Source organism: Caballeronia catudaia (assembly GCF_001544755.2).
Taxonomy (GTDB): domain Bacteria; phylum Pseudomonadota; class Gammaproteobacteria; order Burkholderiales; family Burkholderiaceae; genus Caballeronia; species Caballeronia catudaia.
Genome location: NZ_FCOF02000039.1, coordinates 1 through 57,671 on the forward strand (window position 1 = coordinate 1; position 57,671 = coordinate 57,671).

The 57,671-nt window shown below is 56.8% G+C and carries 53 protein-coding genes; 14 read left to right on the forward strand and 39 right to left on the reverse strand.

What is annotated here, in order from left to right:
* Positions 1-642 precede the first annotated feature (642 nt).
* The 6 genes from tnpC to AWB75_RS28375 all read right to left on the reverse strand — a co-directional run bounded on the left by tnpC (position 643) and on the right by AWB75_RS28375 (position 7,354).
* Positions 643-2,223, reverse strand: coding sequence for an IS66 family transposase (tnpC, locus tag AWB75_RS28350; RefSeq protein WP_061127341.1), 1,581 nt, complete (start codon positions 2,221-2,223; stop codon positions 643-645).
* A 31-nt stretch (positions 2,224-2,254) separates the two neighbouring features.
* On the reverse strand, positions 2,255-2,608 hold the full coding sequence (gene tnpB, locus AWB75_RS28355) for an IS66 family insertion sequence element accessory protein TnpB (protein WP_008344887.1): 354 nt from the start codon (positions 2,606-2,608) through the stop codon (positions 2,255-2,257).
* The gene (locus AWB75_RS28360; RefSeq protein WP_061127342.1) at positions 2,584-3,084 is read right to left on the reverse strand and encodes a transposase; all 501 of its coding nucleotides are present in this window, start codon (positions 3,082-3,084) and stop codon (positions 2,584-2,586) included. The genes tnpB and AWB75_RS28360 overlap by 25 nt, the downstream gene beginning before the upstream one ends.
* Positions 3,085-3,273: 189 nt before the next feature.
* Positions 3,274-4,494: a porin gene (locus AWB75_RS28365; protein ID WP_061127382.1), complete on the reverse strand. Its 1,221-nt coding sequence runs from the start codon at positions 4,492-4,494 to the stop codon at positions 3,274-3,276.
* A 310-nt stretch (positions 4,495-4,804) separates the two neighbouring features.
* Positions 4,805-5,845, reverse strand: coding sequence for an amidohydrolase family protein (locus AWB75_RS28370; RefSeq protein WP_061127343.1), 1,041 nt, complete (start codon positions 5,843-5,845; stop codon positions 4,805-4,807).
* Between the two features lie 168 nt (positions 5,846-6,013).
* Positions 6,014-7,354 carry an MFS transporter gene (locus tag AWB75_RS28375; RefSeq protein ID WP_061127344.1) on the reverse strand — a complete coding sequence of 447 codons (1,341 nt, stop codon included), beginning with the start codon at positions 7,352-7,354 and terminating at the stop codon, positions 6,014-6,016.
* 331 nt (positions 7,355-7,685) lie between these two features.
* Here AWB75_RS28375 and AWB75_RS28380 point away from each other — a divergent pair, with 331 nt between their 5' ends.
* On the forward strand, positions 7,686-8,660 hold the full coding sequence (locus AWB75_RS28380; RefSeq protein ID WP_061127345.1) for an NAD-dependent epimerase/dehydratase family protein: 975 nt from the start codon (positions 7,686-7,688) through the stop codon (positions 8,658-8,660).
* Positions 8,661-8,705: 45 nt separating this feature from the next.
* On the opposite strand, the gene AWB75_RS28385 is transcribed toward AWB75_RS28380, so the two are convergent.
* From AWB75_RS28385 to AWB75_RS39535, 14 genes are all read right to left on the reverse strand, one after another.
* Positions 8,706-9,578, reverse strand: a complete 873-nt coding sequence (locus AWB75_RS28385; RefSeq protein ID WP_159462814.1) for an IclR family transcriptional regulator — start codon at positions 9,576-9,578, stop codon at positions 8,706-8,708.
* 288 nt (positions 9,579-9,866) lie between these two features.
* Positions 9,867-11,240, reverse strand: coding sequence for an MmgE/PrpD family protein (locus tag AWB75_RS28390; RefSeq protein ID WP_087086941.1), 1,374 nt, complete (start codon positions 11,238-11,240; stop codon positions 9,867-9,869).
* Between the two features lie 127 nt (positions 11,241-11,367).
* The gene (locus tag AWB75_RS28395) at positions 11,368-12,312 is read right to left on the reverse strand and encodes an NAD(P)-dependent oxidoreductase (RefSeq protein ID WP_159462815.1); all 945 of its coding nucleotides are present in this window, start codon (positions 12,310-12,312) and stop codon (positions 11,368-11,370) included.
* Positions 12,305-12,877 carry a carboxymuconolactone decarboxylase family protein gene (locus AWB75_RS37340; RefSeq protein WP_143746520.1) on the reverse strand — a complete coding sequence of 191 codons (573 nt, stop codon included), beginning with the start codon at positions 12,875-12,877 and terminating at the stop codon, positions 12,305-12,307. Before AWB75_RS37340 ends, AWB75_RS28395 begins: the two co-directional genes overlap by 8 nt.
* On the reverse strand, positions 12,864-13,733 hold the full coding sequence (locus AWB75_RS28400; RefSeq protein ID WP_061127349.1) for a carbon-nitrogen hydrolase family protein: 870 nt from the start codon (positions 13,731-13,733) through the stop codon (positions 12,864-12,866). The genes AWB75_RS37340 and AWB75_RS28400 overlap by 14 nt, the downstream gene beginning before the upstream one ends.
* Positions 13,730-14,614 carry a BKACE family enzyme gene (locus AWB75_RS28405; protein ID WP_407642176.1) on the reverse strand — a complete coding sequence of 295 codons (885 nt, stop codon included), beginning with the start codon at positions 14,612-14,614 and terminating at the stop codon, positions 13,730-13,732. The genes AWB75_RS28400 and AWB75_RS28405 overlap by 4 nt, the downstream gene beginning before the upstream one ends.
* A gap of 119 nt (positions 14,615-14,733) precedes the next feature.
* Positions 14,734-16,158 carry an aldehyde dehydrogenase family protein gene (locus tag AWB75_RS28410; RefSeq protein WP_061127351.1) on the reverse strand — a complete coding sequence of 475 codons (1,425 nt, stop codon included), beginning with the start codon at positions 16,156-16,158 and terminating at the stop codon, positions 14,734-14,736.
* Positions 16,159-16,236: 78 nt separating this feature from the next.
* Positions 16,237-17,061, reverse strand: coding sequence for an SDR family NAD(P)-dependent oxidoreductase (locus AWB75_RS28415; RefSeq protein WP_061127352.1), 825 nt, complete (start codon positions 17,059-17,061; stop codon positions 16,237-16,239).
* A gap of 73 nt (positions 17,062-17,134) precedes the next feature.
* Positions 17,135-18,220: an ABC transporter substrate-binding protein gene (locus AWB75_RS28420; RefSeq protein WP_143746521.1), complete on the reverse strand. Its 1,086-nt coding sequence runs from the start codon at positions 18,218-18,220 to the stop codon at positions 17,135-17,137.
* Between the two features lie 55 nt (positions 18,221-18,275).
* Entirely contained in the window at positions 18,276-19,145 is an 870-nt protein-coding gene (locus AWB75_RS28425; RefSeq protein ID WP_061127354.1) for an ABC transporter permease, read from the reverse strand.
* Positions 19,145-19,936 (reverse strand): ABC transporter ATP-binding protein, encoded by a 792-nt coding sequence (locus AWB75_RS28430; protein ID WP_087086944.1) that lies wholly within the window; start codon positions 19,934-19,936, stop codon positions 19,145-19,147. The genes AWB75_RS28425 and AWB75_RS28430 overlap by 1 nt, the downstream gene beginning before the upstream one ends.
* A 594-nt stretch (positions 19,937-20,530) precedes the next feature.
* On the reverse strand, positions 20,531-21,319 hold the full coding sequence (locus tag AWB75_RS28435; RefSeq protein ID WP_061127355.1) for an SDR family oxidoreductase: 789 nt from the start codon (positions 21,317-21,319) through the stop codon (positions 20,531-20,533).
* On the reverse strand, positions 21,303-23,039 hold the full coding sequence (locus AWB75_RS28440; RefSeq protein ID WP_087086946.1) for a GMC family oxidoreductase: 1,737 nt from the start codon (positions 23,037-23,039) through the stop codon (positions 21,303-21,305). Before AWB75_RS28440 ends, AWB75_RS28435 begins: the two co-directional genes overlap by 17 nt.
* A 32-nt stretch (positions 23,040-23,071) precedes the next feature.
* Positions 23,072-24,157 (reverse strand): WD40/YVTN/BNR-like repeat-containing protein, encoded by a 1,086-nt coding sequence (locus tag AWB75_RS39535; RefSeq protein WP_143746522.1) that lies wholly within the window; start codon positions 24,155-24,157, stop codon positions 23,072-23,074.
* 673 nt (positions 24,158-24,830) lie between these two features.
* On the opposite strand from AWB75_RS39535, the gene AWB75_RS28450 reads away from it, so the two are divergent.
* The 3 genes from AWB75_RS28450 (at position 24,831) to AWB75_RS28460 (ending at position 28,798) form a co-directional block, all read left to right on the forward strand.
* On the forward strand, positions 24,831-25,910 hold the full coding sequence (locus tag AWB75_RS28450) for an amidohydrolase family protein (RefSeq protein WP_235012278.1): 1,080 nt from the start codon (positions 24,831-24,833) through the stop codon (positions 25,908-25,910).
* A 239-nt stretch (positions 25,911-26,149) separates the two neighbouring features.
* Positions 26,150-27,241, forward strand: a complete 1,092-nt coding sequence (locus tag AWB75_RS28455; RefSeq protein WP_087086948.1) for an ABC transporter substrate-binding protein — start codon at positions 26,150-26,152, stop codon at positions 27,239-27,241.
* Between the two features lie 207 nt (positions 27,242-27,448).
* Positions 27,449-28,798, forward strand: a complete 1,350-nt coding sequence (locus AWB75_RS28460; protein ID WP_061127360.1) for an MmgE/PrpD family protein — start codon at positions 27,449-27,451, stop codon at positions 28,796-28,798.
* Positions 28,799-28,932: 134 nt separating this feature from the next.
* Here the strand turns inward: AWB75_RS28460 and AWB75_RS28465 are convergent, their stop codons facing one another.
* A complete protein-coding gene (locus AWB75_RS28465) occupies positions 28,933-29,916 on the reverse strand; it encodes an NAD-dependent epimerase/dehydratase family protein (protein ID WP_061127361.1) in 984 nt (327 codons plus the stop codon).
* 355 nt (positions 29,917-30,271) lie between these two features.
* Here AWB75_RS28465 and AWB75_RS28470 point away from each other — a divergent pair, with 355 nt between their 5' ends.
* Complete coding sequence (locus AWB75_RS28470; protein WP_061127384.1) at positions 30,272-31,180, forward strand: LysR family transcriptional regulator; 909 nt, start codon at positions 30,272-30,274, stop codon at positions 31,178-31,180.
* A 355-nt stretch (positions 31,181-31,535) separates the two neighbouring features.
* On the opposite strand, the gene AWB75_RS28475 is transcribed toward AWB75_RS28470, so the two are convergent.
* From AWB75_RS28475 to AWB75_RS28490, 4 genes are all read right to left on the reverse strand, one after another.
* Entirely contained in the window at positions 31,536-32,720 is a 1,185-nt protein-coding gene (locus tag AWB75_RS28475) for an arabinose transporter (RefSeq protein ID WP_061127362.1), read from the reverse strand.
* A gap of 25 nt (positions 32,721-32,745) precedes the next feature.
* On the reverse strand, positions 32,746-33,006 hold the full coding sequence (locus tag AWB75_RS28480) for a hypothetical protein (protein ID WP_061127363.1): 261 nt from the start codon (positions 33,004-33,006) through the stop codon (positions 32,746-32,748).
* A 9-nt stretch (positions 33,007-33,015) separates the two neighbouring features.
* Positions 33,016-33,390, reverse strand: coding sequence for a DUF2255 family protein (locus AWB75_RS28485; protein WP_061127364.1), 375 nt, complete (start codon positions 33,388-33,390; stop codon positions 33,016-33,018).
* A 206-nt stretch (positions 33,391-33,596) separates the two neighbouring features.
* Positions 33,597-33,950: a cyclophilin-like fold protein gene (locus AWB75_RS28490; RefSeq protein WP_061127365.1), complete on the reverse strand. Its 354-nt coding sequence runs from the start codon at positions 33,948-33,950 to the stop codon at positions 33,597-33,599.
* A gap of 412 nt (positions 33,951-34,362) precedes the next feature.
* On the opposite strand from AWB75_RS28490, the gene AWB75_RS28495 reads away from it, so the two are divergent.
* The 7 genes from AWB75_RS28495 (at position 34,363) to AWB75_RS28525 (ending at position 41,562) form a co-directional block, all read left to right on the forward strand.
* Positions 34,363-35,349 carry an aldo/keto reductase gene (locus AWB75_RS28495; RefSeq protein ID WP_061127366.1) on the forward strand — a complete coding sequence of 329 codons (987 nt, stop codon included), beginning with the start codon at positions 34,363-34,365 and terminating at the stop codon, positions 35,347-35,349.
* A gap of 71 nt (positions 35,350-35,420) precedes the next feature.
* Entirely contained in the window at positions 35,421-36,086 is a 666-nt protein-coding gene (paoA, locus tag AWB75_RS28500) for an aldehyde dehydrogenase iron-sulfur subunit PaoA (RefSeq protein WP_061127367.1), read from the forward strand.
* Positions 36,083-37,033 carry an FAD binding domain-containing protein gene (locus AWB75_RS28505; RefSeq protein WP_061127368.1) on the forward strand — a complete coding sequence of 317 codons (951 nt, stop codon included), beginning with the start codon at positions 36,083-36,085 and terminating at the stop codon, positions 37,031-37,033. The genes paoA and AWB75_RS28505 overlap by 4 nt, the downstream gene beginning before the upstream one ends.
* A gap of 3 nt (positions 37,034-37,036) precedes the next feature.
* Entirely contained in the window at positions 37,037-39,247 is a 2,211-nt protein-coding gene (gene paoC, locus AWB75_RS28510) for an aldehyde oxidoreductase molybdenum-binding subunit PaoC (protein WP_061127369.1), read from the forward strand.
* 114 nt (positions 39,248-39,361) lie between these two features.
* On the forward strand, positions 39,362-40,129 hold the full coding sequence (locus AWB75_RS28515; protein ID WP_087086952.1) for a glucose 1-dehydrogenase: 768 nt from the start codon (positions 39,362-39,364) through the stop codon (positions 40,127-40,129).
* A gap of 241 nt (positions 40,130-40,370) precedes the next feature.
* On the forward strand, positions 40,371-40,787 hold the full coding sequence (locus AWB75_RS28520; protein ID WP_456061786.1) for a (R)-mandelonitrile lyase: 417 nt from the start codon (positions 40,371-40,373) through the stop codon (positions 40,785-40,787).
* 97 nt (positions 40,788-40,884) lie between these two features.
* Positions 40,885-41,562, forward strand: coding sequence for a carboxymuconolactone decarboxylase family protein (locus AWB75_RS28525; protein ID WP_061127370.1), 678 nt, complete (start codon positions 40,885-40,887; stop codon positions 41,560-41,562).
* A 1,074-nt stretch (positions 41,563-42,636) separates the two neighbouring features.
* On the opposite strand, the gene AWB75_RS28530 is transcribed toward AWB75_RS28525, so the two are convergent.
* The 9 genes from AWB75_RS28530 to AWB75_RS28570 all read right to left on the reverse strand — a co-directional run bounded on the left by AWB75_RS28530 (position 42,637) and on the right by AWB75_RS28570 (position 52,215).
* Positions 42,637-43,965, reverse strand: coding sequence for an MFS transporter (locus AWB75_RS28530; protein ID WP_061127371.1), 1,329 nt, complete (start codon positions 43,963-43,965; stop codon positions 42,637-42,639).
* Between the two features lie 66 nt (positions 43,966-44,031).
* Positions 44,032-45,705, reverse strand: coding sequence for a GMC family oxidoreductase (locus AWB75_RS28535; protein WP_061127372.1), 1,674 nt, complete (start codon positions 45,703-45,705; stop codon positions 44,032-44,034).
* A gap of 92 nt (positions 45,706-45,797) precedes the next feature.
* Positions 45,798-47,294 carry an aldehyde dehydrogenase family protein gene (locus AWB75_RS28540; protein ID WP_061127373.1) on the reverse strand — a complete coding sequence of 499 codons (1,497 nt, stop codon included), beginning with the start codon at positions 47,292-47,294 and terminating at the stop codon, positions 45,798-45,800.
* Positions 47,295-48,158: 864 nt separating this feature from the next.
* The gene (locus AWB75_RS28545) at positions 48,159-49,148 is read right to left on the reverse strand and encodes an aldo/keto reductase (RefSeq protein WP_061127387.1); all 990 of its coding nucleotides are present in this window, start codon (positions 49,146-49,148) and stop codon (positions 48,159-48,161) included.
* A 96-nt stretch (positions 49,149-49,244) separates the two neighbouring features.
* Positions 49,245-49,634: a DUF1330 domain-containing protein gene (locus tag AWB75_RS28550; protein ID WP_200823047.1), complete on the reverse strand. Its 390-nt coding sequence runs from the start codon at positions 49,632-49,634 to the stop codon at positions 49,245-49,247.
* A gap of 34 nt (positions 49,635-49,668) precedes the next feature.
* A complete protein-coding gene (locus AWB75_RS38825) occupies positions 49,669-50,286 on the reverse strand; it encodes a putative quinol monooxygenase (RefSeq protein WP_235012279.1) in 618 nt (205 codons plus the stop codon).
* Positions 50,210-51,235, reverse strand: coding sequence for an aldo/keto reductase (locus AWB75_RS28560; protein WP_061127390.1), 1,026 nt, complete (start codon positions 51,233-51,235; stop codon positions 50,210-50,212). Before AWB75_RS28560 ends, AWB75_RS38825 begins: the two co-directional genes overlap by 77 nt.
* Positions 51,236-51,358: 123 nt before the next feature.
* Positions 51,359-51,658 carry a hypothetical protein gene (locus tag AWB75_RS28565; RefSeq protein ID WP_061127374.1) on the reverse strand — a complete coding sequence of 100 codons (300 nt, stop codon included), beginning with the start codon at positions 51,656-51,658 and terminating at the stop codon, positions 51,359-51,361.
* Positions 51,655-52,215, reverse strand: coding sequence for a flavodoxin family protein (locus AWB75_RS28570; protein WP_061127375.1), 561 nt, complete (start codon positions 52,213-52,215; stop codon positions 51,655-51,657). The genes AWB75_RS28565 and AWB75_RS28570 overlap by 4 nt, the downstream gene beginning before the upstream one ends.
* A gap of 141 nt (positions 52,216-52,356) precedes the next feature.
* Here AWB75_RS28570 and AWB75_RS28575 point away from each other — a divergent pair, with 141 nt between their 5' ends.
* On the forward strand, positions 52,357-53,313 hold the full coding sequence (locus AWB75_RS28575; RefSeq protein ID WP_061127391.1) for a LysR family transcriptional regulator: 957 nt from the start codon (positions 52,357-52,359) through the stop codon (positions 53,311-53,313).
* A gap of 244 nt (positions 53,314-53,557) precedes the next feature.
* Here AWB75_RS28575 and AWB75_RS28580 read toward each other — a convergent pair whose 3' ends face one another.
* The 5 genes from AWB75_RS28580 to AWB75_RS28600 all read right to left on the reverse strand — a co-directional run bounded on the left by AWB75_RS28580 (position 53,558) and on the right by AWB75_RS28600 (position 55,794).
* Entirely contained in the window at positions 53,558-53,785 is a 228-nt protein-coding gene (locus tag AWB75_RS28580) for a tautomerase family protein (RefSeq protein WP_061127376.1), read from the reverse strand.
* A gap of 63 nt (positions 53,786-53,848) precedes the next feature.
* A complete protein-coding gene (locus tag AWB75_RS28585; RefSeq protein ID WP_061127377.1) occupies positions 53,849-54,586 on the reverse strand; it encodes an SDR family oxidoreductase in 738 nt (245 codons plus the stop codon).
* A 30-nt stretch (positions 54,587-54,616) separates the two neighbouring features.
* Entirely contained in the window at positions 54,617-54,871 is a 255-nt protein-coding gene (locus tag AWB75_RS28590) for a carboxymuconolactone decarboxylase family protein (RefSeq protein ID WP_061127378.1), read from the reverse strand.
* A gap of 39 nt (positions 54,872-54,910) precedes the next feature.
* Entirely contained in the window at positions 54,911-55,309 is a 399-nt protein-coding gene (locus tag AWB75_RS28595; protein WP_061127392.1) for a (R)-mandelonitrile lyase, read from the reverse strand.
* A gap of 77 nt (positions 55,310-55,386) precedes the next feature.
* Complete coding sequence (locus AWB75_RS28600) at positions 55,387-55,794, reverse strand: (R)-mandelonitrile lyase (RefSeq protein ID WP_061127379.1); 408 nt, start codon at positions 55,792-55,794, stop codon at positions 55,387-55,389.
* A 114-nt stretch (positions 55,795-55,908) separates the two neighbouring features.
* On the opposite strand from AWB75_RS28600, the gene AWB75_RS28605 reads away from it, so the two are divergent.
* A complete protein-coding gene (locus AWB75_RS28605; RefSeq protein ID WP_327220019.1) occupies positions 55,909-56,814 on the forward strand; it encodes a LysR family transcriptional regulator in 906 nt (301 codons plus the stop codon).
* The last annotated feature ends 857 nt before the right edge of the window (positions 56,815-57,671 follow it).

Consider the following 57,671-nt stretch of genomic DNA (forward strand, 5'->3'; position numbering starts at 1 on the left):
CCCGCGCTCTCGATGAGGGCACAAAGTGTGCGCCCATCGCCTCTGCCATTGACGGACCGAGCCGGATAAAAAAGCTGGCCCAACGCCTGCATGGAGCGCAGGCATTTGAAACCGTGTTCTGCAGAGCGTCCTTAACTCATCGGACGGGCGCTGCAAAGTCAGCTCCTTTAATTGTAACGGCGACATTGAGCAATGGCGCAGGCGAGCATTTAGTATCGATTCACGCATGCTCTGGCCGGTGGAGTGGCTTGGCTACCCAACATACCATCAGGCCGCCGCTGGCTCAGGTCACTTTCGAAGCAAACCGATGCGTACACGGCGGCACCCTTCAAGAAAGGGTGGAATCGATTCGACGGTAAGACAGCGGTTGAGTCGATAAACCAGCTGACTCCGTCTGACTCGAATTGAGGGCGAACGCCGATGGAAAAGGCGCCGCTCGCACTTCGGCGGGCAACATGCTGCTCGCGCTAGATAACACTATCTCGGCTCCGCCCCCTCTCTCGAGGGGCTTCGACCGCGAGCTCTTTGCGGTAGCACAGACGCTCTTGTCGGGGCCGAACAATGGTACGCGATCCACGAACGACGCCCCTCGGAGCAAGGTGAGTAAGGTGGGGAGCGCGTGATGTATGTCAGCAATGCGGGTCAACGGAGATCTGCGGGCATCTTCCAAGGAAGCAGCGCGTCGTAGTCGTCAACGGTCCTTGCCAGAGGAAGACGTTGGAACAACCAGTGAAGGTAGCGATAGGGATCGATGCCCCCGGCTTTGCAGGTTTCGATCAGGCTGTAGAGGTTTGCACTTGCGTTCGCCCCCGCTACGGTGTCGCTAAAAAGCCATGAGCGGCGTCCGACGACGAATGGGCGAATCGCATTCTCGCAAGGGTTATTCGAGATGGCCCAAGTGCCGTTCTCGACGTAGCGGATCAGCTTCGGCCACTGCTCGCGCAGATAGGTCAGTGCCTTTCCGAGCAAACTTTTTGGTACGACACCCGGCGACTCCGCGAGGGCTAAAGCGTAGATGGCGTCGAGTATGCGCGTGCTGTATCGACGTCGCAATCGCTGTCGTCGCTCAGGCTTCCATTTCTTAGAGCGGGCCTCCGCAGCGAACAGCTTGCCGATCAGCGCGATGAATCGTGTCGCGAGCAGATCGGGCGAACGCGCGGCTTTCGGCACGTTCTCCTCCGCTTTGATGAAGTACCGTCTTAGGTGTGCCCAACATCCGAGGTGCACGAGGTCGTAGCGTTGAGCGATGTCGTTGTAGGGCTCGTAGCCATCAGTCATCAGAACCGCGCCCTTGCGGATCCCCGTGAACAGCTTGTCGGCCAGCTTGGTACCGCGTCCGGGCGTATAGCTGAAGCAGCGGATGGGGATGCCTGAATTGGTCATCTGCGCCCAGAGGTAGCTCTTCGTTTGCGGCTTGCGCCCTTTCTCTTTCAGTACCTGGAACGTCGTCTCGTCGCAGTAGATCAGTTCGGCATCGAGCAACGCATCGCGCATGAGGTTGATCACGGGCTGGGTCGCGAGGCCAACGCGAACCATGCTGGCGGCGATCGTGTTCGACGAGATGTCTCCGCCGAAGCGACACAGCAGACCGGCCTGGCGATAGAGCGGCATGCCGAACTGATATTTGCCGGTGGCGATCCATGCGAGCGCTGCTTCGCTCAACAGTCCGCGCGCGATGATGCGCGGCGGCGCTGGAGTGACCTTGATGCCGAGATCGCAGCACGGGCACGCATATTTAGCGCGCTGGTGTTGGATCACTCGAAGCTGCTCGGGGATCACATCGAGCTGCTCGCTGGTCTCCGCGCCGATCTCAACGAGCGCTTGCCCATCGTTCGTGCAAAAGCGTTCGGCTTCGGGCAATTCGTGCCGCACGACCTCGCGTGGCAGATTGGGATCAAGCGGCTTGCGGTGACCGCGCTTCTTGCGCTTGTGCGCGCCAACCGTCGTCTCTGGCGTGTCTTCTTGGGCAGGCGCGCTGTTCGCGCCGAGCACCTCGGCTTCGTTGAACAAGCCAAGTTGATCAGAATCTCGCGCCTCGCTCTTGGCGCCGAAAAGTTCGCGACGGTAGGCTCGGAGTCGCTCCTCAGCAAGATCGCGCTCTGCCGTCATAAGCCGCAAGGCGCCGCGTAAGGCCTCCTGTTCTTCTCCCAATGCACGAGCAGCATCGCGCTCGGCGAGCAACGCCTTCAATTCCTCGGCGGTGATCGTGACATTGATCGGCATGGCGGGTTAGACCAGCGCACGGCCTCACTGTTCAGCTCACGCGGCGATATTCCTGCTTCGGATGCCGTCGTATCGCGGTGATGTCATCGCCATCGAGCAACGCGTGCAACACGTTGGTCGTCATCGTCACGATCTCAGCCTTGTTGTCTGGCCAGATGAAGTGGCTGCTCTCCAATCGCTTTATCAAAAGCCAGAAACCACTGCCGTCCCAGCCAAGAATCTTTATTCGGTCACGGCGTCGGTTTCCGAAGATGTAAAGCGACGTGTCCATCGGATTTAGGCGCATCGACTGCTCGACGAGAATCGACAGACTGTTCATGCCGTAGCGGAAGTCGACAGGATCGCGGTGCAGGTAGACCTTCAGATTATCGTCGAACCGGAACACGGCATCCTCCCGAGCATCTGGACCACGGTGGTCAGCTCGTCGATGGTCGCCTCTGCGATGTCGAACTCAACACCGTTGGGCAAACGTATGTGCAAGGCAACCGTGATCGATGGTGTGCGCGCGGACACCGCTCCTTCAACCGTCACAGCCCCCTGAACGACCGGTACGAATGGTGATGGCACGTCGGGCGCGTGAGTCCGCAAGGCCGGCGGCGCGACATCAAGCGATGCCCTGTCTGCTGGCCTCAGTTCCTTCTCCGCCGAAGTCCGCGCCGCATGTGTCTTCTGATAGCGCGTGATCCACTCGCGCAACAGATTCGGGTTCAAGCCGTATTCCATCGCCGTACGCGCTATCGAAACGCCGGACGTCATGCACAACTGGACCAGTTCCTCGCGGGCTTGCGGATCGTATTCCCGGCGACCATCCCGCTTCGCGCCGACTACCAGACGGCTACGCAAATCTCGATCTTCTGTCATGTACTCTCATCCCAGCTGTCCACGTGGACAGGTAGCATCAGAGAATCACTCGTCCATTGCTAGGGCGTCCCTGAAGGACCGCATACGAACAATGTTCATGACGTGTTGGTCGGGATAGGTTGGTCGAGCGTACCAACGAATGACAACCGCGCCGTACGGCGCGGCTGGTCAGGAGATGATGCAGACGGCTCAGAACCGATGAATAATCCCCACGCCGGCAGCAAACATGCTTCTGGACGACGACGGGGTTGAACTGAAACCATCACCGATGGTGGCGGTTGCGTTGATAATGTTGCCAGCACCGTTAGTGCCTAGAGTCTGCCCATTCGCGCGTTGATAGGCTTGAAGGGCATACAGACCCGTGCGCTTTGACAACGCATAATATTCAGAAAGATTAAACTGCTGATATTGGGCACTGCTGCTGATTCCGTTCGCTTTCGTGGCGCGGGTGTAACTGTACGCGGCAGCGAGGTCCAACGGCGTGCTCGGCTTCCAGTGCAACTCAACGCCGCCAGTATTGAAAATCTCAAGATCACGGAATCTTGATCCCAGACCCGGAATGTATTGCACGTTGGTGTATGTCGCTCTGATGTCGAAAGAGCCGCTAAAAGCGTAGCTGGCGCCGACACCGAATCTTTGTTGCGCTTGAGCGGTTTGATAGCCGTTCGTGACAGCTGACACGCCGGCTTGGGCACCGTTATTGGACGTGGCGGAGTCTGCGCCGAATGCGCCTCCGCCAGGAGTCGAATTGTTGATTCGAGAAAATGCAACCCCGAATCCAATAGGGCCCTGAGTGTATTGAAGCCCCGTCGCCCACGTCGAGCCTCTATACACACTCCCCGCTACGTTCCCGAAGGAATACGAACCGCTAAATCTGAAGCCGGCGATGGTTGGCGACATGTATTCCAGGGTGTTGTTCGCGCGGTATGTCGTGTCAAGGCCGTCAACGTCGCCAGGATGCGCGGCGAAATACCCTGATGTCCAGTTGGTCGGTCCAAATTGCTGCAGGATCTGATAATACGAAGCATATTGGCGGCCCGCCGTAAGTATCCCATATCGATCGTTTGTCAACCCGACGAAGGCCTGTCGGTTGAACAGTAATCCGCTTACGGACTGTGCGCCAGTCGAAGAGTTGAATCCTGCCTCCAACTGCGAGATTGCTTTAGTACCGCCACCAAGATCCTCGGCTGTCTTAAAGCCGAAACGGCTGCCTGCCCAGACGCCGGTTGTCATTTTGATAGCGGATCGACCACCTGAGGTTGATCCCAAAGTGGTCTGGCTTGTCTGGTAGCTGAACCCCTGGTCTACGATCCCGTAGAGCGTGACGCTACTCTGGGCGTGTGCCGCGGATTGCCAAAGCGCCGCTGTACCCACAACAATAAGCGCCGATTGAAACTGCTGCCTCTTCATCTCCATTTCTCCTTTGTGGTTAGCTTTCGATGGAAGCCTGATTTTCACTACGTAAGTAGGACTACTATAGAAAGACGGGGCGCGATAGCTAACGTGCACTATCGCGGAACTGCAGCTTTAGGCAGGCAGATCCCGTTCTTGAAAAGCTTGGTAAACGTATTGGGGCGCCGAAACGATCGGAAGACTTTGCGCGCCCCTATGATCCCTCTCCCGCCATCTTCGAGCGAGGGATGCGATTTGTTGTTGGGGCGCAAACAGGCAGACTCTAATCATCGGTCACGCCCCGTGATGCGTGAAGTACGTGTCCGCTTCAATCCGCCAATCGATAAACACGAGCGGCAGTACCGCTGAAAAGACATTGACGCTCGGTTTCCGAGAATTGGCGCGTCAGTTTTTTGAACGCGTTCCAAAGCACCTGGTAACTACACATTCCGCGATCTACGGGAAAGTTGCTTTCGAACATGCAACGTTGCGGGCCGAATAGTTCGATACAGACATCAAAATATCGCTTCCAGTTTTCGACTAGTACGTCGGAGGAAGGTGGTTCAGGAAGTTCGTTAAACGCGAATCCACCATATCGCATGGCGAGTCCGCCGAGCTTGATCACTGCGTTTTCACACCGCGAAACGATTTCCAGCTTCTTTCGCCATTCGACGAAGACGTCTTCGCGCCGATCGGCATAAGGGCCAATACCGAGCGGACCGCCTGCATGATTAACCACGACGGTAAGGTCGGGGTTGTCGCGACAGACCTGAGCCACTTCGTCCAGTTGGGTGAAGAACGCCCAAAGGTCCAGCGAGAGCCCAAACTTGGAGATTGATCTCACAGCGGCCATCGCCTCAGGACGCGAGAGGACGTTCGGCACATTATCGGCTGGCAAGACCTCCTTGCTCTCGTGCCAAACGATAGTCGGACGCACTCCGCGGAAACGGTCACCTCCAGCCGCCAAGTGAGATTCCAGGACAGGCTCGACCCGATTCCCAAGTAGCAGGTCGACGGTTCCAACGATCCCGGCACAAACCTTCGTCGGACCATAGAGGCCGCTGGCGCTCTGAGCCGCAATTCCGTTGATGAACTCCGTTTCTCCAACCGGCTTAAACTCTTCAGGACCAGAGGCACGGTACATGGATCTGCACTGTAGATGTACAGTTGCGACGACGTTATGCCCGGATGTGAAGTCCTGCAGGGCCTCGTCTAGGAGGTACCGGTCGCCAGGATGATCCCAGAGATGATGGTGCGGGTCGATAATCGGTAGCGCAGGCTCTACGATTTCTTCTTTGCGCCGTGCGAGCCATGCTAAGTCTGCAACCGGGTGAGCTTTCAGCGCCGCTTGGATTGATTCGTCAGGCATGGGTGATTGGGTACGCGTGAGGGTTAGCAGTTTCGAGAGCAGGACGCTCGCAATCGGTCATTACTGATCTCGCTAGGGCAAGACGCTCGCAATCGGTCATTACTTGTCTCAAAGGGCATGGGTGCAATGGGGTAGTCCACTCAGTCGCACCCCGCCTTCTTGTAGGACTCAGGTCGAGGCGTTTGCTTGACGCGACTTATCATCCTGCCCAGCTGAACGGTTAACGAGAGAGTAGTGAGGTTTGCTAGCCATGATTGCGACCAAGCTAACGAACCCAATGAACATGGTGTATCCAAAGAATAGGCGAATGCCTCCACCTTGCGCTGCGATGAGTGCGGTTGCCACGATGGGCAGCGGGCCTCCGAAGATAGCGCCAGAGGTTTGGTATCCAGCGGAGATTCCAGTGTAGCGAACAGAAGTCGGAAACATGTCTGCAAAAAGTGAAGCTTGAGAGCCGTGACAGGCCGCGTGTCCAATACCCAGCACGAAGACATAGCCCACTACGATTCCAATGTAAGACTTTGATTCAACTGCGAAACAGAAGGGGAGCGCAGAAGCGAGGAGTACAAAGATGCCCCACACGAAGACCTTTCTTCGACCGATCTTGTCTGCCAGCGCACCGTACATCGGGATGGTGAACATCTCGACTGCCGCACCGATACATACGGCGATCAGCATATCCGACTGGTTCATGCCGAGCTTTGATACGGTGTAGGAAACCATTGCTACAGCGCATGTATAGAAAAAGGTGTTCGGCGCTGCTTGGGCAAACATTACGCCGAAGAGCTGCCTCGGATATTCGCGAAGGACGGTCATAAACGGAACCTTCTCGATGTTTCCCGAAGCCTTGGCCTTGATGAAGGCAGGAGACTCAGAAACCTTATTTCGGATGTACATGCCTACGCCGAGCATCCCTGCGCTGAGAAGGAACGGGACTCGCCATCCCCAGTCCATAAGGGCCTGCTTGTCCAGGTTGATCATCAACAGGAACGTTGCGTTTCCGAGTAGCAAGCCAAAAAACGAGGCGCTCTGCGGAACGCTGCCGAACAGCCCGCGTTTCGACTCATCAGCGTGCTCGACCACTGCGACGATAGCGCCGCCATACTCGGCACCAGCGGAAAGGCCCTGCAAGATGCGAAGCAAGACTAGGAGAATCGCGCCGACCGATCCCGCAGTCTCATAGGTGGGGAGAAAACCGATCAGAGTGGTCGCCGCGCCCATGATGATGAAGCTCCAGAGCAGCGTCGTTTTCCGCCCAATCTTGTCACCAAGGTGACCGGCAATAACGCCTCCGATCGGACGAACCAACCAGGCCGTGGCAAATGCCATGAACCCCAAGATGGTTCCAATGGTGGGATCGAAGGTCGGGAAAAATAGCTTGTTTAGAAAGAGCGCGGAAATGATCCCGAAGATAAAGAAGTCATACCACTCGATGGTGGAACCAATGAAGGTCGACGCGACGATCAAGCGCCGCTGGCGGACGCTGGAGCTAGGGGCATATGTATCCATGTAGTGTCTCCGTTCGACCCGGTTTGAGTCTGTTTTATTGAGGCAATCGCAAAGTTTCGAAAGCAAGATCAATCTAGCTCGGTTTACGGTTGTGGTCAATAAATTCAGAATCGGTTCCGTTCAGTGAAACTTGATGACCGTCGTCTCCTGCACGCATAATGCATATGGCTCGAAACCTAGAAGCTTCGCAAGGCACCTATTGCGCATCAACTTGTCTCACTATACAGTACTTTTTAACGCCCGAACTCAGGGTATTCGCGGGGATGCGTGAGCCGTTCTTTGGCAGAACAGGTGCTGTCGCATTCCTTTGGATTGATGGAGAGGAAACTAGATGAACGTTCTTGTCACCGGCGGTGCTGGCTTTCTTGGCGCCTATCTCTCGAATGCACTTCAAGCTGCTGGGCACGTGGTCTACACCTACGACATTGCGTCACCGCCTGAGGAGCTCTTGCATATTTCTCCCTTTTTGGAGAGCAACCTGCGTCGCGGGGCGATCGGTGACATTGACCGTTTGCTTGCTGTGTGCCGGTCGGACAAAATTGATGCCATCGTGCACGCGGCTGCCAGGGTGGGGCTCGAACCATCGCTGGACGATCCGGGTGGGTTCTATCAAACCAACGTGATGGGTCTGGTCAACGTCTGCGAGGTGGCTAGACAACTAGGGCTAGGCAAGGTGGTCTTTGTTTCAAGCAACACTGCATGTCATGCGGGGGTTGGCACCGTTCAGAAAGAGACGGACCCGGCGTTCTCTATCACGCGAGCTAACCCTTCGGCGCACTACGGAACGTCCAAGATGATTGGCGAAGCTATCGGGTTGTCGTACGCCGACTTCCACGATCTGGAGTTCGTTGCGCTTCGGGTTGCCGCGGTGTATGGCTTTGGCATGCGCATTCCGCTTTACATCAAGCCAATGGTTGAAAACTCTGTCGCGGGAAGGCCGACGCGCTTTGAAACCGGAGGGCGGATGAAGAGGGATTTGACTCATGTGCTGGACGTGAGCCGCGCCATCGCACTCGCGCTGGATTGTCCGAAAATCGCTCGTGGAACTTCTCGGGTTTTAAATATTGCGGCGGGGCGGCTTGTTTCGCCTGCGGAGATTGCGGAAATCGTCCGTCGATTCGTTCCCGGAGCGGATATCGAGATTGGCAACGAGCTCACGGCAATCGAGGAAGAGAACCTCAAGTCGCGTGTTCCTTTGGACGTAACCTTAGCTCGGGAGGTCCTTGGCTGGTCTCCAGCCTGGTCTATCGAAGAAGGAATCGAAGAGTACGCACAGCGCTTCCGGGATTATCTGAAGGCGATTTAAGGCTGCGCCATGGCGTCTGCTAACGCCATGGCTCACGACGCAGCATTAGCGCGACGGAACGGACCCGAAGGCACGCGGTGGCAAGATGAGTTCGTCACCAGCATCGGCAATCGCCTCTGTGAGCATCTGCCCTGCTTTCACAACTTCGTTGCAGTAGGCCGGTAGGTTCTTTCGTTCCAATCGGTCCTCCCCGCCTGCGATGCCGACACTTCCGACGGCGAGTCCTTCTGCGTTGAAAACGGGTGCCGACACTCCGAAAACGCCTTGATTGAACTCGCCGTGGCTGACAACAAAGCCGTCCTTTCGGATTGCCGCGAGTTTTTCTCGGAAGCCTTGCCAGTCAGTGCCCAGTGCCGCGCGCGCGATTGTGCGCTGATGTTGCTGAAAGATGCTTCTGAGCCGATGAGGGGGCACATACGGGAGGATCACCTTGGATGCAGCCCCAGAGAAGAGCGGCCGCCGTTGGCCTCGTGAGAAGAGATTAGGCGGGCTTCCTTCGGATAGGTCCTCCCTGATGCACATTACCGAATCCCGATATAGCGCACAAAGAAGGGCTGAATGCCCTGTACGCTTCACCAACTGGCGAAGAATCTTCCCCCCGGCCTTGTACAGCGGGTCGGACATGCGGATTTGACGGTCGAACTCAACGAATCGCGGGCCCAGGACGTATTTTCCGTTGGCAACCGCTTCAATCAGACCAGCTTCGTGAAGCGCTTTTATGTACCGATAGGACGTTGATCGTGACGTGCCCAAGTAATTCACCAGGTCGCTCACGGGTCGGACGGGTGCCGCTGGCGTAAACAGGTCGAGTATGCCCAACATGCGCCCGATGCTCGTCTGTGCTTCGCTTTCTTTTTTCGAGGCAGCTTCCGTGGAGTCGCTCAACTGTGATGTTTGCTTTGCAGTCGCTTTGGGCATTTTCTGCATTCCGTGTGGCTTAACCTGCGAAAAGTGGACCGGTTTGCTGGATCGGCCCAACTACTCGAGCGCTCACTGCTGAGGATTTGAGGACCGGTATTGTTCTCGCAATAAATGCGACGCAATTATATCAGAATGCGAGAATTTATTCGTATAATGAATAATTGAGTGGAAACTTCCGATCCCCGCGGATGTCTGCGTTCGGCCGAGCGGACTAGTCGAGCTGTCCTCAATACGTCGGTTCCCTACGCAGTCCACCGCTCGAAGAATTCCGCCTTCACTGTACCGTTAGATCGAGCTTGGCGCGGCTACACGTATGATGTCCGCCGCGTCTTCGAGCTCCTCAATGCGCCAAGAGCGCTGGCACATGGTTGTCGCCTCGAACCTAGAAATGTGAAGGAGCGCCTGTTGGTAGTATTTTTCGTTGATGTCATCGTCAGACATCGGGTTCATAACGCTTCCCTTGCAGTGCTCGATGGAAACAGTTTGCTCCTCGCCGCTCGCCAAAAGGACATGCAGGACAGCACTTTCTGGAGGGATGGCATCATCCGTAAGCACGTTGATGCGATCCCTGAGTTGTGCAATACGCACGTCCTGAACCACTTGAGACTGGCCCTCAGCGATGCTGGCGCGGCCGTACCAAAGTGCGGTTGCCACCCAATGAAACAGACTGACCTTAGCCTCGAGCACGTTCTCCGGATGCCGCCGAAAGCCGAGTGCCATCGCGGACGGATGTGTGTGAAGGCGGACCTCTCTAATCTGGCGGCTGCGGTCTGCGCCTTGAGAGTGGTGCCATTGAAGAGCCGCATTGACGACCGGATGTATGACGGCCCCACACGGATAAGGTTTGTAAGCGAGAGCTTCCACCTCGAACGGGCTGCCAAGGGGAGGTAAGAGATATTCAAAGTGAGGCGTCCTGGAGAACAGACTCAAATATCCGTACTTTCCTTCCAATGGAGCACGAGGGCCGTCGAACCCGTGCTGCGCGAGAATCGCCGCGCGCAACCCGGTTTGTGCCGCATGACCAAAAATTAAGGTGGCACTCATGCTGCCATGAGCAGCTCTAAATCCGGACGACTGAGTGGCGGCGATTCCTATCGCCCAGCCAATCTGCTCGGAGGTCAGTCGGAGTGCTTTGGCCGCAGCCGCTGCTGCGCCAACGCCGGCGGCAATGCCCGTCTGCGACCATCCGATATCGCCCTGAGCGGGAGGAACCGATACCGCCTTACTCAACCGACCGGCGATTTCGATGCCGAGCACCATCGACAGCAAGAAGTCGCTGCCAGTCAGGCGCTGCCGTTCTGCGAGAGCCAGAAGGGTCGTAGCGACTGCGCCACTGGGGTGTAAGAGCGCTTCCGAATGGGTGTCGTCAAACGAATAGGCCGCGGAGCTTAGGGCATTGATTAAAGCGGCCGTGAGAACATCTACGCGTTCAGGTCGGCCGAGAAGCGTACAGGTTTGGCCTCCGGCAAGCGGGATCAGTGCTCTAGCAGCCGTCTCGACGATTTCATGGCGGGATCCGCCGATACAACATCCTAAGATGTTGACCAAGGCTCGCTTCGCTGATTCACGCGACGACGGCGATAGATCGGTTGATGTCGTGCGAAAGACGAACGAGGCAACGTCGTGAGTGAGCGTATCCGGCGGTGCTTTATCGTTCATGAGGTTTCCGTTGATCCGAATGCAGGTGCATCACTGGCGTCTGGTCATTGTTTCAGCCGACGCCGGTGGGCTAGACAATTACATAGATGATCGAGTTGCTCGAATTGCTCTCTAAGGGGCCCAAGGGCTATTGTTTGCCGCCGTTCAACTCTTCCGTATTGCGCAGTGACTGAGACTGCATGTAGAGGAAAACCTTCATGCTATCTTCGTCGCGATATCCGGCTGCCGCGGCTTCCTCATAGAGTTCAAGGATGCGCGGAGCGATCCAGGTAGGGGCGCCACACCGCTGCGCCTCCTCTAACAAGAGCGCTTCATCTTTTAGGCCAATGGTCAACGGGCCGTTGAACTTAAAGGTTCCCGTAAGAATTGCCGCCGGTACCTTGTCAGTGGTGGTGTAGTTGCGCGCAGAACCAGCATTGAAGACATCGTTAAGGACCTTCGGGTCAAGTCCAGCCTTGATACCCATCGCAAGGCCTTCAAACACCGCGAGGCGACCGGCCGCGGAGATGTGATTGTTGATCACCTTTGCGACTTGGGAGACCCCCGGTTTGGCGCCAAGATAGAACAGCTTGGCTGCGAGTTTTTCTAGCACGGGTTTCCCAAGTTCGAAATCGTCCTCGGCGCCCGAGGCCAAGATTGCGAGAGTGCCGGCGCGTGCTCCAGGCGGACCGCCACTGACTGGCGCATCAATCATCCCGACACCGTCATCCCGTAGACGCGAAGCAATCGACTCGATCGTGCTGCTTCCAATAGTCGAGGTTTCAATATAGACGCATATTTCCTTGCCTTTGACCACGCCGAACTCGCCAAGGGCGACATCGAGGCTTGCTTCTCGCGAGGGCATCGATGCGATCACGATCGAACATGCATTCGCCACTTCCAACGGGCTTGCTGCAACCTTTGCTCCCAATCGTTGCAGTTCCTGCAGTGCTTCGGGATTGCGGTCGCACACAGTGAGATCGACACCTTGCTCGAGCAGGCGTAGAGCCATCGGCTTCCCCATGTTGCCTACGCCAATTAGTCCCACTCTTAACGGATTCATTGATGCCTCACACAAGAAAAATTTATTCAATGCTTGCCGCTCTTTGCCCCCAACCTGCTGGCAGCTTGCCCGATGGCAGGGGAAGTTCTGCGGCATTAAGAATGAAAGCAAGCGTCGTGTAGTAGCCGCATACCGCGAGAACATCAAGGCTCGTCGCGCTACCGAATCGGCTTTTCAACGCACTGAAGGCGGAGTCCGATGGGCGGCCCTGCCAGGCAGTTTCGTACGCAAAATCGTAGATTAGTGAAGCGTCCGAATCCAGCGCATCCGGCCTTCGTCCCGTGCCCAATGACGTAATTACTTCATCTGACAAGCCAGCCTCCCGCCCAATACGCGCATGGGCGAGCCATTCATAGTCGCTGGACCATCGATGGGCGGTGACTAGAACAGCTATCTCGACCAAATGTCCTGGCAATCCTGTTCGAAAACGCAGATGTTCCCCGAGCGCCTGCAAGTGATTTGCGAGTTCGGGGTTATGAATCAATGCGATAAAGGGACCTTTTAGCGATCCTCTGGGGCCAGCGGCGATTGCGTCAGCGACTTGTCGCTGTCGAGGTGACATATCGTCTCGAGTCAGAATTTCATATTTGCTCATGCTTGATCTCTATGCTGTTCGCGAGAATATGGCTCGTTTCAAAAGCGCGGTCATGCGTAAGGGACGGCATGCGCGCCCTTGCGACCGACACGACGTCAAGGTCGATCTCGGCGCAGATGATATCTGGCGCTTCGCCGGCCGCGGCAACCTCCTGCCCGTCCGGGTCGACGATTAAGGAGTGTCCGTAAGTCTCGTGACCGCCCGGGTGCGTCCCACAGGCGGCCGGAGCGACAACGAAGGCGCGATTTTCGATCGCGCGCGCTTTCAACAGGGTATGCCAATGTAGCGATCCTGTCGCCCGGGTGAATGCGGACGGCACAAGGAGAATCTGAGCACCCGACTGCGCCAAGGCCCGATAAAGTGCTGGAAAGCGCAGGTCATAGCAGACAGTAATTCCCAGCCGTCCCCAGGGAGTGCTAACAAGAACGGCTCTTGTCCCCGGCGTGTAGGAAGACGATTCGCGAATTGTCCTCCCGCTTGGTAACGTGGCGTCGAACATATGGATCTTGTCGTATCGGGCAACGATTTCCCCTTGATCCGAGATGACAATTGACCGGTTAACGATGTTGCCTTCGTCTGTGCGAATGACGAGGGAGCCGAGTATCAGCCAGATGCGATGCTTTCGAGCAATCGAGACGAATTGAGGCAGTGCTAGATGATCTTCCTCACGAGCTGCGCTGTCGCGCATCGAACGGCCGCTCGCATGTAAGAAGAAGCTATATTCAGGGGTGGCGACTAGTGTCGCTCCCCTTTGGGCCGCGATCTCAATCGAACGTGAGACCTGATCTATGTTGGCTCGTAGGTCATCTGTCGGCGTAGTTTGCACACAACCGACGATGAAGCGTTCGTTGCTCATGACTTTGCGATACCAAGGATCAATCGAGCTTCGTCCGGAGTGGCCAAACGTGTTCCGAGAAGCTCGACAAGCTGTGAAGCTTTGCGCACAAGGGAGGCGTTGTCCGGGGCGAGCACCCCTTTTTCCAGATAAAGGTTATCCTCCAGGCCTACGCGTACATGGCCGCCGAGAAGCACCGATTGCGCGACCATTGGAAATTCCGACCTCGAGACTCCGAACGCAGCCCATTGTGAACCGACCGGCAATAGACTCTTCATCGCCGCGAGTATCTCGGGAGTGGCTGGTGCTCCCCACGGCACGCCAAGGACCATCTGAAAGAGCGGCGTCGGTTCGAGCAGGCCTCGACGGATCATATCGATAGCCAACGCCACGTGTCCCGAGTCGAAGACTTCCAGTTCCGGTTTAACCCCAGCTCTGCGGACTTCTGCCGCAATGGCCTCCACGTGCGCCGGCACGTTGATGAGCGCACCTTTGCCGAAGTTCAGTGTGCCCATATCCAGACTGCAAATCTCAGGCTTCAATTCCAAGATATGGTGGACGCGCTCAACAGGTGGACGGAGGTTGGACCCTGCGCCCGCCAGGTTTGCTTCCGTGTCGCTAGGCACGAACCGGGCGCCCGGGCCGGTTGTGAGGTTGACGATGACGGGACTTCCACTGTCGCGAATGCGATCTACAACCTCGCGGTACAGCGCAAGATCCATACTTGGTTTGCCTGACTCGGGATTGCGAACGTGAATGTGAGCGATCGCCGCACCCGCTTCGCAGGCTTCAATTGCGGCGGTGGCAATTTGAGCGGGCGTCACGGGGACAGCCGGATATCGTCCGGCGGTGTCGTCACCGCCAGTGACTGCGCAAGTAAGGATGACAGGCTGCTGCAAGATAATCCCTCAATATGTCAATGAAAAACGCGTCACTGTGCTAGGTGACATCGTGAACTTGGTGAGCCGACTCATGCTGACTGTCGGCCAGCCGTTCGATCGGGTGGGGCACGATTAAGTCGTCAACGGTCAACAAACCCGATCATTGCCTTGACTTCGAGATACTCTTCCAAACCGAACACTCCCATCTCCCGCCCGTTCCCTGACTGTTTGTAACCACCCATCGGCGCCGCCGGGTTCGAAGCGACTCCGTTCAGAAAAACACGGCCTGCGCGCATGCGAGATCCGACTTCGTGTCCCGTTTTCCTGTCGGATGTAAATACATAGGCCCCGAGGCCGTAGCGGGTGCCATTGGCAATTTCCAATGCTTGTTCTATGGAGCGATAAGGCATGACAGCGAGTACGGGGCCAAAGATTTCCTCTTGTGCAATCGTCATCTCTGGCTTTACGTCTGCGAACACAGTCGGCTTGACGAAGTAGCCGCTCGTGAGTTCTGGCGGGCGTCCAAGCCCCCCACAAACGAGGCGAGCGCCTTCGTCGATACCCTTCTGGATGTACATTTGTACTCGATCGAATTGAGCCTTGTTCACGACCGGACCAAGGGTCGTTGAAGCGTCCTCCGGATCTCCAACTTTGATCTTTTTGACCTCTTCACAAAGCAGGTCGATAGCCTGATCAAGCTGGTCCTCATGTACAAGCATGCGAGACGGAGCGTGACAAGATTGTCCGCTGTTAGAGAAGCAGCGAGCAATGTTCCACTGGGCGGCCTGACGAAGGTCAGCGTCGGGCAACACGATGTTGGCAGACTTGCCGCCGAGTTCCTGACAGACGCGCTTGACGGATGCCGCGGCCGCTTGAGCTACCTGCACTCCCGCCCTGGTCGAACCGGTAAAGGATACGAGGTCAATATCTGGATGGGTGCTGATAGCATGGCCCACCGTTGGCCCATCGCCGATCACCAGATTAAACACGCCCGGCGGAACACCCGCTGCGTCCAGAATTTCAGTCAGAATGATGGCGCTCAGTGGCGTGAACTCGCTTGGCTTGGCAACAACGGTACAGCCCGCTGCAAACGCGGACGACAACTTCGTGCAGAGAATTTGCACGGGCCAGTTCCACGCGGTGATAAGTCCGCAGACACCGATAGGCTCGCGTCGAATGACGTTGACGCCCTCCTGAACTTCGAAGTTGTATCCGCGAAGGGTGGTAATCGCCTGTTGGAAACCCTGTAGCGCAGCTTGGGTCATGATGACCTGCGACTTAGGAGAGCCCATCTCAAGGGTGATAGCGGCCATCAGATCCTTCTGGCGTGCTTGGTAGACCTCGATGATTCTCTCGAACAGGGCAATCCTTTCCTCCTTGGAGGTTTCGGAGAAGGAGGGAAATGCCTTTCTGGCCGCCTTGACGGCGAGATCCACGTCGCGCGCGCTCGCGAGACAGACGCTTGCAATCGGCTTCTCAGTTGTTGGGCTGATCAGTTCGAGCCTTTTCGGGTCGACCGGAGCTACCCATTGGCCATCAATATAAATTGTCTCGTGATTTCTCATGACGTTAAGCCTCTTCTCAGCAATGGGACGAAAGCGCGAGGCCGCTTTCAAAGTATGTGGACTCGACCTTAGTGCGACTCAGTTACTGTGGGTGTAACCGCCGTCGCACGCGATTGTTTGGCCGGTTATGAAAGCCGAAGCGTTCGTGGAGAGGAAGATCGCAAGCCCCACCAAGTCTGTGGGCAACTGGCCCTTGCGCAGACATTGTTCGCTGAGAAGCTGGACGCGTCGCTCCTGCGTTGGATTAACAGCGCGGTCAACCTCCGTCGCGACGGCTCCCGGGCGGATCGCGTTTACCGTGATGCCGAATGGTCCGAGTTCACGAGCAAGAGAATTCGTCATTCCGATGATTGCGGACTTCGATGTGACGTAGTGGAGGTAGTTAGCGACCCCCCTAGGGACAGAGTCAGAAGATGTGTTGATAATGCGTCCCCAGTTGGCCTTGCGCATGGCCGGAGCGACGGCCCTTGCGCATAGAAAAGTGCCAGTGATGTTGATGCGCATCACACGCTCCCATTCTTCAAGGGGAATTTCATCAAAAGGGCGCTTTGGCAGGGTTGCGAAGATTGCTGCGTTATTAATGAGCGTATCTACGCGGCCGTACTTGTTGAGGGCGCTCTCAACCATCGCGTCGACAGATTCCCTATCGCCCACGTCCACGGATACGGCCATGGACCGACCGCCAGCTCGCTCGATCTCGGCACAAACCCGTTTCGCGTTTTCGACGTTCAGATCCGCCACAACTGGGATCGCGCCGGCCGCCGCAAACTGCCGCGCATACTCGCGCCCGATCCCTTGACCTGCTCCAGTGATGACTACCACGCGCTCCTTAACGCTGAAATCGCGAGCCGACTCGGGCACGCCTGAGTCATCGGGTGCGTGAACGCTTGTTTGTTGATTCATCTCGAGTCTCCGATATCTAAAAGCATGAGCAGCTTCATACAAAGCTGGCTAGGTAGGAATTCAATGACAGGCGCTATGCGGATACCTTCCAGTTGAGGCTTTGCACTGCCTGCGTCGCGAAACGCATGTCGATGATTTCGCCGGAATTAATCGCCTTTGGGTCACTAACCCCGGGTACCATACCCATCGCCACCCACGACTCTAGGCTCCGCTGCGATACGAATGGTGTCTTGAACTGCGGAATACTTGAGGCCCATACATCAGGCCAGATCTCCGCCTTCACAAGGGATGAGTATTGCGATTTATAGAGCGTGTCACCGGCTGGCTTGGGATTTTCGACAATGTACTTTAGGGCGCGCGTGTCGGCTCGCACGATTGCCCGATATACATCCGGCTTTTGCTTCACGTCATCTGCGCGAGCCTCAATGAGATGACCGGTAATAGATCGGAAACCGGATATCTCGTCGCGGCCGACCGAGAACAGGATCACACCTCCAAGTTGAGACTGAGCTAGGCTTGAGCCCGGCGGAGCAGATACAAGGGCATCAATCGTTCCGTTTCCGATCGCTGCAATGGTGTTCTCAGTCGATTGTAGGGGAACGATCGAGGCATCGCTGGCGCTGATGTTGATTTGAGAAAGGACTCTTCTCGCGCAATAGTCGGTGACGCTTCCTGGTGCGGACACACCAATACGAATCCCCTTAAAGCTTTTTGCCGTGGAGAGCCGACGTTCGAAGGGCGTCGCTGCCGTGATGCCGTGCTTCTTCGCGTAATCGTTCGAGATGATAAAATAAAGGTCTTGATACACACTTTGTGCCATCACGATCTTAAATTGCTGACCCCTGACCGTGGCTGCCAGCAATTCTCCGGGGGCAGTGTAGTACGCGTCTCCTGCACCAGAAACGAGAGCCGTCATACCAGCAGGGCCGCTTCGGGTGTGGATCCGCTCAATGGTTAGGCCCTCGTCCTTGTAGTATCCCAGCGCTTCGGCGATAAAGGTTGGAGCCCATGCGATCAGAGGGCCGCCACTTCCCATTAGCAGTGTCACGTGATCTTGCGGGCGTCCGTGGCTTATACCCGGCACGACGAGGCTTGCCGCGCCGGCAACCGTCAAGCCTAGTAATCGCCGTCGAGAAATTGGTCGATTGTTTGCGCCCACCTATAGTCTCCTGAAATCTAATTTAAGTTGCGTTTTAGCTACGCCTGTCGTGGGATCAAGCTCCTTCAACGGGGCGCCATCGGAGAAGTCGCTTCTCAATCAGAACCACGAACGCATTGAGCAGTAACCCCAACGCGGTCGTAACTGCAAGAGTCGCGAAAAGACTCGAGGTATCGAATTGATTGGCGTAGTAGGAAACCAAGTAGCCTAGGCCGACGTTCGACGTAAACATTTCTGCCACAATCGCACCGGTCAATGCATAGGTGACCGAGATGCGAAGACCGGCGAAGAGCCATGCGAGTGCGGATGGAATCAAGATCTTTCGGACCGTGTCATAACGAGTAGCACCCATCACACGAATCACATCAATTAGGTCCTGGTTTACATCGCGTACTCCCGACAAGGTATTCATGAACACAGGGAAGAACACCAGCAGCGCGATATAGATCACCTTTGTCTGAAACCCAATCCCGAAGTACAGGATAAACAATGGAATTAATGCGATCCGAGGAATCGAGTAGAAGCCCACCAAAAATGGATTGAGGACCTTAGAGATGATCCGACTGGTGCCGCATGCGACGCCCATCACCATCCCTCCGGCTACGCCGAAGGCGAAACCAACCAGCGCTTCTGCAATCGTTGCATACAGATTTCTTAGCAGGCCACCGCTGTTCCACATATTCAACGCCGCGATGGCGATGCGCGATGGACTGCTGATCCAGAACGCGGATATCCACCGACCGCAAGCCCACTCCCAGACAAGAAGAGCGACTGCCGCCAAGATAAGTCGTGAAAGTACGACGATCCTTGTCTCCCTGCGGCGAGCCCTTATGCTCGGATCGACAACAAAAACCTCGTCTGCATCGGGCGTTCCCGACAAACCCGCGAGTGATGGTGCGACGGCTTTGGATTTGAAGTTGCTCATTAGACTTCCGCTCCTTGATGCATGTCTTCGCGCAGTGCTGCCCACAGATTCTCAAAATACTCCCCGAATTCGGGAACGAATCGGATGGTGAAGACGTCGCGCGGCCTCGGTAACTCAATACGCTGAACGGTACGGATACGTCCGGGGCGCGCCGACATGACGATCACTCGGTCCGCAAGCGAGATCGCTTCGGTCAGGTCGTGAGTGACGAGGATGAGCGTCTTCCCCGAGCCTTCCCAGGTCTTCAGAAGTTCGGCCTGCAGCATAAGACGTAGTTGTGCGTCAAGGGCACCAAACGGCTCGTCCATAAGCAGGACGTCGGGTTCATAGACCAAAGAGCGGGCGAGCTGCGCTCTCTTGCGCATGCCTCCCGAAAGTTCGGCTGGATAATGCTTTTCAAAACCCTTCAGTCCAACCAGCTCAATGTACTTTCTCGCCCGATCTCGACGTTCCGACGACGAAACATTGGAACGAGGACCAAGTTCGAACGGAAGCAGGACATTTGCTTCAACTGTTCGCCACGGCAGGAGGTTGTCACGCTGTGTGACATAGCTGACGTGAGTGTTCACCCCGGAAATCGGCTTGCCCTGGTAGAGCACTTCGCCAACCCCGGGTTCCATCAGGCCGGCGGTCAGATTCAAAAGCGTCGACTTTCCGCAGCCACTCGGGCCAACAATGGCTAGCAGTTCGCCGGGCTCTACTCTTGTCGTCACGTTTGAAAGAGCGTGGACTCTCGTGTCTCCTTTATAGAAAACCTTCGACACGCTTCTGAAGTCAAGTATGGGCTGCATTACCTTTCCTCTTTGCAAGTTTCTTACAGAATCACCGATTCAAAAGCGGCTGTTGACCCGAGATAACGAGGTGATCTCGGAGCCTCGGTCGTCAGCCGGAAACTAGCTAATCGGAAGGAAGTTAGCCTGCGCTCGCTGAACGCGCGGGTAGGCTGGTCGCGCCGGACTGTGCAAATTCGCCGCATCGTCTCCCCCGTTTCCGATTCGTCTCATCGTTCCTCGGTGCCTTCGCGCCGCGACGAGCTCGTTTATAAAAATGTACTACCCATTGAGACAAGTTTCAACGGTTTGGCATCGGAAAATATGCTCGGAATTACCCCACCTTCATCGATCTCGGGCTTGCCGAGGCTTAAGCAGCGGCCTGGGACGGGAACGTGACGACCGAGCGCCGGTCCGAGCGGCACGGGGGGGCGTAAGAAGTCCTATATTGAGGGAAAAATGACTCGCCTTGGGTTCCTGTCCGTGTGGGCCCTTGGGCGGTGTAGTGCGGTCTTACGATGTGACGGCGCGAGCGTAGGACGGGCCGCAACCGTGGGGACCGCCTCGTCGGATTTTTAAGGAAGGATCGGGAAGGGAAACGCGGTCGGAACCGGCTCAGACAACCATCGGGCGAGCGGCACCGTCCATGGAAACAATCGCCCCGGAGATGTACCCAGCCTTTGGGGAAGCCAGGAAGGCCACAACCGCCGCCACCTCCGCAGGAGAAGCGGGTCGACCAAGAGGCGATGAATTGTTCGCCTCGGCAATGGCTTCAGCGGTAGTTATCCGTTCTTGCCGAGCAAAGGCACTGACGCCTTCTGCTAGCCGGTCAGTGTTCGTCTTTGCAGGATTCAGGGCATTAACCCGAACGCCCATCGGTCCATATGCCAGCGCGAGGCCTGCCGTGGCGAGCATCAGTGCAGCGTTGGCGGACCCGCCAGCTAGATGCGTTGTGATTGGTACTTTGCCTCCCATTCCCACCACATTGACTACCGAACCGGCGCGACGCTGTGCCATGAGCTTGATGAGAGGATCCAAGACGTTGATATACGTCAGAAATTTGGCTTCCATTGCGGCCCGCCAGTCTTCAGGCTGCAATTCATCGAAAGGCTTCCGACGAGCACCGCCTGCGGCGTTGACGAGAACGTCGATCGGTCCACGTTCTTCCTCAGCATCGGCAATTACGCCCAATGCGGCGGCCGGTTGGGACAGGTCGGCGGCATATCCGCTGATTCGCTTCATGTGGACGTCAAGCGTCCTGCATGCGTCACCGATTCGGCTTTTATCACGTCCTACGATGCTGACGACGCAGCCTTCCGCCAGAAATTGCTCGGCGCATGCGAACCCAATTCCTCGCGATCCACCGGTCACCAGAACGTGCTTGCCTTCAAGTTGCAGATCCAATGCTAGCTCCAGAAATGGCTGTGGTCTCGCCTTTGACAATGGCGTCGGAAAGCTTCTCTGCGACCATGATCGTTGGAATGTTGGTGTTGCCGCGAGGAATTGTCGGCATGATGGACGCGTCGGCAACGCGCAGATTGGCGACGCCTAAAACGCGCCCAGCAGAGTCAACAACGGCCGCAGGGTCTGTATGGTTCCCCATTCGGCACGTTCCGACCGGGTGATAGACACCTGTGATCTCACGGGTGACGAAGTTCAGCAGGAAAGTCGGATCACTTATGAGACGCTCACTGTCCAGCCTATGCCCCGTTAGCGCTGCGAGGACTCGGTCGCCGAGGGCGCTGGGCATTGCATCGAGCAACGTCGCGAACGCGCGTGCGTTCACGGCACTGGACGCCGTATGCGTGTTCCACCGTCGGATGCGGTCTCCCACGCGTACTACGAAGGGCGCACCGACCAATGGTGCTACTACTGGGGACTTTAATATGTTCAGTATCCGGAGCACCGCTTTAGAAAGTCGTTCGATGTCCCGCGCGTTGTCGCCAAATCCAAATTCGACGCGAGGAGACTGGTTGGCATCGTGCACGTTCAAGCTCACCTGACCGGACCCAGCCGGCTTCAGGAGTACAGCGTTTAGGCTGGCCACTCGGGTGCCCATCGCGTTCCAGGAAGTTTTGCTCTGGATATTGATGTAAAGGTCTGACTTAGGCGCGCCCAAGAGGTTTGACGACATGCGCATACATGCGGTCGGATGCGTTCGTAAAGAGGACGACTGCCTCGAATTTCGATGCAGCATCGCGCAAATAAAGACAGCGGCATGATTGCGCAAGTTTTTCCCTACGCCGTCGAGGTCGGCGACGACGCTGATCCCGAGTTTCTGTAGAGCGCCTCCTTCGCCGATGCCCGATCTCATCAGCAGGGCCGGTGAATGAATCGCTCCAGCTGTCACGATTACTTCAGCTCGCGCAGCAAATTCTATTAAGCGGCCGTCGACCTCTGCTAGAACGCCGGTCGCACGCTTATCGCTGAATCGGACCGAACGCACACATGCGCGAGAAAGAATAGTTAGATTCGGTCTTTGTCGAACGCTGGATGTGAGGTATGCCGCAGCGGTCGTTACTCGGCTGTTCGCAGTATTACTGATAGGAGTGGCGCCGAACCCATCGCGGAAATCGCCGTTCATATCGGCGATAAACGGGTAGCCGGATGCCTTTGCGTATTGTTCAATCGCCGAGGTCAGGGGAGGCCACATATTTCGAGGCACCCGTCTGATCGGAACTGGGCCTCGCCGTCCATGCAGAGAGTCCGAAAAATCTTGATCCGTCTCGAGCTTGCTGAAATATGGCAGCACGCTGTCCCAGGACCACCCCGCAGCGCCCATTGCCTGCCACTCGTTGTAGTCATCTGGCGTACCTCTGAATGCGACCATGCCTGCGACGGCTGACCCGCCGCCCATCACCTTTGCTTGTGGAAATCCAGCCGGGGCCCCATGGGTGCTGTTGTGCCAAAAAGCCTTCAACCCATCCCACATGTACGACGGATTGTATGACGACAGCGGGTACGGGTCGACGATGTCCGCAGGCTCCTCGCCCGGAAGATAATCTTCTCCCGCCTCAAGAAGCAGAACGGAGCGACGGCCATCCTCTGTAAGGCGGCTCGCCAATACGCACCCAGCGGATCCTGCTCCAACAATGAGGTAATCGTAAGCTTTTTCGATGTGCATTTCGGGACACGCACGTGCGGCGTTTCTAGAGATTACGTGGCTGCCACTAGCTTAGGCGCCACGGCTCGGGTCAGAGAGTGGGGCGCGCCTCGGGTCCCCTTGGGCACTGCCCGCCAATGCAGACTCCGAATCTCTCCGAACTCATGCGGAAGCCGCGTCCAGCTGTCTCCTCCGTTGGTCGATCGGAAGAGTTGACCTAGGTTCGTGCATATGAATATCAGGTCAGGATTTGAGAAATGAGTTGCGATGCACCAGACCGTGCTGTTGATTGATCCTGGCAAGGTCAACCTTTCCCAAGTTTCGCCGCCATCCAAACTGCGAAGTAAGCGGCCATCGTTTCCAGGTGGGCCGTTCCCGTTGGCCAAGAATACGACTGAAGGGTCATCCGTGCGAGTTACGACTGCGCGCGTATATTGCCAAGGCGATTCTAATTCGGCGAAGCGCCACGTCTCTCCGCCGTCATCGCTAATGTGCAGTCCGCGGTTCGTGGTGGCGAGAATTCGACGCTCGCCCCTCGCAGTGCGGGATACCGCGATCCCGTGTACGTCGCACGAATTCAAGCCGTTGCTCAGCGCGCACCAAGAGCTTCCGCCGTCGGTGCTTCGGTAGATCCCGCCGATTTCGATTGTTGCCCAAAGGGTATCCGAGACTAAAGGGTCGGCCAGCAACTGTGTCACCCGTGTCGGTCCCATATTAACTTCAGAGAACTTTGCGATACCCGGGACGGTTAGTTCGCTCCATGTCTCGCCGCCGTCCCGCGATCGGTAGAGACCAGCTGGCCGTGTTCCAGCATACAAAGTTGACGGATCGCGAGCGTCATAGGCGATGGACCAAACGTCCTTGATCTGAGTCGATATGCACTCCCAGCGCGCAGTCCGCTCGCTCCACCGAAAGACACCCTCGTCAGTCCCGGCGACCAGCGTATCGTGCAACTCGGGATGGCTCCCAAAACACCACACGCGAGCTTCGAGGTACATCCCTGAATGACTATTGGGGTGCGACCAGGTCAGGCCTTGGTCTTCACTGAACCATGCCGAATGGCCAGCGGTTCCAGCGTAAACGTGAATCTCGTCGAGCATATCGGAGCCGACCTTCCTGAAATGTTCTTGGGCAGTCATCGTGAGCCTTTGGACCGGTTGCTTTATAACATTGTCTCGGCATTTGACATTTAATGCAAGATGAACTTCCCCGCGGTACAAACGGACCGGTATAAACCCTATCTTGAACGATGTTTGGAACGCCAGTAAAAAGTAGCGTAATATGGGATTTTATGAGGATGCGTTGACTGCGCACACTGAACGCGGCGCCGGATCAAAGCGACGGTACTCCCGGGGCCATTCCCGCGCGACAGCACTTTGGGCGTTAGCACGCCGCATCGTCTTGTCATTCTTCTAACCGCAAATTAAGGGGTCTTCGATGTCGTCTGTGTTGAGACCGGCAACAGCGAAAGTTGGGGCAGTCAACGCCCAAGCCGTGGAGCGGTATAAGGAAATGCGTAAGGCACTCATGGAAGTGCCCGAGGTCGACCAGAAGACGTGTGAGATTGTCCACGCTTGCCAGCTTGCAGCACTCGGAGTGGAGATCTCTTTCAAGATGCACGCGATACGTCTCTTCGATCTCAAAGTGTCGAAGGAAGCGCTCCAGCATATTATCGTGTCTGGAGTTGGTGTGACCCTGATCATTGGACAAGCAGCGAGAGTGTTGGATTGGATCGAGGAGGCGCACGCTCACTATCTTGGGACGCGACAGCAATAGGGCGTTGCTTGCTCAAATGTTCGGCGCTCGCACGACTTGTCCAAAATCCTTAACCACATGAAACTTGTACCGGAATTTCGTGGCAACACTCCACGGCCCCTCGAGGAATTAGATGGCTGGCTCGCCGGCGTTCACGAAGATGCCCTGGAACCTGATCTGCCAATCGTCGACCCTCATCACCATATTTGGGATGGCGGGCACGGTCGCTATCTGTTGGACGAGTTTCTGAGAGACCTACGCTCCGGTCACAACATTGTTTCGACGGTATTTGTGCAGGTCAAAACGATGTACCGGGTCGATGCCTCTGAGGCAATGAAGCCGATAGGAGAAGTGGAGTTCGCCAATGGGATAGCTGCGGCTAGCGCGAGTGGGTACTACGGGAAGACGCGCGTCTGCGAGGGTATTGTAGGCTTTGCAGACTTGCTTTTGGGCGACGCGGTCGAGCCCGTGCTCGAGCGATTGATACGAGCCGGAAATGGGCGCCTCCGAGGTATCAGGCAGGGGGCTACTTGGGACAGTGGCAGCGCCGCCTACGGCAGGAAGTTTGGGCCTCGCCACCTTCTGAGGGAAGCATCATTTCGGAAGGGATTTTCGCACCTTGCGTCCCTCGGTCTGTCTTTCGATGCATGGCTCTACTATCACCAGCTTCCGGATCTCGTCGACCTTCTCTGCACGTTCCCGGAAACTTCAGTGGTTCTGGACCATGCGGGGGGCATTCTGGGCATTCCGCCGCATACCGATCGCGGCGTCGTATTCCAGATTTGGCAGTCCAATCTTCGTTCGCTTGCACGTTTTCCAAACCTGACAGTAAAGATTGGCGGCCTCGGCATGCTTTATAACGGATGGGATTTCCATGTTCGCGAGAGCCCACCATCTTCGATGGACTTGGCCAATGCATGGCGCCCGTATGTCGAAGAGTGCATTGAGATATTCGGACCGGAGCGATGCATGTTCGAGAGCAACTTCCCCGTGGACAAGCAGTCGTGTGGATACGGTCAGCTTTGGAATGCCTTCAAACGCATCACACACGAATTCTCCGTCGATGAGAAGGCGGCACTCTATCATGATACGGCAGCGCGCATATATCGACTAGGCGGGGAGGCGATGCGCGGCTGACCTTTTTTGCATCGAGGAACCCACCGGTAAGCTAACAGCCCTGCATTGATAAGCGAGCACCTAAGAGAGTTTGGATAACTAAGGGGTATTGCTTAGCGTAGCTAGGTGGTAGAGCACACCGGTGTTCTGTTCTTGAGGGGCTGAATCGATTATCGCGCCTCCATAATTTCTAGGATCACCGGAAAAAAGAAGGCGCACAGACACGTCCGAATCCTTCAACTCTGCAACGGAGACTGCAGATGAACACAAATGATTTAAAGGTATCTCGACGCCGATTTCTAGCAATGGCGGCCGCGGGCGGCGCGAGTCTCGCGCTGCCACGTGCTGCTCTCTCGAAAGCGGGCGATCACTTGACGATGCTCATGGGTAGTGGTGGACCGCTGCTGGCCTGGGCTCCGCACTTCCTCGCCGAGACGATGGGGTATTACAAAGAGGAAGGCTTGACCTTGGAGAGAATCTACACCCGCAGCGGCCCGGCAGGAATGACCGCTCTGGTTTCGGGTGCGGGAAATGCTTATTACACTGCGCCCGGCGAGCTTCTTGCCGCAACTGCGAGAGGGCAGAAGTTCAAGATCTTGATGGCCCAGAGCGCCTTCAACGAGCTCTATTTCATGGTGTCACCATCTTACGCTGCCAAGCATTCGATCACCGGTGACAGCACTCCGCTGGGTCAGAGACTCTCGACGGTCAAGAACTTCAAGGGATTGCGTTGTGGCGTCACGTCTCCAGGCAGCATCACCGACTATTGCGCACGACAGGTACTTGCGCAAAGTGGGCTCGATCCGGCTTCGGACGCAACTATCGTTCCCCTTCAATCGACGTCGAATATGATCGCAGCTATGGCGAACGGCACGATTGACGCAATGGTTGCGACGCCTCCAGTGACAAGCATTGCAGCCGCTCGCGTTGGGGCGGTGTTCTTCCTCTCAGTTTCCAAGGATGAAATCTCAGGGTTCAAATCACTTGCTGGCCATCTGATTGAAGCGCGGGTCGCGGACGTTGAGCAGAATCCAGACTTGTATGCTGCCATCGTACGGGCAGATACGCGAGGCCTCCGCTACGTCATTGAGAACAAGAAAGAAGCAGGCGAGGCCTTGTATAAGGCGCAGTTTTCGTCAACCGTCGAACCGACAGTATGGGCATCCGTATGGGAGCAAAATTGGTCTCAATTCAAGTCTCCTTACGTTACAAAGCAGAGCCTCGAAGCTTGGGTAACCATGAAGCTGGTTCCGGGAGTGTCCGATCCAAAAGCGTTGCATCTCGATGAGGTATTGGATATGCGCTTTGTTGACCAGGCAGTAAAGAAGATCGGTTGGAAGGCGTCTGCTTGAACTGGTCGCGCCGAGTCCCCGGCCATTCTTTCAAAGCCGGTATCGAGTCATAAACAGTCTGCGGAAAAGGGCTATGACTCTAATGAGCGAGGCTATGGTCTGCTTGCAGACGTCATGAGTCTCGCGCTCTCGGCCCCCTTAGGCAGTTGTTTGATAATCAAGTATGAGACTAAGGAAGTAGTTGTTTTCCGACGGGAGTAGTGAACCATGACTGTAGCATTGAGATTGGGCGAGTTCATAACAGAATCCAAGTTTGAAGATCTGCCTTCGTTAGCCAAGGACTACGGCGAAATGTTAATCGCCAGCACGATTGCGAGCGCCGCGGTCGGATTCAATCTATCGTCATCAAGCATCATCAGACAACTGGAGATTGACCGTGGGGGTAAGCCAGAGTCGACGATATGGTTCGACGGCTCCGTGCGGCTTCCCGCAGCGGCCGCCGCGCGCGTGAACGCCGTCGCGAGCGATGCCGCCGCGTCGGACGACAGCGATTTGCGAAACATTGTCCACCAAGGGACAACCGCTTGCGCCAGTGCATTGGCCGTCGGCGAACGCCTTTGTTCAAGCGGCGAAGAGATTGTGGCGGCGATCGTTCTTGGATACGAGACGGCGGGTCGCATTAGCACTGTGATGCAGTGCACTTTCAAGGACAAAGGCTTCCATGGAAGTATCATCGCCGCTTTCGCTGGCGCTGCTGCGGCAGCCCGACTCATGAGACTCTCGGTAGACAAGACGGCCCAGGCACTTTTAATTACCGCGACTTCAGTTGGCGGACTGAACGCAGCCGCCGATACGAGTGTGGCCCGAGAGTATCACGCGGGACAGGCGGCCACATCGGGTGTTCAAGCTGCTTTGGCGGCCGCACGAGGCTTTACAGTTGAGCGTGAACTGTTCGAGATGAAACTCGGATTCTTCGACTGCTTCGGTAGAGACGCGGACGCATCTCTTATCACGAACGACTTCGGATCCAGGTGGAATATTCTCACAGAGATGGGCATCAAGCTTGTGCCGGGGGGGCATCCCCACCACGGAGTTGCCGAAGCTGCAGCGAAAGCTGCGCGAGACGCTGGAGTTGAACCCGAGGAAGTCGAGCTTATTGAGATCTCAAGGCCGGGCTACGCTGGCTTTGCCAATCCACACAATCCAACGGATCTCATCGGAATGGCCCACAGCGCCATATTCTTCGCCGCTGCTGGAGTGGCAGACCGCGACTTCTCCTGGATCCATGCTTCCGCAGATAAAATTACCGACCCCCGGATTCGCATGCTTTTGGATAGGGTGCGTATGGTTGCTCCGCCGACAAGTGATCTCGATCGATACAAAGGCGGGGCGCGCGTGACTATTGTGACGAAAGACGGAAAAAGGACGTCCGCAACTGTCTATGCCCCGAAGGGTGCCGCGATCTTGGGGATCGACTGGATCGACGTTGAGGCCAAATATCGCACGCTTGTAGGGAAAGCGAATATCTCCGCAGACAATGTCCAGGCAAGCCTTGGTGTAGTTCGGACCTTTCGTCAGGTGGAGAGCGCATCGGCTCTACTGAATCTCCTGCGTTAGCACTTGACGGCTATTAGACTGAAAGAGGAGGGCGCTGGCAGATACGTCGTCTTGCCGTAAAATGGTGAACACATAGGCGGTCTCTCGTGAATGCAAACGCGGGCCGCCAATCTCAAGATTTGTGATCTAGGCAATCACACTGAATGGCCATGCTGAGCGAAGTGCGAGAAGCGGTTGGCATAATCTCTGACCCCTTCCTCAATCGTCCATTTCGAGCTCCAATTGAGATGCCTTTCGGCGCATCCGTTGTCAAGCGGAGCGCGCATCTTTAGGTTAGCCTCTTCCAATGCGGTGAGTTCGGAACCGACTTCGATTTGCGCACCAGGGATCACACTCCGCACGAGCTGTGCGACCTGCGAAACCGTACAGACCTTACCTGCGGAGACGTTGAAAACACGCTGGGAGCCAAAAGGGAGCGCGGGAGCGTCGACTGCCGTGGCTATGGCGTCCGCACAGTCCAATACGTATGTATAGTCTCTCTTCATCTTTCCACCCGTCTCGAATCGGGTAGGTTTGCCGAGCAAGGAATTCTCGACCATCGGCTTAATGTGGATCGGACTGCGCATCCCGAAACCGTAAACTGCTGTCACGCGAATAGCGAGAAAATCGACGTTGTGAAACTGTGCGTACGCCATCCCGATTGCTTCTGCAGCCATCTTCGACGTGCCGTAGTGCGCGGCCGGGTTGCCGCGAACGATGGAGAACGGTTCGTCCGTCTCCAAAAGCTTCGCGTTGGAGCTAGCGTGATAGACGGCGTTGCTCGACACCAGTATGAGTTTTCTCAACCCCAACGCTCTGGCTATCTCGCAGACGTTCACGAAGCCCATCACGTTGGTTGCATAGAATTCCTTTTGCCTGTGCAGCGAAGGCTCGAGACCCAGCAACGCGGCGCCGTGGACGATAGACTCGATTCCCTCGTTCCGGCAGATCTCCAACAGACGATCATAGTCACCGATTTGGCCAGATCTGAAAGTCTCTGATTCGGTGCGTGACAAACTAAGGAGGTCCGGCTGAGGTGGCGCCAAGTCGAAGTTGAGCGCCTTATGCCCCCTCGATTCAAGGGCGGCCATAACGTACGATCCGAGGAAGCCCGAGCCTCCGGTTACGAGGATGTTCATGTTAGCTCTCTTTGAGATGACCTTCCCGATGTGCTGGACTGGTTAAATCCGAATAACAATGTACGATAATGTGAGAAAAGTTTCAACATTGCTGGTTGTTGGTTCGTTAAGGGGAGGAATCGCACTATTTGTCGAGTGCAGCCCACGTGGCCGGTTTCGGGCGCTGAGACATAGGCCCACCTGGAGGGCGATAGGACGCGCAGTTTGAGCAGCAGACCGAATCTTTTGTTATGGAGAGGGCCGTTGGCCCGTTTGGAAAGTCACTCGGGGAATCGTGCGGCGCTTGCAAGCGTCCGTTAGGCTGTGCCACCAGAGGGCAGATATCAGATAATCGACCGAAGGAATGTTCAGGAAAATGCAGATCAATCGCGCCGATGTAGCAGATCTCATCTACTTTCTCGCTATTGCACGTCATAAAAGCTTCAGTCGCGCTGCGATTGAGCTTGGGGTGACTACTTCAACCCTGAGCCATGCTCTGAAGGGCCTTGAGAATCGCCTTGGGGTTCGACTCCTGAACCGCACAACGAAGAGCGTTACCCTGACGGGCGCGGGCGACGCATTGGCGGCTACGGTAGAGACGCCCTTCGAGGCGATCGACGTCGCGCTGGAGACGCTGAATCGGTTTCGTGATGCGCCCGCTGGTCGTATCCGGCTCAATGTCGCCGTCGAAGCCTCGACCTTACTGCTCGCACCGATAGTTCCCGAGTTCGTTGAGCGGTACCCGGATGTGGAACTCGACATCGTTGCAAGCAACCGCATGGTGAATGTGACCGAGGGCGGCTTTGACGCAGGAATTCGTTATGGGGGCACCGTCCCCGAGGATATGATTGCCCAGCGTCTTTCCGCGAACATTCGATGGGTCGTTGCAGGATCGCCTACATATCTCGATCGATTTGGCATTCCGGTCCATCCAAATGACCTTCTTCATCATCGCTGCGTTAGCAACCGTCTGGGAGATGACCGCGTCTATCGTTGGGAGTTTGAGCAAGGAGAAGAGAAGATCGCCCTATTGGTTCCATCCTCGGTTACGGTTGACCAAGCTGAAACAGGACTGGTTGCCGTACTAGGTGGAGTGGGTCTCATGTACTTTCCTGAACCCTTAGTCGCGCCGTACGTCAGCGAGGGGCGGCTGCGGCTCGTGCTCACTGATTGGGCGCCCACCGGGCCCGGTTTCTATATCTACTATTCCAGCCGGCGTCAAATGCCGACGGGGTTGCGCCTTCTGATCGATCTAGTGCGAGAGATTCAGCCGTTGGGGCTATGACAGCAACGCAACCTCGACCGTCAAGACGGTCGCGCAATCAGAGAGGCCGTAGGACCGTAGCGGTAACGGGCGGAAACGCGTGCGTTGCGCCGACAGTTGGACGCCGGAAATCTCCGGCGCATTTTCACAGGTGTCTACCAGCGCAAGATGGACAGCCGATAAGACGTCGCTCTGCGCAACTAGATGGTGATTGCGGTCCGTTGCTCGCCACTAGCGTCGAAATCACTGTCGGAAAGTCCTATCACGGGTGAGGTGTCAAAGCACCGGCATCCTCAGGCTCGGCAGTTTTGCGGTTTTTCAACAGGCTTTGCGACCGGATTTCCGGAAAGGTCATCTCCAACCCATATCGGCGAGATCACTGCGATTTATGGGACGCGTGAAGTCGGATCGCAATTGGGATAGCGCAAAGAGCAAGAGTCGCCGCGATAAGAAAGATCGGGCCGAGTCCGGTCAGATTGGCGACCAAACCAAGAACAGGTGCGAATATGCCGAGCGCCACATCGATGAAGGCGGTGTAGATACCCATAGCGAGGCCTCGTGCATCCGTGGGGGCGCGCGCGACCGCCTCCATCCCAAACCCCGGATAGACCAGCGCGTAGCCGAATCCGGCCAAAGCAGCGCCTGAGAACGCAAGCCACGCGACGGGCGAGAGGTAAATGAGGGCCATACCGGCACTGTGGATGACGATAAAGACCATCGCAGTTCTTGCGCCACCGAGGCGGTCGGGCAACGGGCTGAGGAAAGCACGGGCGACGATCAGACCTGCGGCGAATGCAGTAAATGATAGCCAAGCTGGCTGCCAACCTCGTTGGACGAAAAGAAGAACGGCGAACGCAGTCACTATGCCGTAACCGAGGCTCGAAAAGGCCATCCCCATGCCAGGGAGCCAAACGGCTTTCAACACCGTAGCGACGACCCTGTTGCTCTGTGGATTGACTTTGACGGCGGGAATAGGAGTGATTAAAACGAGCGTAAAGACTGCACCGACGGAGGTCGCTAAACCAATCGAGGCAAACCCATAGCTCTTAAAAAGGAAACTTCCAAGTGGCGAACCGAAAGCCAACGCCACAAACATTGACGTGCCGATCCATGCAATCATTTTCCCGACGTTGCCCGGGCCGGCAAGGGCTAGACACCAGCTTTGAGCGCCGGTCATGATGAAACTCTCGGCGCCGCCGAGCAAAGCACGACCCACTATCAATATCGCGATGGAAACTAGCGCGTTACTGATGGCCTTCAATGAGACAAGATAGAGCAGACCGGCGAGCGCTGCCATGACAAGTCCTGCGGTCACGGCGTACTTCGGACCTCTCTGATCAGAGATTCTGCCCGACCACAGACGCGAAAGTAACGACGCCGCGAATTGAGCACCGGAAACGAGGCCAACAGTGAACGTTCCAAATCCAAGGCCGTCATGGATATGTAGTGGAAGAGCCGGTAGAGCGGCTCCTGTAACCAAGAACACAGTGAATACGCATGCCATCAGCGACAGCAGCGATCGATTGGTGGATGATGTGAACCGGTTGTGTATCACGAACACGTCTACTCCTCAGGCTGCGGACACATCAGAGGCCCGAGCGCCTCAGCATCGCTTCCGGGTATCGGGCCCCCTCGACTGCTATCTCCGCAGCGCCCACTTGAATTTCACTGAGTTCGTCGTTTAAGAGCACAACCGATAGTGCGCCCACATTCTCCGTAAAGCGTTCCACGCTGCGTGTGCCGAACAATGGAACGATCCAAGGCTTGTCGCTGGACTTCCCGTATCCCATACAGCCCAGCGAAAGTGCCGAAACTTCAAGTCCTTGGCCACGCTCGCGTTTCAGCATGTTTGCACCTCAGTCTGCAGGCAAAATGTCGATGGTTGTCACTCGAACGCGCTCATCAATCATGGGAGCGAGAGAAGGACTCTTGCCGTATTTCAGGCGATAGGCTTCATCGATCTTGTCGTTGATTGCGCCCCTGGCGCCCGCGAACAACACGTCCCTTGTTGTTCCCGCAACTGTGATTCGGCCAGCACCCTGGCGGATGGCGGCTTGATACCCGCGAGATGCTTCGCCGTTATAGGCGCGAACGTAAAGATGACCATCCACGATCACCGACCAAATCCACGTCGGTGTGCCATAGGTTTTGTGATCTTCACGGAATGGAGCAATGTACAGATCGTCGGAAGCTGCAATTCGCTCAAGTTCGCTTCGCGTCCACATACCCATGTTGCATCCCTCAAAGGATGGAAAGAAATCTGAAGACCGTGTAATTGATAATCTGCTCGGTCCACTCGGCTCGCCAAATTGCCCGAGGCAGATGGCGGACCGACAAGAATTAGAGGTTCCCGAAGAGGGCTGATGCATGCGCGGAGAGTGGCCATGATGCTTTGTCGAATCGATGACGCTGTCCAACGCGCATAACGCCGAGGCAATTAGTCGTCTGCCCGTTCGATGAGTATGTCCGATGCCCCGGTCGTACGCAGTTCTTCCAAGCCACAATCGAGACGCCCAAGCTTCACAAGGCCCGGCGAATGCCGAAAGTCCTTGTGAAAAACTGCAATGTTTCCCCACGGTTCGTAATATGCAACGTCGCCCGAGTAAGGGACAATTCCTGATGGTCTTCCGTCCGTGTTCAGCCTTCTTGGGAGGTAAGCAATCTTCTCCGTCGCCGCGAAGTCGACCAGCCGGAGAGGCAGCGGCAACATGGCTACAAAGTCGCGCGATGTAGCGTTGTCGTCCAAGCGCCCGGTCACAAGCGTGCCATTCAATACAAATCTGATTTTCACGACTATCCCTTGCTCGCGATTTGACTGGCCGACCCACGTTGGCGTGTTGCGTGACCGTCCGGCAGCGGGCACGTGGGAACTGTAGCCCAATTGCTGCAACTGGGTTAGCCGCGCTCGTCCCAATGTTGTTGTGAGCAAGATTCACAAAAGCCTGAGACGGCCACACAGACGGCCCTGGCGAGCCAACTCAATACAGGGCAGTCTCTGCGCCGTGCCGTTTGTTGGCGAATTCTCACAAGTGCATGCGACATAGGCCGGCTTTCAGATTGAGATATTCCCGTTAAAGTTAGTCGAAAGCTCGGTGGGGTTCAGCACGCCGTGTAGGTCGACCGCGTCGAGGAATCGGCCAGTAAATCGATCCGGATCAGCACGTCGCTGATAGAGGCGTGCAGGAAGAAAGGGCGGAACTGAAATGCAATATGTTCATCTCGGACGGTCGGGCCTGAAGGTTAGCCGTCTGTGCCTCGGAACCATGAACTTTGGCGACCTGACGGATGAGTCGACCAGCTTCAGGATCATGGACGATGCGATGGGATTCGGCGTCAATTTTATCGATACCGCCGATGTGTACGGTGGACCGCAGTCTCCGCAGATGAAACAGGGCTTTGGCCTTTCGGAAGAGATCATTGGTCGCTGGATCGCCCAAGGTGGCAGACGCGATCAAATCGTACTCGCGTCAAAGGTCTACCAGCCGATGGGACTGGGGCCGAATGACCGCGGACTATCGGCATACCATATCAGAAAGGCATGCGAGGACAGCTTGCGCCGGCTGAAGACTGATCACATCGATCTCTACCAGATGCACCACATCGACAGACGCACGCCATGGGAGGAGGTTTGGCAAGCCATGGACGTCTTGATTCAACAGGGAAAGGTGCTCTACGTCGGAAGCTGCAATTTTGCCGGCTGGGATATTGCTACTGGCCAGGCGGCGGCGCAGTCACGCCACTTCATGGGACTCGTCGCGGAACAGAGTCTATATAACCTGTCTGCGCGAACCATCGAACTTGAGCTCATTCCAGCTTGTCGTCACCATGGCGTAGGACTACTTCCATGGAGCCCCTTGGGTGGCGGACTGTTGGGAGGTGTGCTCCAGAGGGCGCTCGATGGTCGCCGCGCAAAGCCCGAAATGGCTCGGAGAATTGGCCAATATCACGACCAGTTGCAGGCGTATGAGGCGCTGCGCGCCGACCTTGAAGAGCGTCCAGCCGACATCGCCCTAGCCTGGCTGCTCCACAATCCTGTAGTCACCGCCCCAATTGTCGGTCCACGTACGCCAGACCAACTGTCGCTCGCACTTCGAGCCGTCGACATTTCCTTGTCTGAGGACACCCTTCGTTGCCTGGACGAGATCTGGCCGGGTCCCGGCGGGGAAGCGCCAGAAGCTTATGCATGGTAACGCGCGGCGCATCATCTTCTCGACAATCCCGCTCAAGACGGACTGTCTAAAGAGCAAAGGAGTAACGACCTATGGACGAATCCGGCCAACCGAATCCGACGCGACGAAATCTGCTTATCGTGGGAGCAGTCTCAGCTGTAGCCCCAATGCTGCCTGTTGGGACAGCAAACGCGCAAAAACAAATCGGCGGTCCATCAAACGGACATTCTTCGGCACTGACGACAAATAATATGCGCGTCGCTTTCAATGTGAATGGCGTGGGTCAAGCACTTGAGCTCGACCCGCGAACTACATTGCTTGATGCCCTACGGGAGCACCTCCTTCTTACGGGTACCAAGAAGGGATGCGATCACGGGCAATGCGGCGCGTGTACCGTCATCGTGAATGGCGTCCGAATCAACGCGTGCCTGAGCCTTGCCGTAATGCACGAGGGTGACGCGATAACAACTATCGAAGGGCTTGGTACGCCGGACCACCTTCATCCAATGCAAGCGGCCTTTATCAAGCACGATGGCTATCAATGTGGATACTGTACCCCCGGCCAAATCTGTTCGGCGGTTGCCGTCCTCAGCGAAATCAAGGCTGGGGTGCCCAGCCACGCGACCGGCGACCTCACAGCCTCCGTTGAGGCCACCAACGTGGAAATGCGCGAACGAATGAGCGGCAATATCTGTCGCTGTGGCGCCTACTCGAATATCGCCGATGCAATGGCCGAAGTGGCGGGGAGCCGGGCATGAAAGAGTTCACCTACGAGCGAGCGAAGAGTCCGGCCGAGGCTGCTGCGATCGCTTCGCAGCGACAGGGCGCGAAATTCATTGCCGGAGGCACCAATCTCATCGATCTCATGAAACTCGAGATAGAAACGCCGGCTCATCTGGTCGACCTTCGGCATATTGGTCTCGACCGCATAGAGGAAACCGCTGACGGAGGTCTTCGTGTCGGCGCACTGGTCACCAATACCCAGCTTGCTGCCGATCCGAGGGTGCGACGGGACTATGGGGTGCTTGCGCGCGCGATCGTTGCCGGTGCGTCGGGGCAATTGCGGAACAAGGCGACAACGGGCGGCAACTTGCTTCAGCGCACGCGCTGTCCATATTTCTACGATCCGAATCAAGCCTGCAATAAGCGGCAGCCAGGGTCAGGTTGCGCCGCAATCAGCGGGTTCAGTCGCCAGTTGGCCGTGATCGGCGGGAGTCCTGACTGTATCGCAACGAATCCAGGCGATATGGCTGTGGCATTGCGCGCTTTGGACGCATCCGTCCGAACCGTTCGTGCCGATGGCCAGACTAGGGTGATACCGATCGCCGACTTCCATCGGCTGCCTGGCACCACGCCAAGTGTCGAGACCGAACTTATGCCCGGCGAACTCATTACCGAGGTGACATTGCCTCCGCCCATTGGTGGGCGGCACATTTATCAAAAAGTCCGTGATCGCGCATCGTATGCGTTTGCCCTAGTTTCAGTTGCAGCTGTCCTGCAAGACGACGGTCGTGGCCGCGTGGCAGTGGGTGGTGTAGCGCCGAAGCCGTGGCGAGTTGACGCTGCAGATGCGGCGATGTCCGAGGGTGCCAAGGCAGTCGCAGAGGAACTTATGAAGGGCGCGAGTCCGACGCATGATAACGCGTTCAAAATGGCCTTGGTCGAGAGGACGATAGCCTACGTAATGGCGCAGGCGAGGGGATAATCAATGAAGTTTGACACGCCAGCAGGACAGAATCCAATCGACCAGATGACCGTCGTCGGTCAACCACTTGATCGCTTCGAGGCGAAGCTGAAGACAACTGGTACAGCTACCTATTCTTACGAGTATCACAAGGTTGCCCCGAACATCGCGTACGGCTACATCCTGGGAGCTGCGATTTCCAAAGGGCGAATCAAGTCAATCGACATGAGGCATGCCGAGTCTTCCCCTGGTGTCTTGGGTGTTGTGACCTATCGCAACGCCGGTCCTTTGGGCATTGGCAAGTTCTACGTGCAACGAATGCTCGCTGCGCCAGAAATCGATCATTATCACCAGCCGGTTGCTGTGGTGGTGGCTGAGACTTTCGAGCAAGCGCGCGCGGCTTCGTCGCTCATTCGCGTCGATTACACGCGCAGCCCCGGCAGATTTGATCTCACTGCCCAACTCTTCAGCGCTCCAGTCGCACCACAGATGGCGTTTGGCGGCCCAACCGAGACCCACGTAGGAGATTTCGAACGAGCCTTTTCCGACGCCGAGACGAAGGTAGACGAGACCTATACCGTTCCCGACCAAGCGCACGCCATGATGGAACCCCATGCCACGATCGCGGTTTGGGAGGACGACCGGGTCACTTGCTGGACCTCGATCCAGCAAATGAACTGGGGTACTCGCGATCTTGGACTCATTCTTGGTATTCCGCGTGACAACGTCCGACTCATTTCGTCATTCATCGGCGGCGGCTTTGGAGGCAAAGGCACAGTCCAGTCGGATCTCGTGCTGGCTGCCGTCGCCGCGCGGTTAGTGCGTCGGCCGGTCAAAATCGCCCTTCAGCGTCCAATCATGTTCAATAACACGATCCATCGGCCGAAGACGATCCAGCGCGTCATGCTTGGCGCCGGGCGCGACGGGAAACTCACGGCGATTGGCCACGAAAGCTGGTCTGGCAACCTTGCCGGCGGACGCACGGAGCCGACAACCCTGTCTACACGAAGCCTGTATGCGGGGTCAAACCGCATGACGCGCGTCCGTTTGGCGACATTAGATCTCGCAGAAGGAAACGCAATGCGAGCGCCGGGAGAAGCGCCTGGCTTGATGGCGCTTGAGATCGCGATGGACGAAATGGCAGAGAAGCTCGGAATGGATCCGGTCGAGTTCCGAATCCTGAACGACACGCAGGTCGACCCAGAAAATCCCAATCGACCCTTCTCATCCCGTCCCTTCGTCGAGTGTCTACGAACAGGCTCCGAACGCTTCGGATGGAAGACACGAAAGGCGCGGCCAGGTCAGCTCCGCGATGGCCATTGGCTCGTTGGGACAGGGATGGCCGGTGCGATTCGAGGGGCACCCATCGGCAAGGCGGGAGCACGGATACGCCTTGACCGCCGAGGTTCTATCACCGTCGAGACCGATATGACCGACATCGGCACGGGCAGCTACACCATCGTGCAGCAGACGGCAGCCGAGTTAATGGGCGTCCCGATCGACAAGGTCGTGGCGAGACTGGGCGACTCGAGCTTTCCAGAGACTCCTGGTTCAGGAGGGCAACAAGGCGCCGCGTCAGTCACTGCGGGCGTATATGCCGCTTGCATGAAGCTGCGGCAGGTGGTCGCCGAGCGATTGGGATTCAACGCCGCTGAGACAGAGTTCACGGCCGGCGAAGTTCGTTCTGGAGGGCGGAGTGTGCCGCTTACTCAGGCGGCTGCAGATGGCGACCTCGTTGTCGAAGACAGCATCGAATTCGGTGATCTGTCCAAGCAATTTGCTATTCAGACTTTTGGAGCGCATTTCGCTGAAGTTGGTGTTAATGCCTTTACTGGCGAGGTTCGCGTTCGCCGGATGCTCGCGGTATGCGCTGCCGGGCGCATTCTGAACCCCAAGACCGCACGCAGTCAGGTAATTGGTGGGATGACGATGGGCATTGGCGCGGCGTTGATGGAAGAGATGGCAGTTGATAAACGGCTTGGCTTGTTCATCAACCATGATTTAGCTGGCTACGAAGTTCCGGTTCACGCGGATATACCCCATCTCGACGCATTCTTTGTCGAAGAGGTCGATCCGGCGATTTCGCCATTAAAGGCGAAGGGTGTGGGCGAACTGGGCCTCACGGGAGTCGCACCGGCCATTGCGAATGCAGTCTACAACGCGACCGGAATACGGGTGCGTCAGTACCCGATCACGCTGGACAAGTTTCTCGATCGGCTGCCGGTCATCGCCTGAGATTGTGATGTCAGGTGACGGACGGAAGTGCTGTCGGCCCGTAGAGTGGTCAGCCACTGCAAGTCTTTCGATGGCTGGTAGCACTTCCAACTCAACAAATATGGAGGAGGTATCTTGGAGGTCACGTTCGATTTTTCTGGACGGGTTGCGCTTGTAACCGGCGCGGCGTCAGGCATGGGTCTCGCGACGGCTAAGGCGTTTGCACAGGCAGGGGCCGCCGTGGCGCTCGCAGACGTGAATGCCGACGCTCTGAGCCACGCGGTCGATTCATTGAGAGTTCCGGCGCATCAAGTGCTGGCGGTGCCCTGCGATGTCACCGATGAGGCCCAGGTTGCTCAGATGGTAAATCAAACGGTGACGACCTTTGGCCGGCTAGACGCTGCCTTTAACAACGCAGGGATTCAGGTGCCGCCAAGTGACGCTGCTGACGAACCGGCTGAGAATTTCGAGAAGGTGACGGCTGTCAACCTGCGCGGCGTGTGGGCGTGTATGAAACACGAGTTGAATCACATGAGAAAGCAAGGCAGCGGCGCAATCGTCAACTGCTCCTCGCTCGGAGGACTTGTGGGGCTTCCCGGCCGGGCGGCCTACCATGCTTCCAAACATGGGGTGATCGGGCTGACGCGAAGTGCTGCTCTCGAATATGCGCCGCGCGGAATCCGCATCAACGCCATTTGCCCTGGTACGTTTGATACGCCAATGGTCGCAGAGATGCTCCAAAAGCAGGCTGACGCGATGAAGGAGATTCTGCGTGAACAACCGATAGGACGCCTGGGGCGCGCCGAAGAGATCGCGGATGCCGTTCTTTGGCTTTGCAGTTCCGGTTCCACCTTCGTCATTGGTCACGCACTCGCCATTGACGGTGGGTTCACGGCGCACTAATGACATCGTTCAACCGCAATCACGCCGGTCCGTTTGTGACGGCGTTGAATGTTGGACCGTCTTGGGGCAAACGCTTGTCACAGACGTCTGGAGCCAGAAACCAGCCCACGATTGTTGCAACAACATTCCCTCCATGAGACCGGTGCATTCCATGATCACATCCTTGTTTCGCATCATGCTTGCTGTCGCCGTCGTGCACACGTCGTTGGCAATTTCCACCGAGACGCTGGCCAGCGAATCGATGACAAATGTCGCGCAGCAGGAGATCGTGCGTGCCGGCTCTCAGCCGTCCGTGGCTGGGTCGGACGAGTACTTCGTCGGTCAAGTACGTGTGCAACCCGTATGGCCGGCAGACGCGAGCATCAACGCCTCAGGCGGACTGGTGACATTTGAAGCGGGCGCGCGTTCGGCGTGGCATACCCATCCGGCCGGCCAACGACTTGTTGTGACATCAGGCTCCGGGTTGACGCAAGAATGGGGCAAGGAAGTCAAACAAATCCGGGCTGGTGACGTGGTTTGGTGTCCGCCCGATGTGAAGCACTGGCACGGGGCCGCGCCCAACTCCGCGATGACTCATCTAGCTGTAACCGGCACAGTGAATGGAAAGAACGTTTCCTGGATGGAGAAGGTCACCGATGAGCAATACAACGGCCGTTAAGCGCCTAAGAACGCGCGTTCAGACCTCGGCGTTGGCCTTGGTCGTGAGCCTGGTTTCGACACCAGGCTTACCCTCTACAAATGAAGGAGCATCGAACATGACGAACACAGGAATGAATTTGCCGAGTGCCTCTGAGACCTTGACCGCTCGCCAACAGGCGATTGTGCCTATCGCAGCGTTCGCCGCCGCAGGCGATATTGCCAATTTGAATGCCGCTCTCGACCATGGCATGGACGCCGGACTCACGGTCAGCGAAGCAAGAGAGATTCTGGTGCAAGTGTATGCTTACGCCGGTTTCCCGCGCAGTCTAAACGCGCTCGGGGAACTCATGAAGGTTCTTGAGTCGCGCAAGCAGCGTGGCGTACAAGACGCACCCGGCAAGCTTCCCAGCGCTCCGATTCCCACTGGAGACGCTTTGCTCGCTGCTGGCACTGCGAATCAGACTAAGTTGTCTGGCGCCCCCGTGAAAGGACCGCTTTTTGATTTCGCTCCGACGATTGGTGAATATCTCAAAACCCATCTTTTTGGCGACATCTTCGAACGGGACAACTTAGATTGGCAGAGCCGCGAGCTAGCTACGGTGAGTATGCTTTCCGTTATCACGGGCGTGGAGTCTCAACTGCAGGCCCACATGCGCATCAGCATGAATATAGGCCTATCTGCGGACCAGATGCGTCAGGTGGGAGAAGTATTAGCCGACCGCGTGGACGGAAACGCCGCACAACGGGCACGCGAAGCACTGGATCGCCAACTTGCTGCGGCACAGGGACACTGAAGACTGCTGAGCAGTCCCAGTCTCGAGCCAGTGCGGTCGCGATTCTCGTGGGGCCTCAACAACCGTTGGATTCTGCGCCGCGGTTCCGTGCAGCCCCCCGAACGCCGTTCTTGCAAGAGGTACACTTTCGGTATCTCAAGGGCGTGCTAATCGCTGCGCACGACTCGGATCGAGAAGAACATCGGGCGGAAATCAGGTCGAACGGCTGATAACTGGACCGGAAGGTTGATGATCAAAGGATGTGGAGGAGGCATCACCCACGTTCCGAGCACAGTGATAAAACACATGCAAAAAACTGATTGTAAAAGGTCGTTGCAGGGGAAAGTGTGGCCATTGTCGGTGCTTCGCTGTAGCGCGGTGGTCAGCGGAACAGCCTGGTTCGACGCCTAAAAAGCATGGCTGCTTTCAGAGAAGGCAGGCGGTTTCCCACGAGATCTTGGTCCGCACGCCGCATGACATCTATTCGTGAAAGGATGCAGTCGCATCTGGCCACCAACGGAGCGCTGATCGTCTTCGGCGCATGCCTCGTCTAACCAAGTTAGCGCCCGCGATGCTTCAAATGAAACCAAAGAGCCGCCGATCCAAATCATCGAAAAGCTCTGCATTTGATTTCTCATGACGCCCTGTGTTCGTGCGCGCTGAGACTGGACTTTGAAAGGAACTTCTTGTCCTAGGACGGCCAATTGCATAGCGAGAACGGTTTCGCAGGGCGCCTCGCTGACGCCGTCCGGAGACCAAAGTTGAGTGTGCATTTGCTTGTAGTACGCCATAGCCTCTGGATTGGCTTCTGCAAGGCGCCGGGACGATTGCTTCACGTTGGTTGTCTTCATCATATCCACAGGGGCGCAACGGTAAGTGTCGGCAAATCTCTCGTCGGACACGCTTTCGAGCGGTTCGGCCCGGGCTACGATTTCGGTGCGTTGTCAACCTCGTCGGCTACAGCGCCGCGCATCACCGTTGGGCCGAATCGCTTGGAACTTAAGAATTTCAAGCGTCATGCGAAGTCAGATACTGAGAAGGCGCTCAATGTGCGCCTGTTTCGGCGCACTAGTCTTCCACTCAAAATGCGAAGTTTCAAGGTACATCGTGGACGGCAGCTGAATTGCGGTCCATCGGAGAGGGCTCGACCGAAGTACGCAGCCGAACTCCGCGAGTCTCTGGAACAAATTGAGTGGCAATCAAACAAGCAGTTGCGATGAGTGTCAGGTAGCAAGCAGGAGCAAGGGGATTGCTGGTAGTTTTCGTCAAGTATGCCGCGATGAAAGGGCTCGTACCACCGAATAGAGCAACGCTGAGTTGGTATGAGATGGCATGACCGGTTGCCCTAAAGCTAGTCCGGAAGAACTCAGGAGCGGCGACGAAACTCGCTCCTCCATTAATCCCGAGGCCAATCACCAGTAAGAGTTGACCCAGTACGGCGCCAGAGAAGGTCCCTTCAGCTGCAAGATGTATCGCAGGGTAGGCTGCTAACGCCAACCACGCCGCGCCAAAAGAGAGAACACGCTTTCGTCCAATACGGTCGCTCAGGTACCCACCGAAAGGTAGAAGTGCGGAAAGAGCGATGACCGCGATTGCGTTCGAAATCAGTGCGGCGGACGATTCCAAGTTGGCGACTTTGACGAGAAAGGTGAACATGAAACCAAGGACAAGATACGCCCCGACCGAATAAATGGGCTGAATCATGATCACGTGCAACATCGCTCTGACTCCCCCCGAACGAACGACTTCACGGAGAGGACTGGAACCTTTTTCATCCCGCACTGCTTGTTTGAATTCTTCAGGTTCGTCGATATCCCGTCTCAGCCAGAATCCTACGACTCCAATTAAGCCGCCGACAAGAAATGGAACACGCCATAACCATTCAGCGTAAGCGGCTTTTCCTGCAAACACTTGAAGACCAATGAGCAGTCCGGCCACGACAGCATTGGGGAGGTGTGAAAAAATAAGAGTGAAGCCAAGCCACAGTCCTCGACGATTATCGGGCGCCGACTCGACGATATAGCTTGTCGTTCCCGTGGTTTCACCTCCGACTGCAAGCCCTTGCGCCAATCGGCAAACGACGAGCAAAACCGGAGCCGCGATGCCAATCTTCTCGTACGTGGGAAGAAGACCAATGGACGCCGTTCCGAGCGCCATTAGCCATACGGTGAGCGCCATGACCCTGACTCGCCCAAGACGGTCCGCGAGCAGCCCAAACGTAAGTCCACCGAGAGGCCGGGCTAGGAAGGCGACAGCATAAACGGCGAATGTACTAAGGATCGCTGCCGTCTTGTCGCTTCCTGGAAAAAAATGAATCGCCAGTATGGGTACGGAAAATCCAAAAACTGCAAAGTCGTATAGTTCACCGAAGTTTCCGATGGATCCTGCCGCCAGGGTACGCCATGGACTTGTCGTCTTAGCCATTGTCTCCTCCCAGATGGGAATGTTTTCAATTGGACCGTCGCCTGCAATTGCTGGCGAACGTTCGTTTCAACTTGTAATGACGGTCCGCGAACGCTCCTCGAAGTTCGACTCGATTGATCGTTTCATCGACGCGCGTGGTGGAACCGCGTCCTCCAAGATCATGTCGGCTCCTTTTTCACCGATCATCATTGTGGGTGCGTTTGTATTGCCCGCAGTGACTCGGGGCATTATCGAAGCATCGATAACTCGAAGCCTGGACACGCCCCTCACTCTCAAGCGCTCGTCGACCACCGCGTGCAGATCACTGCCCATTTTGCAAGTGCCCGCGGGATGAAACGCACAACTGCCGTCCTGCTCCATGAACGCCAATAACTGCTCGTCAGTCTGAACGTTCGCGCCAGGAATCTTTTCGCGAATGATCCTCGAAGCCATCGGCTCTCTTGACATGATCTCCCTAATTTTGCGGATACCCGCGATCATGGCTTGGACGTCGGCAGTAGCGGTGAGGTAGTTAGGCGTGAAGGCTGGCGCGTCATTCGGATTTGCAGACTTCAACGTAACTGTCCCAGTAGACGCAGGCCGAACCTGATAGACGGACGCTGCCACGGCCGGCGTCGGTTCTACCTCAACATAGCCGTTATGGTGATAAGTGAACGACATCGGCCTGAAACTTATCTGTAAGTCCCCGTACGGCTCATCAGGTCGACTCTTGATGAACGCCGCTACTTGGGACGAGCCGAGAGCGAGATAGCCAGTATGGGTAGTCAAATAACGAATTCCCTGCCAATACTTCCGGAGGCCGCGTAGGTCCTGGTTATAAGAGCTGCCGCGAGTTGCCTCGAAACTGCAATGTACATAGAAGTGGTCTTGAAGATTGCGTCCAACTCCTGGAAGCTCCATTACTACTGGAATTTGATGGCGCTGCAGCTCACCGAGAGGACCAATGCCAGACAACATTAAGAGATGGGGGGAGTTTAGGGCACCGGCGGAAACAATCACCTCGCGCGAGGCGTATATAACGCGGCGCTCGCCACCTTCAATGACTTCAACGCCAACCGCATCGCGCCCGTCGAATTTGACGCGCTGCACGTGGCAGCCTGTGCGAATGGAAAGGTTTGATCTTGAGACGACTGGCGCCACATAGGCCGAATATGCAGAATGACGTCGCCCTGCACGAATGTTGTGCTGAATAAAGCCTACCGCGTCGTGCTCCGCGCCATTCAAATCTTCTGTGTAGGGGATTCCACTTGCCATTGCGGCCGCGATAAAATCATGCGAGCTTGGATGTTTCACCACGGGATCGCTTATCCAAAGAGGCCCTCCGACGCCGCGAAACCGGTCTTCGCCTCGCGCATTGTGCTCCATGCGTTTGAAGTATGGGAGCACCCGGTCAAACCCCCAACCTTGGTTTCCCAAGCTTTCCCAATGGTCGAAGTCGTTCCTATGGCCCCGAATATAGACCATACCATTTATGGAGCTCGACCCACCCAGTCCTCGTCCCCTGGGCCAATACATCCGCCGATCCCGTAGGGTAGGCATAGGCTCGGTTAAGTAGTTCCAGTTGAGAGTCTTGTGAAAAAAGAGTTTTGCCATGCCCGCAGGCGTATTAACCCAGAACTCATCCGAGGTGGGGCCAGCTTCGAGCATTAGAACTCGGTTGGATTTCCTCTCACTCAACCGTCGTGCTAGCACGCATCCGGCGGAGCCGGCGCCGACAATGACATAGTCGTACATTTCCATATGAGTCAGGTCTCCTTAACTGATCTTTCGGATGGCGCGAGCTTTTCATTTATCAGCTTGCGTTGCGCTTGGCTGCAATGTGTTTTCGATAGTCACAGTCTCATGAGGACCGACTTGGTCTGGGTGTACGCCTCAATGGACTCAGCACCCATCTCTCGGCCGTACCCCGATTGTTTATAGCCGCCAATCGACATGACGGGATCGGTCTCTGCATAAGTATTGATCCAGACCCTGCCCGATTTCAACGCGCGAGCGACGCGATGAGCGCGGCTGGCATCGCTCGTCCACACGGCCGCGGCCAGGCCGTACGAGGTCTCGTTACCCTTGAGGACGGCGTCGTCTTCGTCTTTGAAGGGAATGATCGAAAGGACCGGGCCAAAGATTTCCTCTTGGGCGATTTGCATTGCATTCTCCACATTGGAGAATACCGTGGGCTGTACGAAGTAGCCGATATCTCCGACTCGACTGCCACCCATCATCAAGCGCGCACCTTCTGACTTCCCGGCATCAACATACGAAAGCACTCGCTCCATCTGTTTGCGAGAAATAAGTGGACCCATCTGTGTGTCCTGAGCCAGGGGAGAGCCGACTTGGTATTGGGACGCGAGATTGCAGATGCGACGAGTCACTTTGTCATGCAGACTTTCATGCACGAAAAGTCGCGTTCCTGCAGAACAAACTTGCCCGGAATTGCGACAGAAACCGATCACTGAAGACTCGACTGCCCTATCCAAGTCTGCGTCAGGAAAGATAATGTTAGGAGATTTGCCACCGAGTTCCAGCGTTACCTTTTTCATGTTTCCTGACGAGGCCTGCAGGATGCGTTTCCCAACCTCTGTGGACCCGGTAAAGGCAATCTTGTCAACATCTCCGTGCAATGCCATTGCAGCGCCTGCAGTCGGGCCGAAGCCCGGCACGATGTTGACGACCCCTGGAGGCAACTCAAGACTGTGAATCAACTCGCCAAGCCGAATGGTTGAAAGTGGAGCTTGCTCGGCGGGCTTGAGGATAGCGGTATTGCCGCAGGCTAGAGCGGGGCCAAGCTTCGATGCTGCCATCACTAAGGGAACGTTCCAGGCATTGATCAATGCGCAGACTCCCATGGGCTCACGCAACGTATAGATGAAGCGTGAGTTGTCGGTTGGATTGGTCGTTCCGTGGATCTTGGTCACCCAGCCAGCGTAATACCTGAAGAGCTCAGCTGCGGAATGCACCCGGGTGATGCTATAGGCGATCGGTGCTCCCATGTCAAAACTTTCTAGTACAGCGAGTTCTTCAGCATGCCGCTCGATTGCGTCTGCGATTCGAACGAGATACTTGGCGCGCGCATGTGGGGAAATACCCGACCACGAATCCGATTCAAAGGCTTGACGAGCGGCGTGTACTGCAAGGTCGATGTCGGCCGTATCCGCTTCGGAGATCTCTGTCAGCACTTCCTCTGTCGCTGGATTGATGGTCGTAAAGGTTTTCTTAGAGAGCGCCTCAATCCACTCGCCGCCTATCAACAGGCGTTTGCCGCCTGATCGTATCCAGTCCAGTGCGGCGCGGTGAGCCTTGGTGGAGGTTGCGGTTTCTGACGCGGCGCTCATTGATTTGCTCCAATGTTGAAGTGGCCCTTCGGTCCGATCGCGAGCCCCGTCCTCTGAAAGCTGAGCAAGAGCATCGCTTCCCGGGTCTTCAGTTGGTGCCGCGAACGCGTTCTTGCAAAGCTTCTTGTTGGAGGGCAGGTCGCGTCAAGCTAGTAAAAAAGGGACTTTGATTCGACCGTGACCCATCGTAGCACCATTTTCTTCATCGGCATTAGTTTCATTGACCGGAACGCATCGTTGCTCCGGACCGTCGTGTATGGCAGTCGTTCACCACGCTACTCGTTCGAGCGTCAGCGGGGCGACTTTGATCGGACGCCGTCCGGCCGTTGCATGGCTCGCCCAAGTTGAGACCGCACAGCTTGTCTCGTTGTTGAATTGCGCGGAGGTGGTGTGGTGATTGCGGCGACCCGGGTCAACGCGATTTTCGACGACGAGCGTTGCGATGAAGATGGCTGGCAGATGCGAAGAAGATTTCTCGAGAAAGGTTGCAGTCACGGAGGCAGCAGACAAGAAGAGGGCGGCTCGAAACTTTGCGGCTGAGAAGCAGGCGGCCAACACTTCATCGGTAGGAACAAAAAGGCATCGGTGAGGAGCGGCGGTGCCAGTGAGGCGCCCGCGACGAAGCCGCCAGTCAACGGGCGGTTAAAAAAAATGGGCTAGTCCAAAGGCTTAAGGTGAGTCCAAAGTGCAGGCGCCTGCTCGGCAGGGCGGCGAGCGCATAATTGCTGTCGGGAAGCAAGCGGTTCATAGGCTGCCGTTGCGCCTTAATCCCTCGACGCGCTTGATCAGCTGGATCGCTACTCGTTTTTCTACTCGAAACCTGGGTGGGACGATCTGCCAATCTGCGCCGAAGCGTGCACCTTTTTATAGCCCGGAGCGCTTGAGCATCGCCTCGGGATAGCGCGCGCCTTGAATTGGCACCGCTTCAGCGCCATCCCTTATTTCCTTGAGGTCGGTATCCGATAGCGTTACAGACAATGCGCCTATGTTCTCCTGAAACCGGTCAAGGCTGCGGGTTCCGAACAGTGGAACAATCCATGGCTTCTGCGCGAGAAGCCATGCAAGCGCGATTTGTGCGGGCGTTGCTCCGTGGCGATCGGCGATGGTTTTCAGCAGAGAAACGAGCGCCTGGTTTGCCTGACGGGCCTCCGCCGTGAAACGGGGGATTTGACCGCGGAAGTCGTCGCTATTGAACGCCGTGCCCGCATCGATCTTACCCGTCAGGAAGCCCTTTCCGAGCGGACTGAACGGGACAAAGCCGATTCCGAGCTCCTGTAAGGTGGGAATGATTTCGGCTTCGGGCTCGCGGGTCCACAGAGAATATTCGCTTTGCAGTGCGGTTACCGGATGAACTGCATGCGCCCGGCGGATAGACTGTGCGCTAGCTTCCGATAGACCGAAGTGGAGAACCTTACCCTCGGCGACTAGGTCCTTCACGACACCTGCGACGTCCTCCATTGGTACGTTCGGGTCGACACGGTGCTGATACAGCAGGTCGATATATTCGGTCCTGAGTCGGCGCAGGCTACCCTCCACGGCCGACCTTATCTGCGATGGCTTGCTGTTGACGCCGCCCCGGTGCTCACCCGTCGTCTGATCGATGTCCCAACCAAACTTCGTGGCAATCCGTACCTGTTGGCGAATACCAGCGAAGGCTTCGCCCACCATTTCTTCATTGGTCCAAGGACCATACACCTCAGCGGTGTCGAAGAAGTCCATGCCGAGGTCCACTGCTTCTCGCAACAGGTTAATCATCTGTGCACGATCAGGGATCTCCCGGGACTTGCCATATCCCATACAGCCGAGTGAAAGAGCCGATACTGTAAAGCCTTGACCAAGTGTACGAGTCTGCATGATCTGCCTCTTCATCGGGAAATTCCAGTTTTGCGCGTCCGACGGCTTCCGACCTCTTAGCCACGTCGAAATGACTATCAGTTGACCGCAACGCATTTATTGCCCCACCACTCCATCGACGATGTAGGTCCGGCTGTTACCGGACCGGTGGCGAATAGGAATGATGGCCTGATAGGCTGGAGAGTTGTACCAAGCCTGTGCCTGCGCTAACGAGTCGAACTTGATGATCACCAGACGCCCTTGCGCGCCGAAACCTTCTTTCACGTCCATTTCACCGCCGCGAACGATAAAGCGTCCGCTAAACGGCCTGAAGGTCGATTCGACTGCGGCGCTGTAAGGCTTGATGCCTTCGGGATCGGTCGCCTGGAACTCGGCGACGTAATACGCCGGGTTTGTAACTGACGACGGCTGCGCCTGAACCGACAGTGGGCCCAAGTTGATGGCCATTCCTAAGGCTGCCAACCAAACGAACCTCATGTTTTTCATGGAAATCCTCGCGCTGCGATCCGGCCGGCTTTCGTCACGGCTGATCGCCCATTTTCTTGAAGATTAACGGCATCGCGTTTGTATCCATGGCGTGCATGTCCACAAGCCGCAGTGATTTCACCATCTCCAACGTTGACGTCTTATATTTCTGGAAATGCGGCGACCTTATGTGGGCATTGTATGCATCGCGGTTCGCATAGATTTCCAAAATCCTGATCTGAGTTGGATTCTCCCTTTGAGCGGACGGGAAGATGCAGAGAACTCCCGGTTCAAGACGCACCGAGGCTTCCGCCTCTTCAGCCAAGATGCGCTGATATTCATCGAGACGTTGGCTGAAGACCTCGATCTCAGAAATGCGCACTAACATGGTCGTCGGTTCTTGCGCGTACACATCGGCGTGTGCGGTCAATAGCGCGAGGGTGCAGATCAGCACCCGTATGAGGACGGACGTGGGGCAGTATCTTTTGAGCATGGTGGATATCTCATTCTTCCGTTTCACACTTTCGAGCGGCAACGCTCTCAGCAAGGTGTTAGACCAGGCACGATTAGGGCTGCTGTCGCTGTCGGTGAACCATTCAGCCGCGCGGCGGCGTAATCGTCGGCGGCTGCTTGGGGAGCGGGGGCACGATCCCATCGACAGGGTGCGGAGCATAAGGCTCCTCGAGTGCAGCGATTTCGACTTCCGTCAATGAGAAGTCGAGCGCGCTTATGGCGGTCGCAAGATGCTCTGGCTTTGTCGCCCCGACGATCGGGGCCGTGATGCCCGGCTTTGACAGCAGCCACGCCAGCGCAACATACGCGCGGGGCACCTGGCGATTCTCGGCGATACGCGCCACGACCTCGACGACTTTTTGATCCTGAGTTTCGGCGTTTTGGTACATCTTCAAAGCAAACGCATCGTTCTGCGTCCGCGTGGTGGTTTCGCTCCAGTTGCGCGTCAACCTGCCACGGGCCATGGGACTCCAGGGAATGACGCCAACGCCCTGATCGGCGCAAAGCGGCAGCATTTCCCGCTCTTCTTCGCGGTAAAGAAGGTTGTATTGGGGCTGCATTGAAATGAAACGTGTCCAGCCGTTGCACTCTGCGATGTGTTGCATCTTCGCGAAGCGCCATGCCTCCATGGACGACGCACCAATATAGCGGGCCTTTCCCGCTTTCACGATGTCGTGCAGCGCTTCCATGGTTTCTTCGACAGGGGTGCCGTGATCGAAGCGGTGGATCTGGTAAAGGTCCACATAGTCCATCCCCAGTCTGTTCAGGCTGTCGTCGATTGACTGGAAAAGCGCTTTGCGGGACAGGAATCCGGTATTGGGCGAGTTGCGCCAAGGGAAGAAGGCTTTTGTCGCGACGACAATCTCTTCGCGCCGGGCCATGTCGTTAAGCGCTCGTCCCGTAATTTCCTCGGAGCTTCCGCCCGAATAGATATTTGCAGTGTCGAAAAAATTGATGCCGGCTTCCAGTGCCTGCCGGAAAAACGGGCGAGATGCCGCTTCATCGAGCGACCAGGGCTGAGGCAGACGGTTCGGCTCTCCATAGCTCATGCAGCCAAGGCAAAGGCGTGAGACTTTAAGACCCGTCCGGCCAAGGTTGATATATTCCATTTCCATCTCCAATGATCTGTGATGACCAAACACCATGGATATAAGGCGCAGAGCCTGCGGCCAACCTGGGATTTCAAACGCTTCCAGGTCACGGGCCGGCCCTGAGATGGGCGGTGCCCCCTCTCAGGCGTCGCTAGCTGCAAAAAGCGCTTCCCACCCTACGAACGGGCCAAGAGGAATGATCTCCCAGTCAATAAGGCCGACCTTGGCGAGCGGGAACTCGGCGAGAGCCTGCTTTGCTGTGTCTATCGAATCGCTCTCGGCAATGATGGCGACACCTAGACGATCCTGACGGAAATAAATGTCGCGCACGAACCCGGATTTATAGAGCTGCCAACCGTGGCGCACTTCTTCCAGGAGGTGAGGTTGATATGTTTCGGGGCTGGAGCCGGGCAGGGGTACGTCGAGACAAAGCAATCTCATTGTCCTGCTCCGGCCATGAACTGCTTCGTCACCTCGGCGACGCGCTGGCCCAGATAGGCGGCCGTATCGAGGTCGCTGCTGATGGGAGACAGTTCTGGCGACTCGTCATGCGATTGTGCCATTGCACCGAGCCAACCACCGACACGGTTCTTCTCCTGCGGTGACTTGCCCGGGAAAATGTCCAGGCCCACCCAGATCATCCCGTGCTGCGCGGCGAACAGCGCCATAGTAACGAGGGAATTGAGCTTGTCGCCGTGCATGGCCCCGGAATTAGTGAAGCCAGCGGCGATCTTGTTGCGCCATGACTGCGAAATCCACGCGGTGCGGGTCGAGTCTTCCATTACCTTCTTGAGGCGTGCGCTGACCGTGCCATTGTAAGTGGGCGAACCGAAGATGATGGCATCACTCGCTGCCAGCTTGTCCCAAGGGGCGTCCCCTCCGGCTACTGCAATCAATTCTACTTCGGCTTCAGGAACGCGCCGAACGCCGTCTGCCACAGCCTGGGCCTGCTTCGCCGTGTGGCCATAGCCACTGTCATAAAGGACGGTAACGATCATTTGTGTCGACATTGAGGTAAGCAATATCCTCATTGTCGTCACGTGGAGCCGCTACCGGAAGTACGGTTTTGGTTGAGTGACTATCAACCAACGGTTTAGAATGCGTTGCATGATGGGACTGCGTTCAACAAAAGGGATGACGTGGATTCTTCACAGCGGGTTCGGGGAATCGTTTCGCTGGTGCAAGCCGTGGACACCGGCAGTTTTGCGGCGGCCGGCCGGGTGCTGGGCATCACGTCGGCTGCCGTGAGCAAGAACGTCGCCGGCCTTGAAAAGGCATTGGGAGTGCGATTGATGAATCGCACGACCCGCGCGTTGAATCTAACCGAGGAGGGAGAGGCATTTCTGCGGCAAGCTCGGGTCGCGCTGGAGGCACTTGATGCCGCCGTTGATATGATTGCTGCACAGCGCGCCGTGCCTAGCGGGCGGGTTCGCATTTCGACAAGTGCTGCATTTGGGCACGACCATGTGATGCCGGCTTTACCACCACTATTGGATCGCTATCCAAGCCTCTCGATCGAAGTCGACTTCGATGATCGCGTAGTGGATCTTGTGCGGGATGGCTATGACATCGCCTTCAGGGGCGGCAATATCCCTGATTCTGCCCTCGTCACCCGTCCGGTCTGTCGCCTGAATACGGTGTTGGTTGCCTCGACTGACTATCTGGCAAGGCACGGCGCACCGCGAACGCCTGACGAGTTGCAAGCGCATCGGCTCATTGCGCGGCGATTCCTGACCGGTCATATCGCGCCGTGGAATTTCAAGGCCGACGATGGAAGCATCACGACATTCGACCCTATGAACAAAGCATCGCTGACGCTATCTGCGCCGGAGTCGCTCGTCCAGGCAGCATGCGACAGCGTTGGAATCGCCGAGGTCGCTGTTCATCTTGCCTGGGACCATCTGCGTTCCGGCACGCTGAAGATAGTTCTCCACAGGTGTCACCGGCCTGGAACATACGAGATGGTGATGCAGTATCCCCACAGGGCACTTACGGCACCACGGGTGCAGGTCACGGTGAGCCATCTGCTTGAGGCGCTGTCGGCAGACGACAAGCTGCATGTGTCCATGGATACCTTGAATGCCTACACCGCTTAGCGGCTACCTCCACGGATACCGTTGAGTGGTCGTCGGGCTCAAGCACCGAGGCCAGCACCCGCGCCGGGGCGCGGTGCTGGTGGATGCAACGGACACCTAACGGGCGCCCTTGAGAGCAAGCGCGCGGACAATCGCGTCGTTACGCCAATTATCATAAAACCGGCGCGAACGGCAGTCGTCACCGGTATCAGCGTCGCAACAACGGAATGTACGGCAGCTTCCGCCGAGAAGGCTGTGCATGGCCCTACATCCTGTATCCGGGTTTCTTGAGCAGCGTTCCAAGCCGTGCCTGGATGTCCGGTCCATAAACCTCATCCTTCCATCGGTCCGACGAGACTTCCTCGAAGCCGACTGAGACAGACTCCTCTCCGTAGCCGAGGATGTCCATCACATCACGAGTGATGGCCTCGGCCAGCCGGCGCTTTTGCGCCTCCGTCTTGCCCGGCCAAGCTTCAACAATGACATGCGGCATGGCATTTTCTCCAGGGGTGAACCGAGCGGGAAAGCGAGAAGTGCGCGTCCCGATCGGCAGCGCTCAATACGCTTGACTAGTAGGGCGGAAGAGCACTTCGTTGATGTCCACGTCTTCCGGCTGACTGATGGCGAACGCCACCACGCGCGCGAACGAGCTGGCCGGAATCGCCTTTTCATACGTCTTCGCCATCCCCGCGGCGATGTCTGGGTCGGTGATCGTATCGGTTAGTTCAGTCGCGACCGCGCCAGGCGAAACGATGGTCGTGCGGATATTCCAGGGTTTGACCTCCTGGCGAAGTCCCTCCGAAATCGCTCGTACTGCCCACTTCGTACCGGCGTAGACGGCGCCTCCGGGGCCCACCTTATGACCCGCGACGGACGAAACGTTGATGATCTGACCGCCTTTCTGCGCCTGCATGTGGGGCAGCGCAGCGCCGATACCGTACAGCACGCCCTTGATGTTGACGTCGATCATCCGGTCCCACTCGTCGATCTTCAGCTTGTCGAGCATCGAGCTTGGCATGAGGCCGGCGTTGTTGAGCAGTACATCGATCCGGCCGTGCAGTTCCACTGCACGATCGACCAGTGCCTTGACCTGACTGCGATCCGTCACGTCGGTCTGCAGGATGGCTTTTGCATCAAGTCCCAGCTCGCTCGCGAGTGCTTCGAGTCGATCGAGGCGACGCGCGCCGAGGACGACTTTGGCGCCTTCCCTTGCGAGGTGACGCGCGGTCTCTGCACCGAGTCCGCTGCTGGCGCCAGTAATGACGACCACTTTGCCGTGAATGTTTTCACTCATCGCTATTTCCTCGTTTTCTGATAATGCCGATCACGTCGCCCGCTTCGAGAAAACATCCTCGAACTTGGGCATTGCAGAGAAGACGTTCGGCCAACCCGCGTAAAAAGCGAGCTGCGTGACGACCTCGGACGCCTCGTCCCTGGTGAGCCCGTTGTCCATCGACCGATTCAGGTGATACGGAATCTGCGCGACCTGGCCATTTGCAACGAGCGCGCTTACCGTCACGAGACTTCGGAGATCCCTTCCCTTCATTGCGCACAGGCAGACATGAGCAGCGCTGCACATGTAACTGCAACGACACGCGCGAAACGGCGCGTCGTCGGGTCACGGTTGGCGATATTGCCCATCGGTGACCTGTTCACGCCAGTTGACGTTCTCACTATCGAGCGCCTCTTGGAGCGCGATGTGCGTCATTCCGGTGGTGGACGTGGCGCCGTGCCAATGCTTCACGCCCGCCGGAATCGACACCACGTCGCCCGCAGCGATCTCCTGCTTTTGCTCGCCCCACGCTTGTATCCATCCCCTGCCGGACGTGACAATCAGCGTCTGTCCAAGCGGATGTGTGTGCCACGCCGTACGCGCGCCCGGTTCGAACGTCACCCGTCCCCCGGATAGGCGCGACGGTGCCTTGGGCTGAAACAGAGGATCGATGCGTACCTGGCCGGCAAAGCGTTGATTGCTTCCGGACACTGATGGCTGCGAGCCGCTATGCGCGACCGTGATCGGCTCAGAGCCGCCGTCAGCGGCGCGGGCTCCAAATGACACCAAGACGACGCAGGCGAGAAGTGCGGCACGCGTCATCACTTCTCGCCGCTGCCGAGGTATTGCTCGTCTGTCACTTTTTCCAGCCATTCAACATTTTTGCCGTCGAGCGCTTCCTGAATTGCGATATGCGTCATCGCGGTCGTCGAGGTCGCGCCGTGCCAGTGCTTGTGGCCCGGCGGGCACCAGATCACATCGCCGGCGCGGATTTCCACGCGCGACTCGCCGTCGCATTGCGTCCAGCCGCATCCTGCCGTCACCACTAACGTCTGGCCAAGCGGATGGGTATGCCAGGCCGTGCGCGCGCCGGGCTCGAACGTTACGCTTGCGCACGAGACCCGCGCGGGCGGCGGCGGAGCGTTCAGCGGATCAATCCGCACCGTGCCGGTGAACCATTCGTCCGGCCCCTTCATTGACGGTTGGGAGCCTGCGCGTTTCAGTTCCATGGTCGTTCCTTGTCTATGTCGTGAAGGCATATGCCACCTGACACTAATCTACCCGCTGGCCATTAATGCGACTAGGTGGCAATATCGGCATGCCCTTATGCGTGGGAGCATGAATTGAAGGAAGATTACAACGATCTGTTCGGTTTTATGATGGTCGCCCGGGAGCGCAACTTCACGCGTGCGGCGGCGCAGTTGGGCGTCTCGCAGTCAGCATTGAGCCGTACTGTGTCCGCTCTTGAAAAGCGGATTGGCTTGCGGTTGTTGACGCGCAATACCCGTAGCGTTTCACCGACTGACGCCGGCGAGCGGCTCCTTTTGGCCATCGGGCCTCGATTTGAAGAAATTGAGGCTGAGGTGGACTCGTTGCGCGCGATGACGAATCGGCCGGCGGGGACGGTGAGGATCACGACCACGGACTACGCAGCGAACGCGCACGTCTGGCCCCGGTTGCAGCCGCTGTTGCGCCAGTATCCCGAAATGCACATTGAGCTGGTAAATGACTACGGATTAGCTGACATCGTTGCGGATCGATATGACATCGGCGTGCGGCTCGGCGACCAGGTCGCCAAAGACATGGTCGCGGTGCGTATTGCGCCCGATATGACGATGGCGGTTGTCGCGTCGCCGTCATATCTGAAAGCAAGGCCGCCAGCGAAAACACCTCAGGAGCTCACGCTGCATAACTGCATCAATTTGAGGCTGCCAACACGGAACGCTCTGCTTCCTTGGGAACTGCGTAAGGGACGGCGCGAACTGCAGGTGTGGGTTGAAGGGCAGCTCACCTTCAATAACGTCTATCAGATGGTCGACGCATCGCTGGCCGGCTTTGGGCTCGCCTACGTGCCCAAAGACCTTGTCGACGAGCATGTGCGTGCAGGGCGTTTGAGATGGGTGTTGGAAGACTGGTTTCCCACGTTCGTCGGGCATCACGTCTACTACGCTAGCCGCAGCAAATCGTCGCGCGCAGTCGAGCTTGTTGTCGACGCATTGAAAGCGGGTTATCAGCCGCGAGCGCGATGACGGATTGATACCCCAAGCGAAGCGCAGGAATCGTTTGTCGGGGCGTTTAGATATAACGCTCCCAGCATCGTGCCACGCATCGCATCGGCAGCGAACGGCGTTTCGGGCGGAGCGCTGCCGGTGAAGCGCAGTTTTCAGCGCGAGTTTGTTCCTGGTGCGCGTTTGCCCGCCGCCCGAGATCGCGAAATCGAGCCTTTGCAGTCATGGCGCGGGTAATGCGACGTCCAGAAGTCCTACTCCAAGGTCTCTCGTGTCGATCGACGTGCTGGGTCCCAGCAAGCCAAGGAGTGCATCGCGAGACGCCCGGCTCGCACTTGTATTAGTCGGAGGCCGTCTCTGGATCAGATTGCGCACCGTGCTGACATCTGCATGTCGACGGTGCTCGAACGATCGACGGCACAGAGCAGTGATTTTGATGCTCATGTCGGACCTTAGATATGTCCTCTCGTAGGAGAGCGACTCTTCTCGATGATCTCGCTAATGCGGGCGTCGAAGTTGCTCCCGATCGAACGCATGAACATAGACGTTGTCGCGCGTAGCATGTAGCTTCCCACTCAACTAGAAAGCGAGAGAGCTCAAGATTTCGCGTGCGCAGCCGTTAGGCGATGGAGATCATTGAGAGGAACGTCCCTTTGAAGAAAGCTCTGATTCTCGCACTAGTTGCGTCATTGACGGGGTGCGCCAGTTGGTGTGACAGCAGTGAGGACCGTGAGAAATGTCTGAATCGCGTCCACGTCGCACAAGCGGTCGGTGCCGTCGTCGCCGTCGTTGGAGTCGTTGCCTTGGCAGCCCATGGTGGAGGCGGGGGAACGGCCGACAACTCTTACAAAGGCAACTGCCAATACGACTGGCAAACT

Bases quoted from the DNA above. Each gene is read 5' to 3' on its own strand.
- tnpC (WP_061127341.1), bottom strand. From the start codon at position 2,223: ATGCCGATCAATGTCACGATCACCGCCGAGGAATTGAAGGCGTTGCTC.
- AWB75_RS28360 (WP_061127342.1), bottom strand. From the start codon at position 3,084: ATGACAGAAGATCGAGATTTGCGTAGCCGTCTGGTAGTCGGCGCGAAG.
- AWB75_RS28365 (WP_061127382.1), bottom strand. From the start codon at position 4,494: ATGAAGAGGCAGCAGTTTCAATCGGCGCTTATTGTTGTGGGTACAGCG.
- AWB75_RS28370 (WP_061127343.1), bottom strand. From the start codon at position 5,845: ATGCCTGACGAATCAATCCAAGCGGCGCTGAAAGCTCACCCGGTTGCA.
- AWB75_RS28375 (WP_061127344.1), bottom strand. From the start codon at position 7,354: ATGGATACATATGCCCCTAGCTCCAGCGTCCGCCAGCGGCGCTTGATC.
- AWB75_RS28380 (WP_061127345.1), top strand. From the start codon at position 7,686: ATGAACGTTCTTGTCACCGGCGGTGCTGGCTTTCTTGGCGCCTATCTC.
- AWB75_RS28385 (WP_159462814.1), bottom strand. From the start codon at position 9,578: ATGCCCAAAGCGACTGCAAAGCAAACATCACAGTTGAGCGACTCCACG.
- AWB75_RS28390 (WP_087086941.1), bottom strand. From the start codon at position 11,240: ATGAACGATAAAGCACCGCCGGATACGCTCACTCACGACGTTGCCTCG.
- AWB75_RS37340 (WP_143746520.1), bottom strand. From the start codon at position 12,877: ATGAGCAAATATGAAATTCTGACTCGAGACGATATGTCACCTCGACAG.
- AWB75_RS28400 (WP_061127349.1), bottom strand. From the start codon at position 13,733: ATGAGCAACGAACGCTTCATCGTCGGTTGTGTGCAAACTACGCCGACA.
- AWB75_RS28410 (WP_061127351.1), bottom strand. From the start codon at position 16,158: ATGAGAAATCACGAGACAATTTATATTGATGGCCAATGGGTAGCTCCG.
- AWB75_RS28415 (WP_061127352.1), bottom strand. From the start codon at position 17,061: ATGAATCAACAAACAAGCGTTCACGCACCCGATGACTCAGGCGTGCCC.
- AWB75_RS28425 (WP_061127354.1), bottom strand. From the start codon at position 19,145: ATGAGCAACTTCAAATCCAAAGCCGTCGCACCATCACTCGCGGGTTTG.
- AWB75_RS28430 (WP_087086944.1), bottom strand. From the start codon at position 19,936: ATGCAGCCCATACTTGACTTCAGAAGCGTGTCGAAGGTTTTCTATAAA.
- AWB75_RS28440 (WP_087086946.1), bottom strand. From the start codon at position 23,039: ATGCACATCGAAAAAGCTTACGATTACCTCATTGTTGGAGCAGGATCC.
- AWB75_RS39535 (WP_143746522.1), bottom strand. From the start codon at position 24,157: ATGACTGCCCAAGAACATTTCAGGAAGGTCGGCTCCGATATGCTCGAC.
- AWB75_RS28455 (WP_087086948.1), top strand. From the start codon at position 26,150: ATGAACACAAATGATTTAAAGGTATCTCGACGCCGATTTCTAGCAATG.
- AWB75_RS28460 (WP_061127360.1), top strand. From the start codon at position 27,449: ATGACTGTAGCATTGAGATTGGGCGAGTTCATAACAGAATCCAAGTTT.
- AWB75_RS28465 (WP_061127361.1), bottom strand. From the start codon at position 29,916: ATGAACATCCTCGTAACCGGAGGCTCGGGCTTCCTCGGATCGTACGTT.
- AWB75_RS28470 (WP_061127384.1), top strand. From the start codon at position 30,272: ATGCAGATCAATCGCGCCGATGTAGCAGATCTCATCTACTTTCTCGCT.
- AWB75_RS28480 (WP_061127363.1), bottom strand. From the start codon at position 33,006: ATGCTGAAACGCGAGCGTGGCCAAGGACTTGAAGTTTCGGCACTTTCG.
- AWB75_RS28485 (WP_061127364.1), bottom strand. From the start codon at position 33,390: ATGGGTATGTGGACGCGAAGCGAACTTGAGCGAATTGCAGCTTCCGAC.
- AWB75_RS28495 (WP_061127366.1), top strand. From the start codon at position 34,363: ATGCAATATGTTCATCTCGGACGGTCGGGCCTGAAGGTTAGCCGTCTG.
- paoA (WP_061127367.1), top strand. From the start codon at position 35,421: ATGGACGAATCCGGCCAACCGAATCCGACGCGACGAAATCTGCTTATC.
- AWB75_RS28505 (WP_061127368.1), top strand. From the start codon at position 36,083: ATGAAAGAGTTCACCTACGAGCGAGCGAAGAGTCCGGCCGAGGCTGCT.
- paoC (WP_061127369.1), top strand. From the start codon at position 37,037: ATGAAGTTTGACACGCCAGCAGGACAGAATCCAATCGACCAGATGACC.
- AWB75_RS28520 (WP_456061786.1), top strand. From the start codon at position 40,371: ATGACAAATGTCGCGCAGCAGGAGATCGTGCGTGCCGGCTCTCAGCCG.
- AWB75_RS28525 (WP_061127370.1), top strand. From the start codon at position 40,885: ATGACGAACACAGGAATGAATTTGCCGAGTGCCTCTGAGACCTTGACC.
- AWB75_RS28530 (WP_061127371.1), bottom strand. From the start codon at position 43,965: ATGGCTAAGACGACAAGTCCATGGCGTACCCTGGCGGCAGGATCCATC.
- AWB75_RS28535 (WP_061127372.1), bottom strand. From the start codon at position 45,705: ATGGAAATGTACGACTATGTCATTGTCGGCGCCGGCTCCGCCGGATGC.
- AWB75_RS28540 (WP_061127373.1), bottom strand. From the start codon at position 47,294: ATGAGCGCCGCGTCAGAAACCGCAACCTCCACCAAGGCTCACCGCGCC.
- AWB75_RS28545 (WP_061127387.1), bottom strand. From the start codon at position 49,148: ATGCAGACTCGTACACTTGGTCAAGGCTTTACAGTATCGGCTCTTTCA.
- AWB75_RS28550 (WP_200823047.1), bottom strand. From the start codon at position 49,634: ATGAAAAACATGAGGTTCGTTTGGTTGGCAGCCTTAGGAATGGCCATC.
- AWB75_RS38825 (WP_235012279.1), bottom strand. From the start codon at position 50,286: ATGCTCCGCACCCTGTCGATGGGATCGTGCCCCCGCTCCCCAAGCAGC.
- AWB75_RS28560 (WP_061127390.1), bottom strand. From the start codon at position 51,235: ATGGAATATATCAACCTTGGCCGGACGGGTCTTAAAGTCTCACGCCTT.
- AWB75_RS28565 (WP_061127374.1), bottom strand. From the start codon at position 51,658: ATGAGATTGCTTTGTCTCGACGTACCCCTGCCCGGCTCCAGCCCCGAA.
- AWB75_RS28570 (WP_061127375.1), bottom strand. From the start codon at position 52,215: ATGATCGTTACCGTCCTTTATGACAGTGGCTATGGCCACACGGCGAAG.
- AWB75_RS28580 (WP_061127376.1), bottom strand. From the start codon at position 53,785: ATGCCGCATGTCATTGTTGAAGCTTGGCCGGGCAAGACGGAGGCGCAA.
- AWB75_RS28585 (WP_061127377.1), bottom strand. From the start codon at position 54,586: ATGAGTGAAAACATTCACGGCAAAGTGGTCGTCATTACTGGCGCCAGC.
- AWB75_RS28590 (WP_061127378.1), bottom strand. From the start codon at position 54,871: ATGTGCAGCGCTGCTCATGTCTGCCTGTGCGCAATGAAGGGAAGGGAT.
- AWB75_RS28600 (WP_061127379.1), bottom strand. From the start codon at position 55,794: ATGGAACTGAAACGCGCAGGCTCCCAACCGTCAATGAAGGGGCCGGAC.